Below are 57,671 nucleotides of genomic sequence, written 5' to 3'. Positions count from 1 at the left end.
GCCAAAAACCAATTCCGCCAGCACCCGCTCGACCACATCGAAGGACTGGAAGCCACCGTGCGCCAGGTGGCCCGGCAGGTGCCGGCCGCCCAGATTGTGGGCCTGGCCGTGGACACTACCGGCTCAACCCCCGGCCCCGTGAACGCCGAGGGCGTGGCCCTAGGCTTGCTGCCCGAGTTTGCCGAGAACCCCAATGCCCTATTTGTGCTCTGGAAAGACCACACGGCCCTGGCCGAAGCCGCCGAAATCAACGATAAGGCGCGCACCTGGGGTGGCGAGGACTACACCAAGTTTGAGGGCGGTATCTACTCGTCGGAGTGGTTCTGGGCCAAGATTGTGCACATCCTGCGCGAAGACGCCGCCGTGGCGCAGGCTGCCCATTCGTGGATGGAACACTGCGACTGGCTGACCCTGCTGCTGACCGGCCAGCAACTGGCCACCTTCAAGCGCAGCCGCTGCGCCGCCGGGCATAAGGCCATGTGGCACGAAAGCTGGGGCGGCCTGCCGTCGGAAGAATTTTTGACGCAGCTGGAGCCCAAGCTGGCCGGCCTACGCAGCCGCCTGTTCGAAGAAACCTACACCGCCGACCAAGTGGCCGGCACGCTTAGCGAAGAGTGGGCGCAACGCCTGGGCCTGACCACCAGCACGGTGGTAGCAGTGGGCTCGTTCGATGCGCATGCGGGTGCCGTAGCGGGCGAAATTGAAGCTTATTTCATGGTAAAGGTGATGGGCACCAGCACCTGCGACATCGTGGTGGCGCCCACCGCCGAAGTGGGCAGCCACCTGGTGGCCGGCATCTGCGGGCAGGTAGACGGGTCCGTGATTCCCGGCATGCTGGGCCTGGAAGCCGGGCAGTCGGCCTTCGGCGACTTGCTGGCCTGGTTCCGCAACATCATGGAGTGGCCGCTGCATCACGTGCTGCCCCAGTCAAAGGTGCTGACGCCCGAATTGCAGGCTGCCCTGCGCGAGGAAATGAGCGACGCGCTGCTGATACAGCTCAGCGAAGCCGCCGCCGCCGTTGACCCCGAAGAGTCGCACGTGCTGGCCCTGGACTGGGTAAACGGCCGCCGCACGCCCGACGCTAACCAAGCGCTGAAAGGCGCCCTGATGAACCTGACCATGGGCACCAGCGCCCCGCAGATTTTTCGCGCGCTGGTCGAGGCCATTTGCTACGGCTCGAAGCAGATTGTGGAGCGGTTCGAGGCCGAAGGCATCCCTGTGAAGCAGGTCATCGGCATTGGCGGCGTGGCTAAAAAGTCGCAGTTTGTGATGCAAACGCTGGCCGACGTGCTCGACCGCCCCATCAAAATTGCGATGTCGGAGCAGGCACCCGCGCTGGGCGCGGCCATGTACGCCGCCGTGGCCGCGGGCGTGCACCCCGATGTGCTCACCGCGCAGAAGAGAATGGGCAGCGGCTTTGCCGAATCCTACACGCCTAACCCCGCCCGCGTGGCCGACTACCAGGTCCGCTACGCGCAGTACCAGGCGTTCGGAAAGTTCGTGGAAAGTACCGTGGACTCTGCGAGTCCGCGAGTGAATGAATCAGAACCAGCCACGTGCGGACTCGCAGAGTCCACGCTACACTCCGCCTAATGAGCCAATACCAGGACCTGAAACAGGCGTGCTACGACGCCAACATGCAGCTGCCCAAACTCGGGCTGGTGCTTTTCACCTTCGGCAACGCCAGCGTGGTGGACCGCGAGAAGCGCGTGTTCGCCATCAAGCCCAGCGGCGTGCCGTATGAGCTGCTGAAGCCGGAGGACATCGTCATTCTCGACTTCGCCAACAATGTGCTGGAAGGCGAAAAACGGCCCAGCTCGGACACCAAAACCCACGCGGTGCTGTATAGTCATTGGGACCACATCGGCGGTATCGTGCACACGCACAGCACCTACGCCACGGCCTGGGCCCAGGCGCAGCTCGATATTCCGATTCTGGGCACCACCCACGCCGACCACCTCACGGCCGACGTGCCTTGCGCGCCGCCGATGGACGACGCTATGATTGCCGGCGACTACGAGCACCAGACCGGCTGGCAAATCCTCAACGAATTCCAGCGGCGCGGCCTCTCGCCCACCGAAGTGGAAATGGTGCTGCTGGCCAATCACGCCCCCTTCACCTGGGGCAAAACGGTGGATAAAGCCGTGTACAACAGTGCCGTGCTCGAAGAAATTGCCCGCATGGCCTACCTCAGCTGCACCCTGCGGCCCGAGGTGCCCCGCTTGAAAGATGCCCTGATTCGCAAGCACTACGAACGCAAGCACGGCGCGAATTCCTACTACGGACAGTCGTGATGTAGCGTGGACTCTGCGAGTCCGCGTGTTGCACCACATGCCCATCCAACCATCCATGCGCGGACTCGCAGAGTCCACGCTACAACTCTAAACCATGATTGACCTCACCCACTACGAAGCCTGGTTCATCACCGGCACCCAGCACCTCTACGGCCCCGAAACCCTGGAAGAAGTGGCCCGCCACTCGCAGGAAATCGCCCGGGAGCTGGGCACCAAGCTGCCCATCAAAATCGTTTATAAGCCCATTCTGAAGTCGCCGCAGGAGATATACAAGCTGATGCAAGAGGCCAACACGGCCGAAAACTGCGTGGGCCTTATTGCATGGATGCACACCTTCTCGCCCGCGAAAATGTGGATTAACGGCCTGAAGATTCTGCAGAAGCCGCTGGCCCACCTGCACACCCAGTTCAACCGTGACATTCCGTGGGCCGACATCGACATGGACTTCATGAACACCAACCAATCGGCGCACGGCGACCGGGAGTTTGGCTTCATCGGGGCGCGCATGGGCATTAAGCGCAAGGTGGTGGTGGGCCACTGGCAGAGCGCGGCCGTGCACGAGCGCCTGAGTATCTGGAGCCGCGTGGCCTGCGCCTGGGCCGACTGGCAGGGCGGCAAGTTCATCCGCTTCGGCGACAACATGCGCTACGTGGCCGTGACTGATGGCGACAAAGTGGAGGCCGAAATTAAGTTTGGCTACGAGGTGAACACCCACGGTATCGGCGACCTGGTGGCCGTGGTAAACGAGGTGAGCGACGCCCAGGTTGACGAGCTGCTGGCCACCTATGAGCAGGAATACGAACTGGCCGCCGACCTGAAAGCTGGAGGTGCGAAGCGTGATTCTTTGCGCGAAGCCGCCCGCATCGAGGCCGGCATGCGCCAGTTCCTGCAGGACAAGGGCGCCAAGGGTTTCACTGATACCTTCGAGGACCTGCACGGCATGGCCCAACTGCCCGGCATCGCCACGCAGCGACTGATGGCCGAGGGTTACGGCTTCGGCGGCGAGGGCGACTGGAAAACCTCGGCGCTGGTGCGCGCCATGAAGGTGATGGGTGCCGGCCTGCCCGGCGGCAACTCCTTTATGGAGGATTACACCTACCATTTCGAGCCCGGCAACGAACAGGTGCTCGGCTCGCACATGCTGGAAATCTGCCCGAGCATCGCCGAAGGCAAGGTGAAAGTAGAAGTGCACCCGCTGGGCATTGGCGGCAAGGCCGACCCGGCCCGCCTCGTTTTCAACTGCCCCGCCGGCCCCGCCCTGAACGCCACCATCGTGGACCTGGGCCACCGCTTCCGCCTCATCGTGAACGAGGTGGAATCCGTGCTCCCGGCCCAGGACCTGCCCAAGCTGCCGGTGGCCCGCGTGCTCTGGAAAATCAAGCCCGACATGGCCACCGGCGCAGCCGCCTGGATTCTGGCCGGCGGCGCCCACCACACCGGCTACAGCCAGAACCTGACCGCCGAATACCTCGAAGATTTCGCCGAGATGGCCGGCATCGAGTTCGTGATTATCGATGCCGATACCAAGCTGCGCACTTTCAAAAACGAGCTGCGCTACAACGACGTGGCATTTGGCGGCCGCTAAATTCGTGATTGCCGAACAACAAATACAGGAAAAAAGAAGGTCATGCTGAGCGCAGCCGAAGCAACGCTACTGCTTCGTTGGAAAGGTTCAGGCGAAGCGGTAGCGTTGCTTCGGCTGCGCTCAGCATGGCTTTTTGATTTAACCCAATGCCTAGAGCATTTTTTAGATTCGTGTACAGGTAGCGCGAACTTTGTAGTTCGCGTCCCCGCGCCGTCAGCGTAGTTCTAACGGCGCGGGGACGCGAACTACAAAGTTCGCGCTACTGCCTGCTGGCCTCATAAGCTGTACCTAAACCCAAAAACTGTTCTTTGACGCACGGTGCTGTTTGGTACCCGGTAGTAGCGCTGCCTTGGCCGTCTGTGCACGGGCACCAAGCAACTGAATTGCTGCTTTATGAACCTGGCCGGCAGCAGACCGAGGTAGCAAAACCGTGTTTTATAAAGCCGTCGAAACCGTCCAGCCGGCAAACAATCAGAATACGCCTCCATTTCGTTCACCCGAATCATTTAGCGGCGACTTCCGGCATTCGGCCAGGGCGGAAGTACTACCACAGGGCACGGCCGTTATGTATGACACGAAATACCGGAGAAAACAGGAGTTTCGGCCCCGAAACTGGGAAAAGCTCAGCAGTTATATCTTAACTGGTGCGTACCTTTCCCGCACGCTCTTCCCCTCGTGATGCCTGATTCTGCGCCACTTCCTGCTCCCACTGCGCCGCTCCACCCGGTGGAGCTGCCCCTGCGCGCCCCCTCCGAGGAGCACCGCCTGCGCACGCTCCTGCAGCAAGCGCCGGCGTGCATGGCCAGCCTGGCCGGGCCCGACTACATGGTGACCGTGACCAATGAGCTTTTCCGGCAGCTGTTTGGCGAGCGGCAGCTCATCGGCCTGCCCCTGCGCGAGGCCCTGCCGGAGCTGGTTGGGCAGCCTTTTTTTGACTTGCTGAACGAGGCCTACCGCACCGGCGAGCCGTGCTACGGCTACGAAGCCGGGGCCTATGCCAGCGCCACCTACGCCGGCCTGAACCGGCCCATCCATTTCAACTTCATCGGCCAGCCCGCGCGCGACCCCCTGGGCCGGGTTACGGGCGTGCTACTGTTTGCCTACAACGTGAGCGCGCACGTCCGCTCCCGCCAGCTGGCCGAGGCCGATGACCGGCCGCCGGCCACGGCGCATCAGCTGGCCATCGCCAACGAGGAGCTGGCCATCGCCAACGAGGAGCTGTCGGTGAGCTACGAGGAGCTGGATGCCAGCAACCACCACCTGGCCGTCACCAACCAGGAGCTGGCTACCGCCAACGAGCGCCTCCGAACGTCCAACCTCAGCATTCAGCAGCAGTCCCAGGAGCTGCACAAGTCGCACCTGGCCGTGCGCAAGCTCAACCAGCAGCTCGAAGCCCGCGTGGCCGAGCGCACCGGCCAGCTGCAAACGGCCCTGCACGACATCGAGCACGCCAATACCGCCCTGCTCCTGAGCAACCAGCAACTCACCCGCACCAATCAGGACCTGGACAGCTTCGTGTATGCCTCCAGCCACGACCTCAAACAGCCCGTCAACAACCTGGCCGGCCTCATTGCTGAGCTCCGCCGCAGCGTCACCTTTGCCGACCCCGCCGAGGAGCAGCTCCTTCTGCCCCTCATTCACGACGCGCTGCGCCAGCTCAGTACCAACATCGACGACCTGGCGGCCCTGGGCCAGGCCCAGCAGGTAGCCCTGGCTCCACCCGAACCCGTGGACCTGCAGGCCCTGGTGCTGGACGTGCTCCAGACCCTGGAGCCGCAGGTGCGCGCCACCCGCGCCCGCATCACCACCGATTTTAGCGCCCGGCCCGTGCTCTTCTACCCCCGGGCCAGCCTGCGCACCATTCTGCTCAACCTGCTAAGCAACGCCTTCAAGTACACCAATCCCGCCCGCCCGTCCCGCGTGCACTGCTCGCTCTGGCTCGAAAACGACCAACCCGTGCTCTGGGTGAAGGACAATGGCCTGGGGTTTGATGCGGCGCGCTACGGGGCCGAGCTGTTCCAGCTGTTTCGCCGCTTCCACACCCACACCGAAGGCACCGGCGTGGGTTTGTACCTCGTCAATCGCCTGGTGCAGGTGCAGGGCGGCCACCTGGCAGTAGAAAGCCAGGTGGGCGAGGGTGCCACCTTTCGGGTGCACTTTGGGCGCGTTTAAGCACTCGCGCAACTCCAATCCACCACAACCGGGGAGCTCCAGCAAGGCTAATCAACAAAAAATGCCGCCTCGATTGAGGCGGCATTTTTACGTTTAATTCCGGCTGTTCTGACTACCCTTTTGCCGTGAGCGTCACGTAAGGAATAATGCATTCCTCCAGCGAAATACCGCCGTGCTGGAACGTGTCCTTGTAGTAGTTCACGTAGTAGTTGTAGTTGTTGGGATAGGCGAAGAAGTAGTCGCCAATCGTGAACACATACGCGGTACTCACATTCTCACGGGGCAGGAAAATGGATTCCGGCTTGCGCACTACGTACACGTCGCGCGAGTCTTCAAAGCCCAGATTCTTGCCGTGTTTGTAGCGCAGGTTGGTGTTCGTATTGCGGTCGCCCACAATCTTATAGGGGCGCTTGCAGCGGATGGTGCCGTGGTCGGTAGTGATAATGAGCTTGCCTTTTTTGTCGGCAATCTGCTGCATCATTTCGTACAGCGGCGAGTGCAGGAACCACGAGCGGGTGATGCTGCGGTAGGCCGATTCATCGGCGGCCAGCTCCCGAATCATGGCCATATCGGTGCGGGCGTGCGAGAGCATGTCCACGAAGTTGTACACGATGACGTTGCACTTGTAGTTGTTGTGCAGGTTGCTGATTTTACCCAGCAAGTCCTTGCCGGCCTGCAGGTTGGTCACCTTGTGGTAGCTGTGCTTGGCCTTCTGGTTGTTCTTCTGGAAGTTAATTTCCATGAACTCGGCCTCGTGCAGGTTTTTGCCCTCGTCGTCGTCGTCGGTCACCCACAGGTTGGGGTACTTCTTCTGAATATCGCTCGGCATCATGCCCGAGAAAATGGCGTTCCGCGCGTAGGCCGTGGTGGTCGGCAGAATGGCGTAGTACATCTCCTCACTGTCCACCGTAAACATTTCGGTGATAATCGGTTCCAGCACTTTCCATTGGTCGTAGCGCAGGTTGTCGATGAGTACGAAGTACACGGGCGTATCGCCGGTGGCCTTCAGCGTGGGGAACACCCGCTCCTTAAACAGCTGGTGCGACATGAGCGGCGCGTCCTTGTCGTCGCCGTTCACCCAGTCCTCGTAGCTCTCCGTTATGAAGCGGCCGAAGTACGTATTGGCCTCGTCCTTCTGCATGTTGAAGACCTCGGCCATGCTTTTGCCTTCGGTTTCGTTGATTTCCAACTCCCAGTACACCAGCTTTTTGTACACATCAGCCCATTCGGCGGGCGTGAGGCGGTCGGAAAGCTGCATGCCGAGCTGGCGGAAATCGCGCTGGTAGCCCGAGTTGGTGGCCTCGCTCACGAGGCGCTTGTTATCAAGCACCTTCTTCACCGACAGCAGTATCTGACTGGGGTTCACCGGCTTAATCAGGTAATCGGCAATTTTCGCGCCGATAGCCGACTCCATGATGTGCTCTTCCTCGCTCTTGGTAATCATTACCACGGGCACGGTGGGCCGGATGGCCTTTATTTCGGTAAGCGTCTGTAAGCCAGTCAAGCCGGGCATGTTCTCATCGAGAAACACGAGGTCGTAGCTCTTTTCCTGAATCTCCTCAATGGCATCGGCACCACTGTTGACGGGCGTTACGTCGTAGCCTTTCTCCTTGAGAAACAGCAGGTGCGGCTTGAGCAGATCGATTTCGTCGTCGGCCCAGAGGATGGTGGTTTGTTGCATAGTGGGGTCTTGGGGACTAAGGGTCTTAGGGACTTGGTTTTTCGTTCAGAGGCGCAAACTGCGCATACACTGTACGAATAGCGGCAGTCAGCTCCGTCGTATGGCGTAGCTTCGCGCTCTGTCATTGACGGGCTACGCCTGCAAATGTTGCCTTTTGGTTTTTAAGCACCAGGCTTTTCGTGCTGCTATGTTCGACTTTCGCAAGCTAAGAATCTGGCAGGAAAGCTACACGCTTACTCTTGAAGTCTATCGACTGACGCGAAGTTTCCCTCGCGACGAATTATTCGGCCTGACCAGCCAGATGCGGCGGGCTGCCAATTCCGTGCCGCACAACATCGCCGAAGGCTGCGGCCGAAACTCAAAACCAGAATTGCTGCGCTTTATCGTCATTGCCATGGGTTCAGCCAGCGAGCTTGAATCTGAAGTTCTGGTAGCCCAGGGCCTGAACTTTCTGCCCTCGGAACAGGCCGAACTCCTGTTGGAACGCATTACCCAGCTGCGCCGCATGCTCACCGCCTACTATCAAAAGGTAAAAAATGCCCCCGATAGTCAGCCAAAAACGTAAGGCAGACACCCCGCAAACCGGCCCCGCAAACCGGCCCCGCAAACCGGCCCCGCAAAAAAACCAAGTCCCTAAGACCCCAAGTCCCCAAGACCCTAAAGTGAACAAGAAAAAAATCTTCAACGACCCCGTTTACGGCTTCGTCACCATCCCGACGGAGTTCCTGTTTGACCTGATTGAGCACCCGTATTTCCAGCGGCTGCGGCGCATTCAGCAGCTCGGCCTCACCGGTTTTGTGTACCCTGGGGCGCTGCACACGCGCTTCCACCACGCGCTGGGGGCCATGCACCTGATGTCGCTGGCCCTGCGCACACTCAAGGACAAGGGCGTGAAGATTTCGGCCGTGGAGGGCGAGGCGGCGCTGGCGGCCATCCTGCTGCACGACGTGGGCCACGGCCCCCTCTCCCACGCCCTCGAAACCGCTATTTTCCAGGACGTGCCGCACGAGCAGCTGTCGCTGTTCCTGATGGAGCGCCTGAACAAAGAATTTCACGGCAAGCTCGATTTGGCCATTGAGATGTTCAAAGGCACCTACAAGCGGCCGTTTTTTCACCAGCTGGTGAGCAGCCAGCTCGACATGGACCGCCTCGATTACCTCAACCGCGACTCCTTCTATACCGGCGTGGAGGAAGGCCGCCCGGGAGCCGACCGCCTCATCAAAATGCTGCGCGTGCACGAAGAGCGGCTGGTGCTCGAAGAAAAAGCGGTGTACTCGGTCGAGAATTTCCTGGTGAGCCGCCGGCTGATGTACTGGCAGGTATACCTGCACAAAACCGTGACCTCGGCCGAGCAGATGGTGATTCGGGTGGTGCAGCGCGCCCGCGACCTGGCCCGCCAGGGCGTGGAAGTGCCCGCCAACAGCTGTTTGGGCTACTTCCTGGGCCGCGCCGTGAGCCTGGACGAGTTCGAGAAAAACGACAAAATCCTCAGCCATTTTGTCGAGCTCGATGATTACGACATCTGGTCGGCCATCAAGGCCTGGGCCGGGCATCCCGACGTGGTGCTCAGCTACCTTGCCAAGAGCATCCTGCACCGCAACCTGCTCAAAATCGTGCTCGCCCCCGAGCCGTTCGACGACGAATTCCGCCTCGGCATCCGCGAGCTGATTGAGGAGAAATTCAACCTGCCGCCCGCCGAGGCCGAGCTGCTCATGATTTCGGGCCGCCTCAGCAACAGCGCCTACAACGCCGAAAGCCAGGAGCCCATCGAAATTCTGACCAAAAAAGGCGACGTGGTGAACGTAATGGAAGCCTCCGACCTGCCCAACATCCGCGCCCTGAGCCAGCGCGTGGAGAAATTCTACATCTGCTACCCGAAGGAGATTGTGTAGAATTTGGTGCCTGGTACTTAGTGCTTGGTGCTTGGTTTTCAACAATCCATCGGGTTATAACAAGCTTTAGCCAAACGCCAGGCACCAAGCACTAAGCACCAGGCACTAATTTCGCCCTATGGAATTTACCGTTCAGCAAATTGCCGAAGTCCTCGGCGGCACCGTGGAGGGCGACGCCACCCTGCGCATCTCCAGCCTGGCCAAGATTGAAGAGGCCCGGGCCGGCTCCCTCACCTTCCTCTCGAATAGCAAATACGAGCCGTTTCTCTACGAAACCGGTGCTTCGGCCGTCATTGTGGGCCAGGCGCTGGAGCTGAAACACGCCATCACGCCCGCCCTGATTCGGGTCGAAAATCCGTACACCGCGTTCAGTCAGCTGCTGGAATTTTACGCGCAGGCCACCCGCACCGGCAAGCGCGGCGTGGAGCAGCCTTCGTTTATGGGCGAAAGCTCCGAGATTGGGGCCGGCCACTACCGGGGCGCGTTTTCCTACATCGGTGATAATTGCAAGCTGGGCGAAAACGTGCTGGTGTTTCCGCACGCCTACATCGGCGACCGGGTCACGATTGGCGCGGGCAGCGTTATCCACGCCGGGGCCAAAATTTATCCCGATACCGTCATTGGCCAGTTTTGCGTCGTTAAGGCCGGGGCCGTGGTCGGTTCCGATGGCTTCGGCTTCGCCCCGCAGCCCGACGGTTCCTACAAAGCCATTCCGCAAATCGGCAATGTGGTGCTCGAAGATTACGTCAGCATCGGGGCCAATGCCACCATCGACTGCGCCACGCTGGGCTCCACGCGCATCGGCCGGGGCAGCAAAATTGATAACCTCGTGCAGCTGGCCCACAACGTCGAAATCGGCCAGCACACCGTCATTGCCTCACAAACGGGCATTGCCGGCTCGGCCAAAATCGGCGACTATTGCGTGCTGGCGGGTCAGGTAGGCATGGCCGGCCACGTCATGCTGGCCAACAAAACCACCGTCACCGCGCAGTCCGGCATCGGCAAGAACGTGAAGCAGGAAGGCACCTTCCTGCAAGGCTCCACGGCCTTCGACTTTAAGCAGAACCAGCGCGCCCAAATCGTTTTCCGCCGCCTGCCCGAGCTGGAACAACGCGTGGCCTCGCTGGAGAAGGCGAAAAACGCGACGGAAAAGCCCTAGCTTTGCAGCTTCTTAGTGCCTGGTGCTTGGTGCCTGGTGCTTGGCAGTTAGACTTGATTGTCTTGCTTCCTTAGTACCAGGCACCAAGCACCAGGCACCAAGCACCAAAATACGAATGAACGACAAGCAACACACCATTCAGGCACCCGTGACAGTGCGCGGCATCGGACTGCACACCGGCGTAGAGGCCACCATGACGTTTTGCCCCGCTCCGGTGGGCCACGGCTACAAGTTTCAACGGGTCGATTTGCCCGGGCAGCCCATCGTCGATGCCGACGTGGACAACGTGGTGGACCTGAGCCGCGGCACCACCATCGAGCAGAACGGGGCCCGCGTCAACACCGTGGAGCATACCCTGGCGGCCCTCGTGGGCCTGCAGCTCGACAACGTGCTCATTCAGCTCTCCGGCCCCGAACCGCCCATCATGGACGGGTCGTCGGCCGAGTTCATCAAAGCCCTCACTTCGGTGGGGTTTGAAGAGCAGAATGCGCTGCGCAACTACTACGAAATCCCGGAAAGCATTCGGTACGTGGACAATGCACGAGGTGTGGAAATTGCCGCCCTGCCCCTCCCCGACTATCGCCTCACGGTGATGGTGGACTATAACTCGCCCGTGCTGGGCTCGCAGCACGCCACGCTGGACGACATTGGCAAGTTTAGCGAAGAAATTGCATCGTCGCGCACCTTCTGCTTTTTGCACGAGCTGGAAATGCTCTACAAAAACAACCTCATTCGCGGCGGCGATTTGAGCAATGCCATCGTGGTCGTGGACCGCGTGGTGAGCGACGATGAGCTCTCGGACTTGGCCAAAATGCTGGGCAAGCCCCGCGTATCGGTGAAGAAGGAAGGCATTCTGAACAACGTGGACCTGCGCCACAAAAACGAGCCCGCCCGCCACAAGCTGCTCGACCTAGTGGGCGACCTCGCCCTGGTAGGCCGCCCGCTGAAAGGCCAGATTCTGGCCGCCCGCCCCGGCCACGCCGCCAACGTGGCCTTCGCCAAGAAAATCAAGAAAAAGATGCTGGAGTCGCGCACCAACCCGGTGCCCATGTACGACCCCAACCGCGAGCCGGTGATGGACATCAACCGCATCATGCAGGTGCTGCCTCACCGCTACCCGTTCGTGATGATTGACAAGGTCATTCATCTAGACGACCAGGTGGTGACGGCCGTTAAAAACGTGTCGATTAACGAGCCGTTCTTCCAGGGCCACTTCCCCGGCAACCCGGTGATGCCCGGCGTGCTCCAGATTGAAGGCTTGGCCCAAACCGGCGGCATTCTGGTGATGAACACCGTGTCGGACCCCGAAAACTACTGGCAGTATTTCCTGGGCATCGAGAATGCCCGCTTCCGCAAAAAGGTACTGCCCGGCGATACCATCGTGTATCATTGCCAGCTGCTGGCGCCCATCAAGCGCGGCATTGCCAAAATGCGCGGCCAGGCTTTCGTGAACGGCAAAGTGGTGTGCGAAGCCGAAATGAGCGCCGCTATTGTCCGCAAAGACGCTTAGTTTTTAATTATGAATTATAAATTATGAATTATAAAATAGCTTTTCAGCGTCTGCAAAGCCATTTTCAATTCATAATTTATAATTCATAATTCATAATTTTCTGAAAGAAGAATGCTTTCCCCCCTCGCCTATATTCACCCTTCTGCTCGCCTCGCGGCGGGCGTCACCGTTGAGCCGTTTACGACCATTGCGGCCGATGTCGAAATCGGGGAGGGCTCCTGGATTGGGCCGAATGTGACCATCATGGACGGGACGCGCATCGGGGCCAACTGTCAGATATTTCCCGGGGCCGTGATTGGGGCCGTGCCGCAGGATTTGAAGTTTGCCGGCGAACAGACCACTGCCGTTATCGGCGACTATACCGTAATTCGGGAGTGCGTGACCGTGAATCGTGGTACCGTGGACCGGGGCGAAACCCGGGTGGGCAGCTACTGCCTGCTGATGGCCTACGTGCACATCGCCCACGACTGCATTATTGGCAATCATTGCATTCTGGCCAATACCGTGCAGGTGGCGGGCCACGTCGAGATTGGCGATTACGCCATTGTGGGCGGGTCGTCGGCGGTGCACCAGTTCGTTAAAATCGGGGCGCACGCTATGGTTTCGGGCGGCTCACTGGTGCGCAAGGACGTGCCGCCGTATGTGAAAGCCGGCCGCGAACCCCTCTCCTACGCCGGGGCCAACTCGGTGGGCCTGCGCCGCCGGGGTTTCTCCGAAGAAGCCATCAACATGGTGCAGCAGCTGTACCGCACCCTCTTCCTTGGCGGCCTGAACAACCACGATGCCCTAACGCAGATTGAACGCGAGCTGCCCGCTACGCCCGAACGCGACCTGGCCCTGCAATTTGTGCGGGCCGCTACGCGGGGCATCATCAAGGGCCCCAAGCGCGGCCGGGCCGACGGCAACGAGGCGGAGTAGCATTTAATGGCTGGTAATTTTATAGAGCAGCTGTCATCCTGAGCGCAGCGAAGGACCTTGTCACGTTTGCACCGAATGAGTTACTGCAAAACGTTCAAGCCCGACAAGGTCCTTCGCTGCGCTCAGGATGACAGCTGCTCTATAAAATTACCAAACCGCTTCAATCACCAATCACTCCTTTGCAAATCACCGCCACCGGCCTGGGCAAGCGCTTCCAGCGCGACTGGATTTTCCGGGGCCTGACACGCACGTTTCGGCCGGGTAGCGCTACGGCCGTCCTTGGGCCCAACGGCGCGGGCAAGAGCACACTGCTGAACACTTTTTCGGGGCAGCTACTAACTACCGAGGGTACGCTGACCTACTCGCTGGCCGGCCGCGCCCTGGCCGTGGAGGACGTTCCCCGGCACCTGGCCTACGCCGCGCCCTACCTGGAGCTGCTGGAGGAGCTGACGCTGCTGGAGATGCTGCAGTTTCACACGCAGTTCAAGCCGCTGCGGCCCGGCGTAACGATTGACCAGCTTATCGGCATTATGTACCTCGAAAAGGCGCGGCACCAGCTGGTGCGCGAGTTTTCCTCGGGCATGAAGCAGCGGCTGAAGCTGGGGTTGGCGCTATACGCCGATGCGCCCCTGCTCCTGCTCGACGAGCCCACCACCAACCTCGACACCACCGGCGTGGCCTGGTACCAGGAGCACGTGCAGGCCACCCGCGCCGGCCGCACGCTGCTGCTCAGCTCCAATGTGCCGGCCGAGTACAGCTTTTGCGACGAGCAATTGGTGGTGACGGATTTCCAGCCGGTACGCGGCCAGTAATGCTCATTTGCGGGCTTTTAACTCCCTGATTTCTTGCCCGGAATAATGTCTTGGCGAGCCGGCAGAAGCCCCATTCCCAAGCCTGAGCTTATCTTTTTTCTCCGCACCAATGAGGCGGAAATGGAACCGAAAATCCGCTACGGCCGTATCTTCGCGGCCTATTAAAGCATCATTTCTCACCTCAACCTAATCCGCCCCGGCCATGATTGATGACGACGACCTGGACGACGACTTGCTCGACGACGACGATAACCTGGACTCCTACGCCAAGAAAGGCGGCGCTGCCGCCCTTGGCAATACTGAAGACCGCCTCTCGGCCAAATACGCCGATTACCTGATGTGGACCGACACGGGCTCCTCGCATGACGAGGCGCTGGACCTGGCCAACATGAGCGAAGAAGAATTTGTGGAAGCCGAGCGCGCCGAAAACTCAGACCGCGGCGGCTTCACCAGCCTCGACGATGACGACGACGATTTTGCCGACGACAACGATGATGAGGACGAAGGCTACAGCAGTGGCCGGGGCAGCCGCGGCGGCAGCAGCTTCGACAGCGACGATTACTAGGCTTTAGGTAGTCGGTATTGGGTAATCTGTATTCAGACTGTGCCAGCCGATGCCTCTAATAGAAGGAACAAATGAAAAGGCCCCACCTGGAAATTCCAGGCGGGGCCTTTGTGGTAATCCGATTACTGACTACTCAGTACCGTTTACCAGGAAAAACTAGCGGCCGAACACCGACTTGAGGATGTCGCTGGTACGGGCGGCGGGGTTCTTGCGGATTTTGGCTTCCTCGTTGGCCAGCAGGATGAACAGGCCATCCACGGCTTTCTGGGTGGTATAGTCGGCCAGGCTGAGGTTGACCGGCGTCATGAGCGGAATCTTGTTGTATTTGTCGGTCACGGTGGCGTAGGCGCGGCCGGCACCCACCTGGTCGATGGCAGTTTCAATATCGGGGTGGAAAGCCATAATCAGCTGCTGCTGAGTCGACTTGCGCAGGAACTGCGTGGCCGCATCGGTCGAGCTGCTGGTTACCAGCGTGAGGGCATCGGTGATGCTGATGTTGGCCAGGGCGTTGAGGAAAATATCCTTGGCTTTGGGCGCGGCGGCCTCGGCGGCGCGGTTGAGCTGCGTTTCGAGCTGGGTGAACACCAAGCTCATGCCCGGCAGGCGGCCCACGGTGCTTTTTACGATTTCCAGGTCGGGCGGCACGGGAATGTGAATGTCGTCGTTCAGGTTGAAGCCGTCGGGCTCCGAGGCGAACTGCACGGCCTTTACAATGCCCTTGTTGAGGGCTTCTTTAACGCCGGCGCTGGCCTGGGCTTCGGTGAGGGGTGCCACGGGCGCGGCTACGGGGGCCGGCGCTTTGGTGGTGGCGGCTTTGGCGGCAGCCGCTTTGGCAGCGGCGGCCTTGGTGGCGGCAGCTTTCGCGGCGGCCGTCTTAGCGGCAGCAGCTTTGGCAGCAGCGGCTTTTTTGGCAGCGGTGGTCTGGGCGTGGGCGGCGGGGGCAGAAGCGGCCAGCAGGCCGGCTACGAGCAAGGCACTGGCAATGCGAGTAAACATGAAATAAACTGACGCGACGGGAAAACCGGATGGCCCCTATGGCTGTCCTTGGACCGCCGCTTGTGCAAATTGAAGACAAATTTGCGGCCAAACCTATTTTTTTCGCCCAACCCATGCCCACGGCACACTCAACCACCCAATCCAGCCCTTCGCCTTCTACCCACGCCGCCCCGCCCGATGTCGAAATCATGACCATCGGCGACGAGCTGCTGTACGGGCAGGTTATCGATACCAATTCGGCCTTTATGGGCCAGGAACTGGGCAAAATCGGCCTGCGCGTACGGCAGATTTCGTCGGTTTCGGACCGAGCCGATGAGATTGTGGCGGCCCTGGACCTGGCCCGGCAACGGGCGCAGGTGGTGCTCATTACCGGCGGCCTCGGCCCCACCAAAGACGACCTCACCAAGCACGTACTGGCCCGCTACTTCGGCACCGGGCTGGTGATGCACGAGCCCACGCTGCACCACGTGGAGGAAATATTCAAGCGCTTCCAGCGGCCCATGCTGGACGTGAACCGCCAGCAGGCCCTGGTACCGGCCAACTGCGAGGTGCTGCACAACGCCGTGGGCACGGCCCCCGGCATGTGGTTTCTGGACCAGGGCACCATTTTCGTGAGCATGCCCGGCGTGCCCTTCGAAATGAAGCGCCTGATGACCGACCACGTCCTGCCGCGCCTGCAGGCCCAGTTCCATATCGCCCCCATCGAGCACGTCGTGGTGATGACGGCCGGCCTCGGCGAGTCGTTTCTGGCCCAGAGAATCGAGGATTGGGAAGATGCCCTGCCTGCCAACATCAAGCTGGCCTACCTGCCCAGCTTCGGGGCCGTGCGTCTGCGCCTGACCGGCTCCGACGACGGCTGGCCCGACCTGCGCGGCCGCATGCTTGCCCTGCTGCCCGCCCTGCGCGAACGCATCGGTGAGTACATTTTTGCCGAGGAAGAAACCACCCTCGAAGCTGCCATTGGCAAGTTATTGCTCGCCAGAAACCTCACCATCGGCACCGCCGAAAGCTGCACCGGCGGCCTGGTCGCTCAGCGCCTCACCAGCGTTTCGGGCAGCTCGGCGTATTTCCGGGGCGGCATCGTGGCCTACCACAACGACATCAAGCAGCAGGAATTAGGTGTGAAAACCGAAACCCTGGCCGAATTCGGGGCCGTGAGCGAGGCCACCGTGCGCGAGATGGCCGAGGGTGCCCGCCACCGCCTGGGCGTGGAGGTGGCCGTGGCCATCAGCGGCATTGCCGGCCCCACCGGTGCCACCGAAACCAAGAAGGTGGGAACCGTCTGCCTCGCTTACGCCGACGCTACCCAGACCATCAGCCGCGAGTACGTGCTGGACCGGGGCCGGGCCCTGAACACAGAATACGCCGCCCAATCGATGCTCACGATGCTGCGGCAGCAACTTGCGCTGGGGTAGTACAGCGCCATAGCCCCAGCGGGGCGGCATATCGGTAGTACCCAACGCAAACAATACAACAAAGCCCCAGCGGGGCGACACTCGTTAAGCAAGTGTCGCCCCGCTGGGGCTTTAAAGCTAAAACAGGCAGCTGTCACTACCGACATGCCGCCCCTACGGGGCTTCGCTATGCTGCCGGCGTTTCGGCCGACACCACGCGCATAATCTCGTGGCCCATTTTGTCGCGCTTGGTGGTGAGGTAAACCTCATTATGCGGGTTCGAGTCGATTTCGATGGGCAGCGTTTCCACGATTTCGAGGCCGTAGCCGATGAGGCCGGTCCGCTTCTTGGGGTTGTTGGTGAGCAGACGCATCTGGCGCACGCCGAGGTCGCGCAGGATGCTGGCTCCCACGCCGTAGTCGCGCTCGTCGCCCTGGAAGCCCAGGTCCTCGTTGGCCTCCACGGTGTCGCGGCCCTGCTCCTGGAGCTTGTAGGCTTTGAGCTTGTTGAGCAGGCCAATACCCCGGCCTTCCTGGTTCATGTACACGATAACGCCGCGGCCTTCGCGCTCAATCTGGCGCATGGCCTGGCGCAGCTGCGGGCCGCAGTCGCAACGGCACGAGCCGAAGATATCGCCCGTTACGCACGAGCTGTGCACGCGCACCAGCACCGGCTCGGGGCCGCTGATGTCGCCCTTTACCAGAGCCAGGTGCTTGGCCCCGTTCGAGTTCTGAGTGAAGGCGTAGAGGTCGAAGTCGCCGTCTTCGGTGGGCATGCGCACCGAAATTTCGCGGGTAATGAGGCTTTCGGTGGCGAGGCGGTACTTGATAAGGTCCTGCACCGAAACCAGCTTCAGGTCCCATTTTTTGGCCACAATTTCGAGGTCGGGCAGGCGGGCCATCTCGCCGTCTTCCTTCAGAATTTCGACCAGCACGCCGGCCGGAGCCAGCCCCGCCAGGCGGGCCAAATCCACGGCCGCCTCGGTGTGACCGGCACGGCGCAACACGCCTTCCTTACGAGCTTTGAGGGGAAAGATGTGGCCGGGCTTGCCCAGCTCTTCGGGCTTGGTGGTGGGGTCGATGAGGGCCAGAATGGTCTTGCTGCGGTCGGAGGCCGAGATGCCGGTGGTCACGCCGTTCTTCAGCAAATCGACCGATACCGTAAACGGCGTGGCGTGCAGGGCTGTGTTGTGGCCCACCATCAGGTCGAGCCCCAGGGCTTCGCAGCGCTCCTCAGGCAGCGGGGCGCAGACAAGACCCCGGCCGTGAGTGGCCATAAAGTTGATGATTTCGGGGGTGGCGCACTCGGCCGCGCAAATGAAGTCGCCTTCGTTTTCGCGGTCTTCGTCATCAACTACGATGACAACTTTGCCAGCCCGGATGTCGGCAATGGCGGATTCGATGGAGTCAAGCATGGGGTGGGGTATTTCGGGCCATAACAGCGGGCGCCGGTGCAAAGTTAGCCCCGGCCGGTTACGTCCTGCCCGGCCGCAGCTCAGCAGCGGCGAAGTAGCGCAGAATTTGTAGTCCGCATCCCCGGTAGAAACCCGAACGGCGCGGGGACGCGGACTACAAAGTCCGCGCTACTTCGCCGCCCTTAACAAAACTATTTCGCCTGCTGAAACCGCTGCGTGGGCTGCCAAACGGTGGTTTTAACGCCCCGCAGGTAGCGCCAGTAGCCCAGCAGGAGCGCCGCGTTCATGCTGTAAAAATGCGTGATAAAGCGCAGCAGCCGGGGGTGTCGGCCGGTGCGCTGTAGCGCGGCATCGAGCAGCAGCAGCAGCGGCAGGCCCAGCTGGCCGGCCAGCGCCAGCCAGAAAAACCACCCCGCCCCGCGCGCCACCAGGCCCACCGTGGCGGCCAGCAGCAGCAGCAGCAGCTGCGGCGTGCACCAGCGCAGCACCTTGTGCGACCACCACGCAAACGCTACGCCGCGCCACGGCGGCCACAGCAAGCGGCGAAACTCACGCAGGTTCTGAAAGTTGCCAGCCGAAATGCGCGCCTTCCGCCGGAATTCCTCGGGCAGGTGGTCCGACACGTCCTCGTAGCAAATAGCGTCCAGCTCGTTGATGGCTTGGTAGCCATCGCGCAGCACGGCCATGGTGATATAGAAATCATCGACCAGAAAATCGGCCGGGGCCGGGTGGTAGCAGGCGCGTCGCACGGCAAAGCAGCCACCAAACGCGCCCATCATCGCGCCCCACACCACGCCTTCCTGGAATTTCATTAGGTTTTCGCGCTCCAGGTATGCTTTCTCCTGGCCCGAAATACCTTCGGCCCGATGGTCGGGGTTGAGAATATTGCCGCCCACCAGGCCAATGGCCGGGTTATGAAAGTGCTTGACGAGTTCAAACAAGGTATCAGGCGCGAAAAACACATTCGCATCCGTGAGCACCAGCACCGGGGCGATGGCCTGCCGGGCCAGGCGGTCAATCACGCCGGGCTTGCCGGTGCGCTGGCCGTAGGCTTCAAATTGCAGCTGCGGGTGTTTTGCGGCCAAATCGGCCAGCAGGGCGTTGGTCTGGTCCGAGGAATTATCGGAGCCCACCAGCAGCCGCAGCCGGTCGAGCGGATACGTGGTGGCGAACGTGGAGCGGATTTTCTCTGCAATCACGGCTTCCTCGTTGTGCGCGGCCAGCAAGATATCCACGGCCGGCAGGTCGGATGCGCCGGCCGCGTACACATCCGGGTTTTGCCGGCGGCCCCGGGCCAGCCGGGCCAGCAGCACCGGAAACAGCACGTAGGTATGCGCCACCAGCAGCAGGCAGCCCCAAAACACGAGCAGAAGCGCGGCCGTCATCATGCGGCCGGTGCCGGCCGCAGCCGCTCGTAGAGGTCAACAAACTGCCCGGTTACCCGGCGGCGGTCGTAGGTGTGGGTGGCGGTGTGGGCGGCAGCCGCGCCGATGGCAGCCACGGGCAGCTCCTGGCGGCCCCAGGCACGCAGGGCGTCCAGCCACTCGGCGGCGGTGTCGCGCAGCACGATGTCGTGGCCGTCGCGCACGGCAATGCCTTCGGCGCCCAGCGTGGTGCTCAGCACGGCCTTGCCCAGGGCCATGGCCTCGATGATTTTGATGCGCATGCCGCCCCCGCTGAGCAGCGGCACCAGCATCAGCTCGTATTGCTGCATAAAGGCCGGGGCCGACTCGATAAAGCCGTGCACAAACACGTTGTCGGTGCGTGGGCGCAGCAGGTCGTCGGGGGTACCGCTGCCGGCAATGTGCAGCTCCACATCGGGCATTTCGGCGTGGAGGGTGGGCCAGATTTCGCTCAGCAGCCAGTGCAGGCCCTCCAAGTTGGGCAGCCAGTTCAGCGAGCCAATCATGAAGAGGGTACGCGGTTTGGGCTTTACCAGCGGGTCGGGTTGAAAGCGGGCAAAATCGACGCCGGCCGGAATGAATATGACCGGCTCGGGGCAGCCCAGGGCTTTTAGTCGCCCGGCATCGTCGGCGGTAATGGCGGCCACGGCATCGAACTGAGCCAGGTGGCGGCGCTCAAAACGCTCCAGCCGGGCGGCCATATCGCGCAGGTAGCGGCGTTTAAGGGGGTTTTGCTCGCGCCCGGCCAGCATGTGCCAGATGGTGTGCTCCAGGTTGTGGGCGCGCAATACCAGTGGCGGCACGCGCAGGCCGGCGTTTTCGCGGCGGCCCAGCAACTCGGCATACCAAGCGGCAAAGGTGCCCTCAAACTGCACTACATCCACCGTTTCATTTTGCAGAAGCTCCACCAGCTTCTCCCCCACCGCCGGGCTGATAAACCGCTCCACGATGTAGGGCTGGCGGCTCAGCAGCAGGTTTTTCAGCGCTTTCACCGGCGTAATGTCCGTATTTACATCCACCGTCACCAGCCGGAAATTGGGGCCGAGGTGGTGTAGCGCATCCGCCGGCTGGTGGTGCTTGGGCGTGTTGATGGCCAGCATGGTCACGCGGTGGCCGGCCTGCACCAGGCCCGCTGCAACGTCATACATGGCAATAGCACCCCCGGTAGTGAGCGGATAAGGAACGCGCGGGCAGAGTTGCAAAAGGTGCATTTAGGCAATTATAAATTTTGAATTATAAATTATAAGATTCAATAAATAGCGGCGAAATTTCCAGGAATTTATAATTTATAATTCCCTCTAAAGCTGCCGGAAGCGTACTTCGAAGTTTTCAATCTGCTCTTCGCTGCCGAGCACGAGCAGCACATCGCCGGCAATGGGCACGTAGTCCACGGGCGGGCTCACCAGCAGCGAGCCATTGGCTTGGCGCAGGCCGATGATGGTGGCTCCGGTGATGGAGCGCACGTCGAGCTCGCGGATGGTGCGGCCGTGCAAATCGCGCCGGATTTGCTGAAACGTCATTTCCTCGAGGCGCAGCTTGTCGGCGCTGAGGCCCGAAATCAGGTCGAGGAAGCGGATTACTTCGGGGCGCACCACCAGCTTGGCCATGTGCGAGCCCCCAATTTCGTCGGGCATCACCACCGAGTCGGCCCCGGCCGAGAGGAGCTTGCTTTCCGAAGTTTTGAGCGAGGCGCGGGCGATGATTTTCATGCGCGGGTTCAGGGCGCGGGCCGAGAGGGCGACGAACACATTGTCAGCATCCTTGGGCAGCGAGGTGATGAGGGCCGAGGCCCGCTCCACGCCGGCTTGTTTCAGCACAAGGTCGGTGGTGGCATCGCCGAAGACGGTGAAGATGCTGCCGCCGGGCACGCCGTCGCCGTCGTAATCCTCACCGGTGTGGCCATCGGTAATGCTTTTCATGAGCTCCTGATTGGATTCTACCACCACCACGCGGGCCCCGCTGGCCCGCAGCTCCTGGTAGGCACGGCGGCCGTTGCGGCCAAAACCGCACACAATAACGTGGCCGCTGAAACGCTTTATCTCCTGGTCGGTTCGAATCATTTTATAAATTTTGCGCAGCTCGCCATCAAAGATAAAGGAAGAGAAAACCGACACGAGGTAGGCCACCACCACCAGGTTGTAGAGGATGTAGATGGATACGAACAGCCGCCCCATCTCCGAAAACGTGTGAATTTCGCCAAAGCCCACAGTGGCTACGGTGGTCACCGTCATGTAGAACGCATCGATGGGCCCGTAATGCTCGATGTAGGTGAAGCCGGCCATGCCGATTATCAGGCTCATCATGGTGAGGATGACGGCCAGAATCAGGCGATTGATGTTGAGGCGTTGGAGCATTTTTTCATTTAACAATTAACATTTATCATTTAACAACCTGACTCTTAGCATTCGGAGCAGTCACGTTTTTCGACGGTCTGTTAAATGATAAATGTTAATTGTTAAATGACTTAGGCGCCCCGTGCCACTACCGTGCCCAACAGCGCGGCCAGTTCGTTATCCAGCTCCTTGAGACGCTTGATGTCGCCCAGGATTTCGAACATTTCGGCGTCTTCCAGCGGGTGGCGCAGCTTTTCGAGGCACTGGTCGAGCTCGCGCTGCACGTGCACTTTGTTGAGGCGCAGCACGGCATTATCGCAGGCCAGCTGGGGCAAATCTACTTCGTTGAACACGTAGATTTCCTTGGTGCGCCAGTTGGGGCTGATTTCGTAGCGCTCGGTGGCCAGGTCGGTGATGAGCTGGCGGATGTCCTCGCGCTCGTTCTGGGCTAGCAGGCGGGCGTCGGGGAAGCGGCCGGCCAGCAGCTCCTGCCGGCAGATTTCCCACATCTCAGCGAAGAGCGGCTTGGTGAGCGGATTTTCGCCGAGCTGGCCCATAAGGTAGCCGGCCACGCTCACCTCGGGCTCGATTTCGCGGCCGGAATAGAGCACCAGCAGGCGCAGAACCTCGCGCTCGCAGACCTGGAGCATGTCGGGTATATCGTCAGCATCTTCCGGCCGGGCTTTGGTGGGCTGCAGGGCCGTACTCAACGATTCGACGGCTTCGGCCCCACCGTACATGAGCATTTCGGCCTCCTCCTCGTCGCTCATCGGGCGCTGGGCCGGGGCCGAGCGCGGGTTGGAGCTGGGCGGGAAGCCACTGTTGGCGCTGCCCGCTCCGTTGCCGTAGTTGCCGCGGTTATCGCCACCGTAGTTGCCCGAGCTGCTGCCGCTGCTTTGGCCGCTGCTGTTGCCGTAGCCGCCGCTTTGACTGCCCTGCTTAGGCGCGGGCGCTTTCACCAGCTTATTATACTCCGTAATAAGCACCTGCTCATCAATGCCGAACGTGGCCGAGGTTTGCTGCAAAAACACCTGGCGCTTGATGGCATCAGGCACTTTGGCGATGCTGTGCAGCACGTCGCGGATGGCCTCGGCCTTCTTCACCGGGTCGCCGGAGGCCTCGCGGGCCACAAGCGTGGTTTTGAAGGTGATGAAGTCCTGGCTTTTGGTTTCGATGTACTCGGTGAAGCGCTGGTCGCCCACTTTGCGGATGTAGCTGTCGGGGTCGTCGCCGTCGGGAAACAGCACTACGCGCACGTTCAAACCGCCTTCGAGCAGCAAATCGGTGCCGCGCAGCGAGGCCTTGATGCCGGCCGCGTCGCCGTCGTACAGCACTGTCACGTTATCGGAATACCGCTTGATGAGCCGGATTTGCCCTTCCGTGAGCGAGGTACCCGACGAGGCCACCACGTTCTTGATACCGCCCTGATATAAGCTGAGCACGTCCAAGTAGCCCTCCACCAGATAGCAGACTTCCTGCGTCCGAATGGCCTGCCGGGCCTGGAACAGCCCGTAGAGCACGTCGGACTTGTGGTAAATCTCCGACTCGGGCGAGTTCAGGTACTTCGCCATCTTGTCGTCGCGCTTCAGGGTGCGCGCCCCGAAGCCCACCACCCGGCCGCTGATATTGTGAATCGGGAACATCACGCGGCCCCGGAACCGGTCGTAGCGCCGGCCGGTATCCTTGCCCTGGTCGTCGGTTTTGATGACGGTTAGGCCGGTTTTTTCCAGATACTTCTTGTCGAAGCCAGCCGTTTCGGCGGCTTTCATCAGGTCGTCCCAACTATCGAGCGAGTAGCCCAGCTCGAAGGTTTGGATGGTGCTCAGGTTCAGGCCGCGCTCCTTGAGGTAGCCGTAGCCGATGCTCATGCCCTCGTCGGAGTTCAGCAGCAGGCGGTGGAAATGGGTTTTGGCGAAGTCCGAAACGATGAACTGGGAGTCGCGCTCGTTCTGCTCCAGCTGCTGCTGGGGCGTCTTTTCCTCCTCTTGAATCTCAATGGCGTACTTCTTAGCCAGGTATTTCAGGGCCTCTACGTAGCTGGTGCCTTCCACGTCCATCACAAACTGCACCACGCCACCGGCCTTTCCGCAGCCGAAGCATTTGTACAGGCTCTTGGCCGGGTTCACGGAGAACGACGGAGACTTTTCGTTGTGGAACGGGCACGGGGCCCACAGATTCTGACCTTTGCGCTTGAGCTGCACAAAGTCGCCGACGACTTCCACGATGTCGGCGGTCTGGATAATCTGGTCAACTAGTTCTTTGGGGATGCGGGCCATGGGTGGCGGAAATAAAACGTAGTGCGGCGCGACCGGCTCACCTCACCCCCTAGCCCCCTCTCCCGCGGAGAGGGGGAACTAGTCCTAAACTAGATTCTAGATTTTTTTTAGAGTTAGAGGCTAAACCGGCTAAAACTAGAAACTAGTCCCCCCTCTCCGCGGGAGAGGGGGTTAGGGGGTGAGGTGAACGCGTGAACGTTGCCTGCAACAAATTTCGCCCTACTTTCTCCTACGTCCTACCTTTGCCCGGAATAAACTCCGCGCAAGATGCCCGCATACCGTCCCGAAGAAATCGAAAAGAAGTGGCAGGCCCACTGGAAAGCCCACCACACCTTCCAGGCCCACAACCACTCCGACAAGCCCAAATACTACGTGCTCGACATGTTCCCCTACCCCTCCGGGGCGGGCCTGCACGTGGGGCACCCGCTGGGCTACATTGCCTCCGATATCGTGACGCGCTACAAGCGCCTGCGCGGCTTCAACGTGTTGCACCCCATGGGCTTTGACTCGTTCGGCCTGCCCGCCGAGCAGTACGCCATCCAGACCGGCCAGCACCCCGCGCTCACCACCGACAAGAACATTGAAACCTACGTGCAGCAGCTCAGTAGCCTCGGTTTCAGCTACGACTGGGACCGCGAAATCCGCACCTCCGACGCTTCCTACTACAAGTGGACGCAGTGGATTTTCCTCAAGCTGTTCAACTCCTGGTACAACCTCGACACCAACCGGGCCGAGCCCCTCACCGACCTCACGGCCCGCTTTGCCGCCAGCGGCAGCGAGGGCATCCGCGCCGCCGGCGACGATGGCGACCGCCTCAGCTTCTCGGCCGGCCAGTGGCAGCTATTCTCTGAAAAGCAGAAGCTGGCCGCCGTGCTCCCTTACCGCCTGGCCTACCAGCAGGACACCTACGTGAACTGGTGCCCCGGCCTGGGCACCGTGCTCAGCAACGATGAAGTGAAGGATGGCCTGAGCGAGCGTGGCGGCTTCCCCGTCGAGCGCCGCCTCATGCCCCAGTGGAACCTGCGCATCACCGCCTACGCCGACCGCCTGCTGGCCGGCCTCGACCAGCTCGACTGGCCCGATGCCGTGAAGGAAATGCAGCGCAACTGGATTGGCAAGAGCATCGGGGCCGAGGTTGAATTTTTAATTAAGAATGAAGAATTAATAATTAATAATTCCGACGAGGCAGCAGCTGATAACCAGGCACCAGGCACCAAGCACCAAGCACTAGGCATTAAAGTCTACACAACCCGCGTCGATACCATTTACGGGGCCACGTTCCTGGTGCTGGCCCCTGAGCACGAGTTGGTGGACACGCTCACCACGCCCGACCAGCGCGCCGCCGTGGATGAGTACATCGCCGCCACCAAGCGCCGCTCGGAGCGCGACCGCATGACCGATGTGAAGGCCGTTTCCGGCGTCTTCACCGGCGCGTATGCTCTAAACCCAGTGAACAACGAGCCCGTGCAAATCTGGTTGGCCGATTACGTGCTGGCCGGCTACGGCACCGGCGCCGTGATGGCCGTGCCCAGCGGCGACCAGCGCGACTACCTCTTCGCCAAACACTTCGGACTGCCGATTCCGGCCATTTCCGACGCCCAAAAGGACCTCGACCAGCAGGCCGACCCCACCAAGGAAGGCCGCTACATCAACTCCGGCATCATCAACGGCCTCACTTATAAGGAAGCCACCCCCAAGCTCATCGCCTTCCTCGAAGAGAAGGGCCTGGGCAAAGGCAAGGTGAATTTCCGCCAGCGCGACGCCATTTTCGGCCGCCAGCGCTACTGGGGCGAGCCCATTCCGATTTACTACAAGGACGGCACCGCCTACGGCATCGCCGAGGCCGACCTGCCCCTCGTGCTGCCCGAAATCGACGAGTACAAGCCCACCGAAACCGGCGAGCCGCCCCTCGGCCGCGCCCAGGACTGGCTCTACAAGGATAAATACCCCTACGAGCTGAGCACCATGCCCGGCTGGGCGGGCTCGTCGTGGTACTATCTCCGCTACATGGACCCCACCAACGAAGCCCGCTTCGTATCGGAAGAAGCCGAGCAGTACTGGGGCAGCGTGGACCTCTACATGGGCGGGGCCGAGCACGCCACCGGTCACCTGCTCTACGCCCGCTTTTGGTACCTGTTCCTGAAGGATTTGAACCTTGTGAGCAGCGGTGAGCCCTTCCAGAAACTGATTAATCAGGGGATGATTCTGGGGCGGTCGAATTTCGTGTATCGTGCAAACCTCTCGTTTACATATAATCCAAAACCTGGGCGGAATATTGAAATTAGCTTGAGTGAAATACCGACGCTATTTGTAACTAAAACACTTGCTGATTCCTTTAATTCTGAAGATGCAACGAAGAAAGCTGAGGCTACTGAAGTAATTCTGTCTTGGTACCGCAACAGAATCAGTAGCTTGTTGAGCAAGTATCCGGATGCCGTTTTTCATGCTACTACAGCAGAAGACTTAAGCATCACCCCTCTTCATGTTGATGTTAGCATGGTGGAGAATGATTTGCTCGATATGCAAGCCTTTAAGAAGTGGCGGCCTGACTATCATTTTGCCGAATTCATCACCGAAGACAACGACACCTACGTCAGCGGTTGGGAAGTCGAGAAAATGTCAAAAGCCAAATTCAACGTCGTTAACCCCGATGTGCTGATTGGCAAATATGGCGCGGACGCCCTGCGCCTCTACGAAATGTTCCTCGGCCCGCTGGAGCAATACAAGCCGTGGAACACCAACGGCATCAGCGGCGTAAGTGGCTTCCTCAAGAAGCTCTGGCGCCTCTTCCACCCCGAAGACGGCGACCTGGCTGTAACTGACGAGCCCGCCACGCCCGCCGAGCTCAAGGTGCTGCACCGCGCCATCCAGAAGGCGCAGGAAGACATCGAGAAGTTCAGCTTCAACACCTCCGTCAGCCTGTTCATGATTACCGTGAACGAGCTCACGGCCCTCAAGTGCCACAAGCGCGCCATCCTGGAGCCGCTGGTGCTGCTGGTGAGCCCGTATGCCCCGCATCTCGCCGAGGAACTGTGGCAGGAACTGGGCCACGCGCCCGGCAGCATCAGCACCGCCGGCTACCCCGAGTTCCGCGAGGAGTATCTGGTGGAAGACGTGGTGACCTACCCGCTGGCCATCAACGGCAAAGTGCGCGAGCAGATGGATTTCGCCGCCGCCGCCACGCCTGCTGAGATTGAAACCGCTGTGCTGGCGTCAGATTTCCTGGCCAAGCACGGCGAAGGGAAATCGGCCAAAAAGGTGATTGTGGTGAAAGGCCGCATGGTGAACGTGGTGGTGTAGTGAGTTGTGCGGTAAGCTTTAGCTGGCACCGCAGGGCCGTTATGTAGCTCCAACGATAATACAGCCATGCAGTGCCAGCTAAAGCTTACCACACATGCAAAAGGCCCGCTGCGATTGCAGCGGGCCTTTTGCTTTTCAGAGTAAACCGTTTTCTTTTAACAAATTATCTCGTTCGTTATCCGAAATTGAATCCTGCTCAGACTTGTCGTAAACAGTCAGCAAGTAAATTTTCTTGCCAACAATCTTAATACAGGTAATCACGCGGGCCCCACCACTTTTCCCAGCATTTTTGGATTTGATGCGCATTCGGACTTTGTAGCAGTCGCGGCCCAAAGCTTCGCCAGCTTGCGGGTTGGATTCTAACTCATCAATTAGTCGTTCGTAATCATCATCCGTTGACGCGTATTTCTTTTGAAACCGCCGAATATTGCGTTCGAAACGGTCAGTAGCAATGACTTCGAAACTCATTTTTCTGCTCGTAATTCAATAAGCAACTCACGGGCAGTTTTGAGCTTGATTTTCCCTTGCTGGTGCAGCTCCACCTCATTCAAGGCCTCGCGGAAATCGTCAATCCACTCCTGCTGCTCAGGCGTGTATTTCTTCGGCTTTGGCGAGGCCACTGTTTCGGCCTTGATGGCAAAGGGTAGGGCTTTGACCACCTTCATCAGCGGAGCAAACTGGTCGTCGGGAACGGTGAGAATAACTTGGCGCATGCTGCAAGATACGTGGTTTATAGAAGTAACTGCCGGAAGCCAGCGGTTGGTTCAGTGGCAAAGGGACGCGGCTTAAAGCCACCTAAATTCCAGCTATAGTTATGTCTCCACGCTTCACTTGCATCTTTGTCCTTCAAAACTGTTTCTAACTCCAATTCGCTTCTTCATGCGTGTCTCCTCTTCTGCCACCAGCCTGCGGGTTGGTAGCTGCTGGCTGCTGCTGTTGCTGCTCAGCTTCACCACCCGCGCCCAAACCACCGACGCCACCGGGCCGCTGCTCACCCCCGAACAATTCCTCGGCTACAAGCTCGGCGCACAGTTCACGCCCCACGCCGAGCTGCTGCGCTACGTGGCACACATCACGGCCCACGCGCCCGGCCGCATGAAGCTGGTGCGCTACGGCAGCACCTACGAGAAGCGCCCGCTGGAAGTGGTGCAGATTGCCAGCGCCGAAACCTTCGGCCGCCTCGACGACGTGCGCCACAACAACCTGAAGCTGGCGGGGCTGGAAAGCGGCGGCGGCAAGAGCCAAGAGCCCGCCGTGTGCTGGCTGAGCTACAACGTGCACGGCAACGAAGCGGTGAGCTCCGAAGCTGTGATGCAGGTGCTCTACGACCTGGCCAACCCCCAGGACCAGCAAATGCAGGATTGGCTCAAAAACACCGTCGTCATCGTCGACCCCTGCATCAACCCCGACGGCCACGACCGGTACGTGAACTGGTACAACCGCGTGCGCAACCAGTCGCCCAACACCAGCCCCGACTCCTGGGAGCACCACGAGCCCTGGCCCGGCGGCCGATTCAACCACTATTACTTCGACCTGAACCGCGACTGGGCCTGGCAGACCCAGCAGGAAACCAAGCAGCGCATCGCCCTCTACAACCAGTGGCTGCCGGCCGTGCACGCCGACTTCCACGAAATGGGCCCCAACAACACTTACTACTTCTCGCCCGCCGCCAAGCCCTACCACGCCGACCTCACGGCCTGGCAGCGCAAGTTTCAGGGCGTGCTGGGCGACTACAACAAGGTGGCTTTCGACAAGAATAACTGGCTGTATTTCACCCGCGAAGTCTACGACCTCTACGCCCCCACCTACGGCGACACCTGGCCCAGCTTCAACGGTGCCATCGGCATGACGTATGAGCAGGGCGGCGGCGGTCCCGCCGGCGTGGCCTACGCCCGCCTCGACGGCGACACCCTCACGCTGGCCCAGCGCATTGCCCACCACCACGCTGCTAGCCGCGCCACCATCCAGGCCACCGCCGAGCGGCACGACGACCTGCTGCGCGAGTTCCAGAGCTACTTCGCCACCGCGGCCAGCAAGCCCCAGGGCGAATACAAAAGCTACGTGATGGCCGCCGGCAACGACCCCGGCCAGCTCCACGCTTTCACCCAGTACCTCGACCGCAACCAGATTCGCTACGGCTACGCCCCGAAGCGGGTTAAAACGCGCGGTTTCAACTACACCTCCGGCAAAACCGGCGACGTGCAGATTGAGCCCCGCGACGTGGTTATCAGCATGTACCAGCCCAAATCGACGCTGGTAAAAGTGCTGTTCGAGCCCCGCCCGCAGCTCGAAGACTCCCTCACCTACGACATCACCTCCTGGGCCCTGCCCTACGCGTTCGGTCTGAAATCGTACGCCATTGCCGGCCGCCTCGATGCCTCGGGCAGCGCCACCGCCGCGCCCGCGGTGAAAGGCAGCGCCGCCATGGCCGACAAGCCCTACGCCTACCTCGCCCGCTGGAACAGCCTGCAGGACGTCCGCTTCCTCAGCCGCCTGCTGCAGCAGAAAGTGAAGGTGCGCTACGCCGAAAAGGCGTTCGAGTCGGAAGGCCAGCAGTACGCGCCCGGCACGCTCATCATCACCCGCACCGGCAACGATGGCCTCGGGGCGCGCTTTGACCAGCTGGTGCGCGCCCAGGCCGACTCGGCCGGCACCACCGTGATGGCCGTAAAATCGGGCTTCTCTACCACCGGGCGCGATTTGGGCTCCGGCTCGGTGCACTTCGTGAAGCAGCCCACCGTGGCTGTGGTGGCCGGCACGGGCGTCGATGCCACGGCTTTTGGCGAGGTGTGGCACTTCTTTGAGCAGCAGCTCGGCTACCCCATCACGGTGCTCGGCACCGACTACCTCAGCCGCGTTTCATTGAATAAATACGACGTCCTCATCCTGCCTAACGGCGGCGGCTACGGCGACGTGTACAACGACCGCAACCTCGAAAGCCTGAAAACCTGGGTGCGCGACGGCGGCCGCCTCATCGCCATGGAAGGCGCGGCCAGATTCCTGGCCGGCAAAAAGGACTTCCTCCTGAAAACTAAAACCGCCGACTCCGTTGCCATTAAGAAAGCCGCCAAAGAAAAACCCTACCGCCTGCTGCGCCGCTACGGCGACGCCGAGCGCGAAGAAGCCGAAGACGCCGTGCAGGGCAGCATCTACCGCGTGCAGCTCGACAACACCCACCCGCTGGCCTTCGGCTACGGCGACACGTACTTCGCCCTCGTGCGCAACCCGCTCAACTACAATTTCCTGGGCAAAGGCGGGTGGAACGTGGGCGTCATCAAGAAGGACAGCTACTCGGCCGGTTTCACCGGTACTAAGGCTCGCAAGGAGCTGAGCGACACTTTCGTAGTCGGCACCCAGGATTTGGGGCGCGGCGAGGTCGTTTATCTGGGCGATAACCCGCTGTTCCGCGCCTTCTGGCAGGGCGGCAAGCTGATGTTCGGCAACGCCGTATTCCTGGTAGGGCAGTAAAGTCGAAAGCACGTCATGCCGAACGCAGTGAAGCATCTCTACCGCAATAGTAAACCTAATTACTGCTGCGGTAGAGATGCTTCACTGCGTTCAGCATGACGTGTTTTAGTTATTCCTCCAGCGTTGCCTTTACCGCCTTCGGCAACGATGCCCGGACCAACTCATACGAATGGTCAATCAGCTCGCGGAGCTGGCCATCCGGCGCGCCGGCCCCGATGAGCACCGTGTTCCAAAGCTGCTTGTTCATGTGATAGCCAGGCAGCACGTAGTCGTGCGCCTCACGCAGCTCGACGGCCCGCTCGGGGTCGCACTTCAGGTTGATGCTGGCGAAGGTATTGATGTCGGTCAGGGCGAACATTTTACCACCAACTTTGAACACCAGCGTATCGGGTCCAAAAGGCGTGTGCTCAGTCACTCCCGCTTTCAGCAAGCAGTAATCGCGGAAATCCTCAATGTTCATATGAAGTCAGCCTACAGCACATAGCGCACGAACATCACCACCAGGCATACCAGGAACATCGCCAGGCTGAGCTTATTGATGAAGTGCATGGTCTTCATATTGAAGTTGTTCTTGCGGTTGGGGTCGTTCTTACGGAAGTAATAACCGAGCACGGGACCGAAGTTGAAAAGGTTCTTGCCGTTCATATCAAAGCAGATTTAGAAGTCACTAAGGTAACATTCGCCGCGCCAGAAAGATTTGCAGCGCGGCCTGCTTTCTTTAGGACTTATTGCCGCCTAAAAGTGAAACCGATGAAACGCCTGCTGCTCCCGCTGCTACTAGCCCTCTCCACCCCCGCCCTTCACGCCCAAAAAGCTCCTGCTGAGGCAGATGCCGTAAAGCAAACCGTCACCGCGTTTTTCGATGGCATGCGGCGCGGCGACAGTACCGCCGTACGCCGCACCCTGGCCCCGGCGGCCGTGTTCCACGGTTTTGGCGGCAAGCCCAGCCAGCCGCCCACGCTGGAAATCGAATCTATCAACGGCTTCCTGAAAGCCGTGGGCACGCCCCACCCCGAAATCTGGGACGAACGGGTGCAGTTCGAGCGCGTGCTCATCGATGCCAACTTAGCCAGTGTGTGGGCACCCTACGAGTTCTACCTGGGCAGCAAGTTCAGCCACTGCGGCTACGACTCGTTCCAGCTGGTGAAGCTGGCTGAGGGCTGGAAAATCGCGCACGTCATTGACACGCGGCGCAAGGAAAAGTGTAGGTAGTCTTCCTAATTAATTACCGCAACCCACTACCTAATCATACTCATTACATGCTGATTAAGTCCGCAGAATTCTACGTTAATTTCATCACATTCTTCGATGTCGGTGAGGCAAATGCCGCCGGCACATTCCAGCGTTTTATCAAAATCAATTACTCCTTTTAACTCTAAATCTGCCAATACTGTCCAATTGGACTGTAGTGTATGTGAACGGAAATAGGACTGAAATTTCGTTAAATAAGCCATTGAAGGCTGTAAAACACCTCCGACTACTCCCATTGAATCATCAATAACTTTTGACTCAACTATCCCAAGGTCAATTGAGCCGGCAAACAATTGGATTTTCATTCGCAAAAACAAACTAAACTCCCACCGGCTCCTCCACCACCTCCTTCTCAATCCACTTCCCGTCCTCGCGCATCAACTCAATCAGGTCGTCCACGGCCCGTTCTTCGGGCACCGATTTCTTGATGACTTCCTGGCCACGGTAGAGGGCAATTTTGCCCTTGCCCACGCCCACGTAGCCGTAGTCGGCATCGGCCATTTCGCCGGGGCCGTTCACGATGCAGCCCATGATGCCGATTTTGATGCCCTTAAGGTGGTCGGTGCGCTTGCGAATCATGGCCGTGGTTTCCTGCAAATCGAACAGGGTGCGGCCGCAGCTGGGGCAGCTGATGTATTCGGTTTTGCTCATGCGCGTGCGCGCCGCCTGCAGGATGCCGAAGCTGAGCTGGTTCAGGGTATCGATATCGCGCAGCCAGGCTTCCTGCTCCTGGTTGGGCAGGGCGTCGGTGCAGAGCGCAATGCCGTCGCCGAGGCCGTCGATGAGCAAACCACCCACGTCGGTAGCGGCATCGAGCTGGGTTTGGGCGGGGTTATCGACGGTGTAGCAGCGGCGCACCACCACCGGGCAGGTGATGCCGGCATTGATGAGGTCGAAAAAGGCCCGGCGCAGCTCCGGCATGGCGTGGGCGTTGCTGGTTTCCAGCGTCAGCACCACGGTGTGGTCGATGAGCAGGTGCTGAAGCATTTCGGGCGTGAGAGCCGCCAGGTCGGCCAGCAGGAAATTGAGCTGCGGATGGCGCTGCGCGGGCGTGGTGGCCAGGTAGCCGTCGGGCGTCATTAGTGGGTAATGCTCGGGACGGTGGCCGGCGTCACGCCAGGCCGTGAAGGTCACGATTTCCTTCAGGCCGTTGGGCAGCATGTAGGGCACGGGCCGCTCGCCGGTGTAGATGTAGTCGGCCCCGAGGTCGCCCATCTGAAACTTATCGAGGAAGGGCGAATACAGGTGGCCGGCGGCGCGCAGGTCGGCGTACTCCAGGTGTGGCAGGCGCGATAAATCGGCTACCACACGGGGCACGTTCTGCCCGCCGAAATTGGCCACCTCGTGGGTGTGGCGGCGGAAATACTGGAACGGATTGATGGGCTCCTCGCCCACCAGCGGCTTGATGGGCCGGGCCGTGGCCGCCCGCCCCGTGTAGCGGTCAATCAGCATGCGGGCCACCGGGGCTTCGGCTTCGGGGGCTTCGGTGAGCGACACGCGCACGGTATCGCCGAGGCCGTCTTCAAGCAGCGTGCCGATGCCCACGGCGCTCTTGATGCGGCCGTCTTCGGCCTCGCCGGCCTCGGTCACGCCCAGGTGCAGCGGGTAGGGCTGCAGGCCTTCTTCGTCGAGCTTTTGCACCAGCAGGCGGTAGGCCTGCACCATCACCTGGGTGTTGCTGGCCTTCATGCTCAGCACCACGTCGTAGTAGTTTTCCTCTTCGCAGAGGCGCAGGAACTCCAGCGCCGACTCCACCATGCCCAGGGGCGTATCGCCATAGCGGCTTAGAATCCGGTCGCTCAGCGAGCCGTGGTTGGTGCCGATGCGCATGGCGGTGCCGTGCTGCTTGCAAATCTGGACCAGCGGCCGGAACCGCTCGCGGATGCGCTCCACCTCGGCCGCGTAGGTGGCGTCGGTGTATTCAATTTCTTCGAACTTCTTTTTATCGGCGTAGTTGCCGGGGTTCACGCGCACTTTCTCCACGATGCGGGCGGCCAGCTCGGCGGCATTGGGCGTAAAGTGAATGTCGGCGATGAGCGGCACGTTGCAGCCCCGCTTGCGCAGCTCCTTCTTGATTTCCAGCAGGTTCTGAGCCTCCTTCATGCTGGGCGCGGTGATGCGCACGTATTCGCAGCCGGCCTCTACCATGCGCAGCGTCTGCTCCACCGAGCCCATCGTGTCCATCGTGTCCACGGTGGTCATGCTCTGCACGCGGATGGGGTAGTCGCCGCCCATCGGCACGCCGCCAATGTTAACCACGCGGGCCACGCGGCGCTTGTATTCAGTGAGGCTGGGGCAATACGTTTTGTTCATAATCCAAAAACCAGGGGCGGTGGGCGAAAGTTGCGCCGTATGGCAAAGGTAAAGCCTTAGCGGGCGGCGGCGTAGCGCGAATGCGCGATTCTGTTGGCTAACTGAGCAACTGGTACTGCTTCCCCCTTGAGCTTCGAATGACCCACGCCTAACCATGTTTCTGCAACGCCTGAGCCAGTCAGCCCGATTGTTGCGATTGAATGACGAGGCGGTTGGCCGGCTTGAGATGAGAAATTGTCGACGTTCTTTTACATAATAATACACCCTCAACCCCGCCCCACATGAGTACGCCCAGCTATGATGCAGTCGTCGTTGGTTCCGGCCCTAATGGGCTGGCGGCGGCCATTGTGATGCAGCAGGCGGGCTTGTCGGTGCTACTGCTCGAAGGCAAGCGGGAAATAGGCGGCGGCCTGCGCACGGCCGAGCTCACCCTGCCCGGTTTTCGCCACGATATCTGCTCCGCCATTCACCCGCTGGCGGCGGCCTCGCCCTATTTCCAAACGCTGCCGCTGGCCCGCTACGGGCTGGAATACCTCACGCCGCCCGTAGCCGCCGCCCACCCGTTCGACGACGGCACCGCCGCCGTGGCCGCGTCGCTGACCGACACCGCTAGTAGCCTTGGCCTTGATGCCGAGGCCTACCAGCGTCTGCTCGGCCCGCTCGTGGCCCGGTGGCCAAACATTGCCAACGACGTGCTGGCCCCGCTGCATTTCCCCCGGCACCCACTCGATATGGCCCGGTTTGGCCTCTCAGCGCTGCTCCCGGCCACGGTACTGGCGCGGCGCTTCACCCACGAAAAAGCCAAAGGCCTACTCGCCGGCATGGCCGCCCACGCCATACAGCCGCTGAGCAACCTCACCACTTCGGCCGCTGCCCTGGTGCTGCTCATTGCGGCCCACCGCGGCGGCTGGCCCCTTCCCAAAGGCGGCTCGCAGGCCATTGCCGATGCGTTGCTGGCGCACTTCGTGGCCCTGGGCGGGCGGGTCGAAACCGGGACTTACGTGCGCTCGCTGGCGCAGCTGCCAGCGGCGCGGGCGGTGCTGCTCGACGTCACGCCGGCGCAGCTGCTCCAGATTGCCGGGCACAGCCTGTCGAGTATTTACCAGTGGCAGCTGCGGCGCTACCGCTACGGCATGGGCGTATTCAAAATCGATTGGGCGCTGGCCGCGCCCATTCCCTTCACCGCGCCCGAATGTGCCCAAGCCGGCACCATTCACCTGGGCAATACGCTGGCCGAGATTGCCGCCAGTGAGCAAGCCTCGGCACGGGGCCAGCACGCGGCCCGGCCCTTCGTACTGCTGGCCCAGCAAAGCCTCTTTGACGCCACCCGCGCCCCGGCCGGGCAGCATACCGCCTGGGCCTACTGCCACGTCCCCAACGGCTCACGCGTGGACATGACGGCCGCCATCGAGTGTCAGGTGGAACGGTTTGCGCCCGGCTTTCGCGACCGCATTCTGGCCCGCCACACTTTCGACACGGCCCAGATGGAGGAGTACAACCCCAACTACGTGGGCGGCGACATCAACGGCGGGGTACTTGATATTGGCCAGCTGTTCACGCGTCCGGCCCTACGGGCCTCGCCCTACCGCACCTCGCAACGGGGACTGTATCTGTGTTCCTCGGCCACGCCTCCCGGCGGCGGCGTACACGGCATGTGCGGCTATTACGCGGCTCGCCGCGCCCTGCGCGATATATTCCGGCTGCCCGCACCACCGCTACACGGGGAGTAAACGAGGGCCGGGAGCAACTTCCAGCCGGCCGCCTCTTGCTAAGAAAAACCTCGCGCTCCTCTAACATTGTCCAATTTGCAAACTAGCCGCGTAGCGGCGACAGGTTTGTAGTAAGCAGCAGAGAAGTAGAATAAAGCCGCGTAGCGGTGACAGAAATACTGGAAAGCCTGTCGCCGCTACGCGGCTTTACCGCTTACCTGTGTGTTTTTCTACAAACCTGTCGCCGCTATGCGGCTAATCCGCAACGTTGACTTCCAGTACAATCTTCCCAATGTGGGCACTGCTTTCCATTAGCTCGTGCGCCGCCGAAGCTTCGGCTAATGGGAAGGTTTTGTACATGACCGGCCGAAACTTCCCGGCAGCAATCAGAGGCCAAACGTGCTTTTCCACCTCCGCGGCCAGCGCCGCCTTAAAATCGGCCGAGCGGGGCCGCAAGGTGCTGCCCGTGATGCTCAGGCGGCGGCGCATCACTTCCAGCGCGTTGAATTCGCCCTTGGCACCCTGCATGGCATTTATGAATACCAGGCGGCCATCGTCCTTCAGCAGGCGCAGGTTTTTGGCGATGTAGTCGCCGCCAATCATGTCGAGCACCACGTCCACGCCCTCTGCGTTTAGCACTTCTTCAAAGTCTTCGGCTTTGTAGTTGATGGCCCAGTCGGCACCCAACTCCCGGCAGGCGCTGCACTTGGCTTCATCGCCGGCCGTGATGGCCACGGGGCTGCCCAGTGCCCGCGCCAACTGAATGGCCGTGGTGCCAATGCCGCTGCTGCCGCCGTGCACCAGCAGCGTCTCACCGGGCTGCAGGTTGCCGCGCTGAAACACGTTGTGCCACACCGTGAACACGGTTTCGGGCAAGGCGGCAGCTTCTATCATGCTTAGGACGGCGGGCACGGGCAGGCAGTGGCGGGCATCTACCACGGCGTACTCGGCATAGCCACCGGCGGGCAGCAGGGCGCACACGGCATCGCCGGGGTGCCAGCGCGTCACGTCGGTGCCGGCGATTTCGATAGTGCCGGCTATTTCCAGGCCGGGTACCAGGCCGGCTACGTCGCCGCTGCCGGCATATTTGCCCTGGCGCATCAGCACATCGGGCCGGTTCACGCCGGCGGCGTGTACGCGGATGAGCACTTCGTGGGCGGCAGGCGTGGGCTTGGGTTGCGGCCGAAGCTGCAGAACCTCAGGCCCGCCGGCCTGCTGGATAACAATGGCATTCATAAGTAGAAAACGCTGGGGCAGCCTGAGCGGCCCGGTGAATTGGCAAGTGCCACGTCTACTAACGAAAAACGGCTCCGAGGAGCCGTTTCAAATACCACTTATTCGATAATCTACTACTTCCCAGCCGCTTCGCGCAGCTCCTTCACCTCGCGCTCCAAATCCAGCGTCCGGAACATCACCTTGGCTTCGAGGTCCGAATAGGCGGCTTCCAGCTGCTCGCGCATCTGGCGCTGCTCCTGAATATCGGTGCAGGTGCCAAACCAGGCGATAATCTGGCCGTCATCGCCCCGGCGCGGCAGGGCCTGCCCCAGAAACCAGCGGTACGAGCCATCCTTGGCCTTGAAGCGATACTCAATGTTATAATCATCGCCGGTTGCCAGCGAGTGGCCCCACACCTCCCGGGCGCGGGCGCGGTCATCGGGGTGCAGCAGGTTGTTCCACATATCCGGCCCCACGCTGTCGGCCAATACGTAGCCCGTAAAGGCCGTCCAGCGCTGATTAAAATAGGTATGAAACCCATTCTGGTCGGTAATCCAGACCAGCTGCGGAATCACATCAGCCAAAAAGGTGAACTGCTCGGGCCCAACCAGCCCGTTTTGGGCGATGGCGGGCAATGGGGTAACTGCTTGCGGAGTGCTCACGAGTAGAGAAGCTTAAAAACCAAAATGAGAAAATACTAGGCGCGGTCGAGCTGCATTTCCATACCCGACGCAAAGTACAGGTTCAGCTGGCTATGCAAGCCATCGGCCGAGCGGCGCATGCGCGTGACCAGGGCACGCGTGGCCTCGTTGGGCAGCTCGAAGTTGAGATACGGCCGGTTCATGAGCTCGTCGCGCAGCACGGCCCAATTGCCGGTCTGGCCGGGGCCGGGCGGCGCGGGCGTGGTTTCCAAGTGGCCCGGCATGAGCGCCAGCTGCTCGGCCAGGGCCAGCGGGCTGCCGGGGTCGTTGCGGTTCAGCACCCGACTGGCTACCCGCCATTCGCCCCCCAGATAGTCATCCGGCAGATGTTGTAAGTTTATATCCAGCAGCAAATCAGACATACAGAAGAAAAAACACCTCTCTTGGGCAGAAAATTAATAGGTGGGGGGTTAAAGGTGCAATAGAAATTAGCGATAATTTCAAATTTTCCGTTGTCCTCTCCCATCACTACTCACCCGCGCTCCTAACCCATTTGAGCATTGCTGCGTTCCTTGTGCAAGGCACCCAGGCCCACTATTTCGTTATCAAATCATGAAAAAACCGCGCTTCCTGCCTGCTATACTCGGGGCCGCCCGCCTCACTGGCCTGGCGGCCTGGCAAACCGGCCGCTTGTTTCGCCAGCTGGCCGCCCGCGCCCTAGATAGCGTGCAGGACGTGCTGCGCGCCGAAGTAGAAAAAGGCAACCTCAAGCTGGTGGCCGATTTCCTGGCCGATAAAGCGCTGCCCGCCGCCCGCGTCCTGCTCATCGAGCAGATGACCGTGCGCCTGCTGCTGCGCCTGGGCCTGCGCGGGGCGCTGGCGTCTAACGTGGTGGGCTGGGTGCTGCCCTTTGTCATTGAAAAGCTAATCACCGTGGGCAACAAAAGCGGCTTATTTGACAAGCTGAAGGCCAATCCCACCATCAGCGAAGCGCTGGACAAGCTCGACGAGCTGCGCAGTGCCACCTGGAAAATGCTGGTACCTGACCCCGGCAGCAGCGCCGAGGTGCTGGCCAACGACGCCGACGACGCGAAAACGCCCCGCCTGCCCCTCCTACTGGCCGCCCCTGCTCCTAAAGTCCCAAAAACGCCCAAAATACACCGGGCAGATAAGATTTCGGAATCAGACGGCTAAAGTCGGGACTGCAAACGATTGCGGCCGTTCACCAAAAAAAGCCACCTCACCCGAGATGGCTCTTTCAAAACCGGGGCGCGGCGAGAATTCCCACCCAACACCGGACCCGATTCCGTCCGCTGACGAATTACCGGCTGAACAATAGTTCGCGGTACTTCACCAGAGGCCAGTCCTCGTCGGCCACCATCTGCTCCAGCTTATCAACGGCGCGGCGGATGGGGTCGAATTTTGGTTTCACTTCTTCGCAGTATGCGACCGCCTTTTCGCGGGCATCTTCGATTTTGTTGGCTTGCTTACGCGCCTCCGTCATAGCGTCGGCGTTGGTCTTGATGGTTGAAACGTAGCGGGAAATGGCTTTAATCATTTCCAGCGTTACCTGGCTGTGCTCGTCGTCGAGGCCGAGCTCACGCAGGCCGCGCACGTTGTCCACCAGCTTGGTCTGGTATGAAAGTGCGGTCGGGATGATGTGGTTGATGGCCAAATCGCCCATTACGCGGCTTTCAATCTGAATTTTCTTCTGGTATTCCTCCAGCAAAATCTCGTGGCGGGCGTGTAGCTCCACTTCCGAGAAGATGTTGTGGCGGGCAAACAGGTCGGCGGCGTCCTCACGAATCAGGGCATCCAAAGCCTGAGGCGTGGTAGCAATGTTGCTAAGGCCACGCTTCTCGGCTTCGTCCTTCCACTCATCGGAGTAACCGTTGCCCTCGAAACGAATATTCTTCGAAGATATTACATACTCGCGGAGAATCTCCACAATGGCCACTTCTTTCTTCTTGCCTTCCTCAATCAGGGCATCAACCGACTGCTTAAAATCGATGAGCTGCGTGGCAACGATGGTGTTTAGCACCGTCATGGCCGAGGAGCAGTTGGCCGACGAGCCCACGGCGCGCAGCTCAAACTTGTTGCCGGTGAAGGCGAACGGCGAGGTCCGGTTGCGGTCGGTGTTGTCGAGCAGAATGGCGGGAATCTTGTCGATGCCCAGCTTCAGGTAAATGTTGTCGCCCTTGTCAAGCGGCAGCTTGGCGGTGCGCTCCAGCTCGTCGAGCACGCCGTCCAGCATCGAGCCCAGGAACACCGACATGATGGCCGGCGGGGCCTCGTTGGCCCCCAGGCGGTGGTCGTTGCTGGCCGAGGCGATGCTCGAACGCAGCAAGTCGGCGTAGCGGTGCACCGCTTTGATAGTGGTGATGAGGAAGGCCAGGAACTGCAGGTTCTCCTTGGGGCGGCGGCCGGGGGCGAGTAGGTTCACACCGGTATCGGTGCTCATCGCCCAGTTGTTGTGCTTGCCGCTGCCGTTTACGCCGGCAAAGGGCTTCTCGTGCAGCAGCACTTTAAAGTTGTGACGCTCACCCACGCGGGCCATCACGTCCATCAGGAGTTGGTTGTGGTCGACAGCCAGGTTGGCATCCTCAAATGTGGGGGCGCACTCAAACTGATTGGGGGCCACCTCATTATGGCGGGTGCGCAGCGGAATGCCGAGCAGGTTGGCCTCTTCCTCAAACTCCAGCATGAAGCCGTGCACGCGGGCCGGAATCGAGCCGAAATAATGGTCGTCAAGCTGCTGGCCTTTGGCGGGAATGTGGCCGAACAGCGTGCGGCCGGTGAGCACGAGGTCGGGGCGGGCGTCGTACAACGCCTTGTCAACCAGGAAGTACTCCTGCTCGATGCCCAGCGTGGTGTTCACGCGGTTTACGTCTTTGTCGAAATAGTGGCACACGTCGAGAGCCGACTTTTCCAGCAGCGCCAGCGACTTCAGCAGCGGGGCTTTGTAGTCGAGCGCTTCGCCGGTGTAGGCCACGAAAATCGTGGGAATGCACAGCGTTTTGGCCCCTACCGTTTCGATGATGAAAGCGGGCGAGGTGGGGTCCCAGGCGGTATAGCCACGGGCCTCAAACGTGTTGCGGATGCCGCCGTTGGGGAACGACGAGGCATCGGGCTCCTGCTGCACGAGGGCCGAGCCCTTGAAGTTCTCAATCGGCCGGCCGTCGGAGTTGAGGTCGAAGAAGGAGTCGTGCTTTTCGGCGGTAGCGCCAGTCAGGGGCTGAAACCAGTGGGTGTAGTGCGTGGCGCCCTTGGCCATGGCCCAGGTTTTCATGGCCGAAGCCACGGCATCGGCCACGTTGCGTTCCACGGTTGCGCCCTGCTTGATGGCAGCCTGCAGCTTTTTGAAATAGTCACCGGGCATGGTAGCCCGCATGGCTTCCAGGTTGAACACGCTTTGCCCAAAGCTGTCGGAGCGACGGGCGGCAGCGGGCGCCACAGTAATAGGGCGGCGCAGATTGACGAGTTCTAAAGCTTTAAAGCGGAGGATGGCCATAGGAATTGACTACCAAACGGGAAAATAGTGAGGCGGATGAGTTCGTATTCTGGGGGCAAAGATAAATCATGAATCACAATTCTTAGCAAACCACCCTAAATTATTGAGCCTTTTTCTCAAATACACTCCCTTTTTCACGACAACAGGCTTCTTTTTTTAACCTAATTTTTAAAATTCGGTCTTCATAAAGACAAAGCCGATTACGGCTCAATGTTTTGGGGCGTATCGGCGGGCTCTATCTTTAGGGCGTGAAAAACCGCTTTGCGTTCCAGCCGCGCTACTTTTTTTTCTGGCTGGTATTTTTTGAGCTGTGCCGGGGCTTGTTTCTGGGGTACCAATACAAGGCCACGGCTCAACTGTCGGTGGCGGAGGTATTGGGAAGTATGGGGCACGGCCTGCGGCTGGACGCTTCGGCTGCGGCCTACGTCTGCCTGATTCCGTTCCTATTGTTTGTGATTGGCAGTCTGCTGCCCCGTTTTCCTTTGCAGCGGCTGATAACGGGGTATTCGGCCGTTATCGGCCTTGTGCTGGCCGTGCTGGTTACGGCCGACCTGGAGCTGTACCGCGTGTGGGGTTTCCGGCTCGACGATACGCCCCTCCAATACCTGAACTCGCCGCAGGAAATGGCGGCTTCGGCGGGCAGTGCACCCATTGGCCTGCTGCTGGCGCTGCTGCTGGGCCTGCTGGGTGTGGGCACCTTCTTATATAAGGTAGTGATAGGGCGGCTGGTGCCGCTACCCGCGTGGTTTGGGCGGGGCCGGGCGGCCCTGGCCAGCCTGCTCTACGCCGCGCTGCTGGTGGTACCGCTGCGGGGAGGCACCCAGCAGATTCCGGTGAACCAGAGCGACGTCTATTTTTCCAGCATTGCCTTTGCCAACCACGCGGCCCTCAATGCGCCTTGGAATATGATAAGTGCGCTGGTACTGCGCGCGGCCGAGAAGCCCATCAAGCCCTTCATGCCCGACAGCACGGCGCGCCGCCTGGTGGCGGGCCTGTACCCGCTGGCGGTGGGTGCCCCGGCCCCGCCCGATTCGTCGGCGCTGGTGCTGAGCGAGCCCCGGCCCAACGTGCTGTTTATCATCCTCGAAAGCTTCACTTCTAAGTTTGTAGGCAGCGTGGGCGGCGAGAAGGGCGTGACGCCCAACCTCGACAGCCTGGCCCGGACTGGTATTCAGTTCAACAACATTTTCGCGGCCGGCGACCGCAGCCAGAAAGGGCTGGTTTCGCTGCTTTCGGGCTACCCCAACCAGCCCACGACCAGCATCATCAAGTTCCCGCGCAAAACAGAGCGCCTGCCCCATTTGTGTCAGTCGCTGGCCTCGGTGGGCTACAGCTCGCACTACTACTACGGAGGCGAGCTGGCGTTCGCCAACATGCGCAGCTACCTGCAAGCGGGCGGATATCAGAAGTTTACGGAGCGCAATGATTTTGCAGCGGCCGACCAGAACTCGAAATGGGGCGCGCACGACGGGGTACTTTTCGACCGTATTCTGGGCGACCTAAGTAAGCAGCCGCAGCCGTTCTTCGTCACGGCCTTCACCCTCAGCAGCCACGAGCCTTTTGAGGTGCCCATGAAGCCGCATTTCTCCGGCACCAGCGAGGTAGCGCAGTTTCGCAACTCGGTTTACTACACCGATTACACGCTGGGCAAATTCCTGCGGGAGGCCAAGAAACAGCCCTGGTACGCTCATACGCTACTGGTGCTGGTAGCCGACCATGGCCACCAGCAGCCCGGCAACTCCGCCAACCAAAGCCCCAATAAATTCCGGATTCCGCTGCTGCTGGCCGGCGGCGCGCTACGGCCCGAAGCCCGTGGCCGGGTAATCAGTGCGCTGGGCTCGCAAACCGACGTAGCCGCTACACTGCTGCACCAGCTGCAATTACCGGCTCAAAATTTCGTCTGGAGCCGCAACCTGCTGGCTCCGCACAACCCGCCCTTCGTATACTACTGCTTTAATAATGGTTTTGGCGCCGTTTCGCCGCAGGGCACCATCACCTTCGATAACGTGGGCAGCCACATTATGGACCGCGACCGTGGCACCCCCAACAGCCAGCTGAAGCTGGGCCAGGCCATGGAGCAGGTATCAATGGAAGACTTTGCGCGCAAGTAGAACGCGCCCGGGCCGTACCTTTGCGGGACTATGCCTACCCCCCAATCCGTTGCTTTTTACACCCTCGGCTGCAAGCTGAACTTCTCCGAAACGTCGGCCATCGGCCGGCAGTTTGAGGAAAAGGGCTTCCAGAAAATTCCTTTTGAGGCCGGGGCCGACCTCTACGTTATCAATACCTGCTCGGTGACGGACCACGCCGACCGCAAGTGCCGAAAGGTGGTGCAGCAGGCCCTGAAGCACAACCCGGAGGCCTTTGTGGCCATTGTGGGCTGCTACGCCCAGCTCAAGCCGCAGGAAATTGCGGCCATTCCCGGCGTGAGCGCCGTGCTGGGCGCGGCCGAGAAATTTATGCTGGTCGATATTCTGGCCGATTTTCAGAAGCCCGCCGCCGGGCAGCCCGGCGCGGTGCATGCCTCTCCCATCTCCGAAGCCACCGAGTTTGTGGCCGCGCACTCCTTCGGCGACCGCACCCGCACCTTTATGAAGGTGCAGGACGGCTGCGACTATTCCTGCTCGTTCTGCACCATTCCGCTGGCGCGGGGCGGCAGCCGCTCGGGCAGCGTAGCGAGCGTGATAGCGCGCGTGGAGAAGCTGGCCGAAACCGGCGTGAAGGAAATTGTGCTCACCGGCGTGAACCTCGGCGATTTCGGCCTTCAGGGCCCCGAGCGCGAGCGCCGCGAAGATTTCACCCAGCTGGTGCAGGCCCTCGATGCTGTGGCCGGCATCCGCCGCTTCCGCATCAGCAGCTGCGAGCCCAACCTGCTCACCGACGAGATTCTGACCACGGTGGCGGCGTCGGCGCGCTTCATGCCGCACTTCCACATCCCGCTGCAAAGCGGCTCGGACAAGATTCTGGGCCTCATGCGCCGCCGCTACAAGCGGGCGCTTTACGCCCAGCGCGTGGCCCGCATCAAGGAGTTGATGCCACACGCCTGCATCGGGGTCGATGTCATCGTGGGCTTTCCCGGCGAAACGGACGCGGACTTTCTGGACACCTATAATTTCCTGAACGAGCTGCCGATTAGCTACCTGCACGTTTTCCCGTACTCGGAGCGAGCCGATACGCTGGCCCCCACCCTGCCCGGCCGGGTGCAAGACCGGGTGCGGCACGAGCGCACCACGCAATTGCGCAGCCTCTCGGAGAAGAAAAAGCGGTTTTTCTACGAAGAGCACCTCGGCCTCGAAACCGAAGTGCTGTTTGAAGATGATGTGACCAATGGCCAGATGGAGGGCTTCACGCCCAACTACATCCGCGTGGCGGCGAAATACGACCCGCTGCTGGTGGGTGAAATGAAGCCGCTACGCCTCACCGCCGTGAATGCCTTCGGGCTGATGGAAGCCGAGGAAATGGGTATTCTCGTCTGAACCGCAGATTCTGCCGATTAAACGGATTGAACAGATTCTGATATCCGTTTGAAGAACACGAACTGGAACACGTAAAACAGCGAGGGCTGCCCATTGGGCAGCCCTCGCTGTTTTACGTGTTCGGAAAGGCGTTTTCTAGTAGCCTAAGTGAAAATCTGTTCAATCCGTTTAATCGGCAGAATCTGCGGTCTAGACCATGCTTTGCCGGGCCATGGCTAGCATTTCGCGCAGCATGTTTTGCTGCTCCAGCAGGTGCTGGTTGCGCATTTCGGCGAGGGCCAGCTGGTGCTGTAAATGTTGCGCATGCAATGCCGCCGCCACATAAACTTCGGGTGCGGGTGCGCTGGGAGCCGGCGCGGGTACTACCGGGGCTGGTGCAGGCGTGGGCTGCGGAACCGCCAACGCTGGTACCGGCTCCTGAATCAGGGGGGCACCTGGGGCTGCTGGGGCCGGAGCAGCGGGCGCAACGGGCGCAACGGGCGCTTCGACAGTGGCAGCAACATGAGTTGCCACGGGAGTTACTGCCACGGCGGGCGCGGCGGGAATTGGCGCGGGCTGGGGCACTTCGGCCTCATTGGGAGCGGAGGCTCCATTGGCGCGCACCGGCTGATTGGCGGCAGCAGCCAATGCCAGCGTAGCCGCTATTTCGGCTGGCTGAAGCCGGGAACCAGCCACGCCCGGCCCGGAACGCCGCGCCCCATGCACCTCTACATCGGATAAATCAATGGGTTCGAACGCGGCTTCCGGCGTGGGAGCTGCTGGTGGTGCCACTGCTTTTGGCGCGTGCTCTCCGCTCACCAGCATCGGCCCACGGCCCAGCAACAGCCAGTCTCTGGACACATTTGGATAAATCTCAAACACCTTACACAGCAGGTCGTAACCGGGTTTGTTGCGCCCATCGATGAGGTGTTGCACCACGCTGGCCGTCTTGCCCAAGGAGATGGCAAAGCTGTTTTTGGTTAACCCAAACTGCTGAATGAGTTGCGCAAAGCGCTGGTCGATAGGGACAGAAACGGGCACAGCCATACACTTACACAAATGAGTAGTTGTGCAAATGTATAAAAAAAGCCGCTTAGCAGCCCCGCTTTGCGTTTTGACTATTCGTAGCGCAGCGAATCAATCGGGTCCAACGCGGCGGCTTTGCTGGCGGGGTAGTAGCCCGAGGCCATGCCCACGCCCACACAGATAACCAGGCCCGCCGCCATCCAGCCCCACGGCACGAGGAAGGAGCCCGAGCCCACGAACTTGGCCACCAGGTTACCGCCGAGCACGCCGAGCAGAATACCCATGCCCCCGCCCATGAGGCAAATCACAATGGCTTCCATCAGAAACTGAAACCGGATTTGGCGGGCCGTCGCGCCCAGCGCCTTGCGGATACCGATTTCACGGGTCCGCTCCGTCACCGACACCAGCATGATGTTCATGAGGGCGATGCTGGCCCCAAGCAGCGTGACGAAGGCAATAATGCTGCCGCCGGCTTTCATCTTACCCGAAATGGAATCCAGGTCATTGGCCAGCGACTCGCTGCTTTCGACCACGAAGCTTTCTTCCTGGCCCAGCTTGTCGTGCCGCACGGCGCGCATGATGCCGGTAGCCTGGCCCATGACGAAGTTGAGGGTGCTGTGCTCGGCGGTGGCCGTTTTCACGTCGTAGGTGAGGGCGCGCTGGCGGGGCATCTGGTTGCCGGTTTCGAGGGGCAGCAGCGCCACGCGGTCGGACCCGCCCCCACCGGCCCCGCTGCCGCTTTTTTCGAGCAGGCCCACTATCAGGAAGCGGCGGCCCAGGGCGGCCACGTACTTGCCCACCGCGCTCTGCTTCGGGAACAGCTTGGAGCGGATTTCGTCGCCCACTATCATCACATTGGCCCCGCTGTTGAGCTCGGCCTGCGAGAAGGTGCGGCCATTGGCCAGGTTGTAGCCTTCTATTCGCAGGTAATTTTCGTCGCCGGCCACCACCTGCATGTTGGGGTTGGTTTTGGTGCCGTTGGCTTTCATTTCCACGGCCCCGGCAATGAAGGCCGACACGCCAACCTGGGCATCGTCGCCCATAGCCTTTTTATACTGCTTGGCTTGCAGGAAGCTAATGGGCGGGTACTGCCTGGCCTGCACGCCGCCGCGCCGGCCCCGGTTGCTGTAGCCCTTAGCATGCAGCTCGAAGGAGTTGGCCCCGAGGCTGGCAAAGGTTTCCGACAGCGAATTCTTCATCGCGTCGATGCCCGTGAGGATGCCCACCAGCGCAAACAGCCCAATACTGAGAATAAGGGCCGTGAGAATGGTGCGTAGCAGGTTGGCGCGGATGGAGCGGAAGGCTTCGCGGACGTTTTCGAAAGGGCTCATGGGTTGAATTGATTTCTTGTAGCGGAATTTTATGCCGTCTGTCATCCTGAGCTTGCGAAGGACCTTACAATATCAGCAAGACTCGCAGTAAAGAACCGTTCATCGGTGATAAGGTCCTTCGCAAGCTCAGGATGACAGACGACATCGCCCGGCAACCAGCAACAGTAACGCCCAAAGTTCGGCGGCCGACGCTTAACTTGAACCACTGGCGCGGCAACCTCGTTGGTTTGCTGCGTTTCTTTCCCCCAAAAACTATGCTGCTCAAGCGTTTTTTGTTGCTTTTGCTCGTGGCCGTGGCCCCGCTGGCGGCCCGCGCCAACCACGTATTTATCCCGATGGACAATACTCAGAAAGAGTGCCTGAAGGCCTACGGCGTGGCTTTCTGGCTGCTCCAGCGCGAGGTGCCCGTCGACTGGCTGCTCAACTACCGGGGCGGCTCCTTTGCCTTTGAGAGCACGCCGGGGGCCGAGAACGAGCTGGCCGTGCGGGGCGTCAGCTTCCAGGTAATCAGCGAGGCGCAGTACACCGGCATTCTGCAGGAAATAGCCGACCCCAACGCCAACATGGACGTGATGAAGCTGGAGAAAGTGCCCAAAATTGCGGTGTACACGCCCAAAGGCAAACAGCCCTGGGACGATGCCGTGACCATGGTGCTGGCCTACGCCGAAATTCCCTACACCCAGATTTACGACGACGAGGTGCTGAAGGGCGAGCTGCCCAAGTACGACTGGCTGCACCTGCACCACGAAGACTTCACGGGCGAGTACGGTAAGTTTTACGCCACCTACCACAACTACCCCTGGTACCAGCAGCAGGTGCGCGACGCCGAAGCCGCCGCCAAGCGCAACGGCTTTGCCAAAGTGAGCCAGATGAAAGGAACGGTGGCCACCAAAATGCAGGAATTCATTGCCGGCGGCGGGTTTCTGTTCGCCATGTGCTCGGCCACCGACAGCTACGACATTGCGCTGGCCGGCCTGGGTGTCGACATGGTGGAAAGCATGTACGACGGCGACCCGGCCGACCCGGCCGCGCAATCCAAGCTCAACTTCAACCGCTGCCTGGCCTTCCAGAATTTCCAGCTGGTGCGCGACCCGTACTTCTACGAGTACTCCAACATCGACATGCAGCCCAACGAGCGCGGCCTGGGCGAGCAGAACGACTATTTCTCGCTTTTCACCTACTCGGCCAAGTACGACCCGGTGCCCACCATGCTCTGCCAGAACCACGACAAAACCATCCATGGTTTCATGGGCCAGACCACGGCCTTCCGCAAAAGCCTCATCAAGCCCGACGTCATTGTGATGGGCGAAACCAAGCAGACCGGCGAGGCCCGCTACATCCACGGCACACTGGGCAAGGGCACCTGGACATTTTACGGCGGCCACGACCCCGAGGACTACCAGCATCTGGTGGGTGAGGAGCCCACCGATTTGGCCCTGCACCCCAACTCGCCTGGCTATCGGCTGATATTGAACAACATCCTCTTCCCGGCGGCCAAGAAGAAGAAGCAGAAAACCTAAGCCGCTCCGCTCCCCCCGCGCCAAGCCCCAACCTTCACCGGTTGGGGCTTTTTTTGGGCCTGAAACCTCCGGCAGGCGGCCCCCAATGGCTTCGTGCAGCGCCCGACAATTCGCCTTGGCGGGAGTTTACCGGCTGTTCGCCCCATGCAGCGCGTCATTCACCGGTTTCGCGCTCATGATGAGGGTACTTAGGGCTTAACTTTCAGGACCACATTAATATCCTTACGCTTTGCTGCTACGCTTAAGCTTGTTCCTGTTTGTTCTGAGTGGTTTGGCTGCCCATCCGGCCAAGGCCGGCCAGCCCACGTATTCGCCTACCGATTCGACGGTGCAGGCCCTGCGGCCCATGCACAAGGGCCGCACCGTGGCCCTGCGCATTGCCGTGCCGTCGGCGCTGGTGGCCGTGGGCGTGATGGCCCACAGCCCCGTCTACAGCACGGTGCTCTTCCAGGCCAAGCAGGACATGCAGGCCGAAACGCAGGAAGTTTTTGGTGGCTTCGATGCCCATGGCATCGACGACTACTCGCGCCACGCACCCCTGGCCATTGCCTACGGCCTGATGGCCACCGGCCACCGGGGCGAACGCTCGGCCGTGGGCTTCACGCTCATTTACCTGGCGGCCCACGAGCTGGACGAAGGCATTGTGAGCAACCTCAAGCGCATCACCGCCGAGCCCCGCCCCTACAACGCCCAGGATTTAAGCTCTTTCCCGTCGTCGCACACGTCGCAGGCCTTTCTCACGGCCACGCTGCTGCACGAGCAATATGGCCGCCAGTACCCGTGGGTGAGCGTGAGCGGCTACGCCGTGGCCACTGCCACCGGGGCCATGCGCCTGATGGGCAATAAGCACTGGGCCACCGACGTGCTGGCCGGCGCCGCCATCGGCTTTCTTTCGGCCGAAACCGTGTGGCACCTCTACCCCGCGCTTACCAAAATGCTGCCGCCTCGCCTAGCCCACCGGCTGCTGCTGGTGCCCACCTACGTGCCCGGCGCGGGCGCGGGAGCCGCGCTGGCCTTCCGGCCGTAGCCCGACATTCATCGTTTGCAGAAGCCGGCTCCTTTCGACCAGAAAGCGGGCCGGCTTTTTTTGAAAGTGCGGGCCCGCTTCTGCTGTATCATTATTCGTCTTGTTTTCGTTTGGTAAGCAGCACGTTGCCAGCCACCGATGGCTCCGGCAGTCTTTCCGCTTCCTATCCGTATGGACGAACTGCATCAAGCAAACTACTCGCTCTCCGCCAGTCAGCCCGAAGCGGCCGCCGCCGCCGAAGCCGCCAATCCCTTGCCCCGGGCCGTGCTTCGGATGAACGGCCACATGCTGCTCGATGGTACTTGGCACTTCGCCGAAGACGCCGAAGACGTAGGCCTGCGCGAGAACTGGGCCCTGGGCCACGCTTACGAGCACGCCGCCCAGTGGCCCGGCTCGGTCGAAGAGCACCTGGCCCAGGCGCGGGGCCACCAGAACGGCCCGGCGTGGCAAGACCAGGTGGTGGTGTGGTACGAGCGGGAATTCTACCTACCCGAAGTAGAAGCAGTCGAATCGCAGAAACGGCTGATGCTTCAGCTCACGTTTGGGGCGTGCGGCTACGACACCCGGGTGTGGCTCAACGGCAGGCCGCTGAAAACCATTGAAGGCGAAGAGGTTCACCTGGGCGAATACACGTCGTTTTCCTATGAGCTGGACGAAGAATACCTGCACCTCGTCAACCGCCTCACGGTCCGCATTGCCGATACCATGGATGCCGAGCTGCCCCGCGGCAAGCAGGAATCGCACGTTTACAAGCGGGGTGGCATCTGGTACCAGACCTATACCGGGGCCGTGCGCAGCGTGTGGCTCGAAATGGTGGAGCGCAACCGCCTGCGCTCCCGGGTAGGCGTAGTAAGCGCCGTGGAAGACCAGCTGGTGCGCTTCAATCTCACGCTGCGCATTCACGATGCCGGCGCTTACATCATTCGCCTCCAGGCTTTTGAAGTCGACACCAAAGACCGCACCACGCCCCTGGCCACCTCCGACTTCCCCCTGCTGCTGGTAGCCGGGCAGTGGCAGCAGCGGCTGGTGCTCGAAGTGCCGGGAGCCCGGCTGTGGTCGCCGGAAGCGCCGCACCGCTACCGGCTGGTAGCGCAGCTTATTCACGCCGATGGCTACGCGGCCCAGATTGAAACGCTGTTTGGCCTGCGCAAAATTGAGGCGCGGGGCCGCTACGTGTACCTCAACAACGAATCGGTGTATCTCGATGGCATTCTGTACCAGCCCGGGCAGGCCACCTACCAGGAAATGCAGCGCCACATGCACGCCATGAAGGAATTGGGCTGCAACCTGGTGCGGGTGCACATTGCCGGCATCGACCCGCGCATCTATAACCTGGCCGATGAGCTGGGCCTGCTGCTGTGGGTGGAAGTGCCCAGCCCGCACAGCTCCACCGCCCGCAGCCGCCAAAACCACCGGGCCGAGCTCCTGCGCTTGGTTACGCTCAGCGAAACCCATCCCAGCATCGTCATCTGGAGCCTGTATAACGAGGACTGGGGAGCCCAGGACATTGCCACCAACCCCGAAACCCGCCAGTACATCGTGGATACTTACCACTTTATGCAGCTTGCCTACCCGCAGTTTCTGGTGGTGGATAATGACGGCTGGCACCACGTTTCCTACACCGGCCGCCTGAAATCAGACCTGCTCACTGCCCACCTCTACACCCCCGACCTGAGCCGGTGGCAGGAGCTGCTTGACCGCCTGGTGGGCGGTGAGCTGGAGGGCACCGCCGCCTTCCCGCTGGTGGTGGGCGACCCGTTTTTCTACCGCCGCCAGGTGCCGCTCATTGTGAGCGAATGGGGCGGTTTTGGTTTTCCCGACTACGGCGGGCCGCAGGATGCGGAAGCCCGCACCAACACCATTCGCGCCTTTAAGCAGGAGTTGCGCCAGCGGCCCATTGCCGGCGACGTGTATACCCAGGCCACCAACATCGAAGACGAGCGCAACGGCTTGCTCGACCCGCATACCGGTGCGCTAAGCGTGCCCGCCGGCTTGCTGAACTCGCACCAGGTGCCGCCGCAACCGGTACCAGCCCCCGCCGCCCACTAGCTAGCGCCGGTTAGCGCGAAGGCCCGTTGGGGAAGCCGCCGCTAAGGTTGCCGTCATGCACCAGCCGGCCCGCGTGGCGGTATTGCTGGCCTGCCGCTGCACGTATAGCCGGCCCGGCACGGTAGTCGTCACAGAGTTCTCCCGCAAAGTCAGCGGGCCAATTTCCGGCTGCTGGCGGGGCAAAGCTATTTTAGCCGCCTTGGGCACAATCAGCTCAAACACGACTACTTGTTCTTGGTCTTCTTCACATGGCGCGCAGCATACTGGCTTCATACCGTCGGTTCCGGCTTCTTGGTCACGATGTTGCATAAGAGTTGCAGGTAAAAGGTGAATGGATGGCAGGCCGGAAAGTAAGGAAAATGTTTTTTCTGTAAATATGATATCTATCAGCCAGAAAATCAAAATCTACGAAAAACTATTTTAATTATTTTTTTAATACCATCATAATCATTCACTGCTCATTCTGCTGCTAGCGGCGGGGTAGCGACCGGTTTCCGAACCACGCCGACCTTTCGGGGGTTATCTTTGCGGTACGCTGCCATTTGGCGCATTGCCTCCTCCATGACCATAACCAAAGAAGCCGTTCTCAAAGCGCTGAGCTACGTGGAAGAGCCCGACCTGGGCCAGGACCTCGTGACGCTCAACATGATTGAGAACATTGAGATTGACGGCCTCACCGTCGCGTTTACCGTAGTGCTCACCACCCCCGCCTGCCCGCTCAAGCAGCTCATTCACGATGCCTGCGAGCGCGCCATCCACACGATGGTGGACAAGGACGCTAACGTGGTGATTACCATGACTTCGCGCGTGACCACCCTGCGCAACAACCGCGGCGACCTGCTGCCCGGCGTCAAAAATATCATCGCCATTGCCTCGGGCAAGGGCGGCGTGGGCAAAAGCACCGTCACGGCCAATCTGGCGGTGGCGCTGGCCGCTACCGGCGCCAAAGTAGGCCTGGTCGATGCCGATATTTCCGGCCCCAGCATGCCCGTCATGTTTGACGTGGAAGACCAGGCACCGCACGTTTTTCAGGGGCCGAACGGCAAAAACCTGATTCAGCCCATCGAGAAATATGGGGTGAAGCTGATGAGCATCGGCTTCCTGGCGCCGGCCGAAAGTGCCATTGTGTGGCGCGGCCCGATGGCCTCGTCGGCGCTCAAGCAGTTCATTACTGAAGTAGATTGGGGCGAGCTCGACTACCTGCTGCTCGACCTGCCGCCCGGCACTTCCGACATCCACCTCACCCTAGTGCAAACCGTGCCCGTGACCGGGGCCGTTATCGTAACCACGCCGCAAAAAGTGGCGCTGGCCGATGCCCAGAAGGGTCTGCAGATGTTCCGCCAGCCCCAAATCAACGTGCCCGTGCTGGGCGTGGTGGAGAACATGGCCTGGTTTACCCCAGCCGAGCTGCCCGATAGCAAATACTTTATTTTTGGTGAAAACGGCGGTCAGCGTCTGGCCGCGCAGCACGATGTACCGCTGCTGGGCCAGCTGCCGCTGGTGCAGAGCATCCGCGAAAACGGCGACCAGGGCCGCCCGGCCGTGCTCGACCCGGAATCGGTGGTGGGCAAAATGTTCGCCGACCTGGCCGAGGCCGTTGCCCGCCAGGTGAGCATCCGCAACAACGTGGCCCCCAAAACGGCCGTCGTGCAAATGAACCCCTAACTACCTGTGGAAAATCAAGCCGCCTCCCCCATGTTCGACCATCCGCTCATGCCCCGCGTAGAGGCTGCGCTGGACAGCCTGCGCCCCTACCTGGCCACCGACGGCGGCAACGTGCGCGTAGCCAACATCACCCCCGAGGGCGTGCTGCAACTGGAATGGGAAGGGGCCTGCGGGGCTTGCCCCATGTCGCCGATGACCCGCGCCGGACTGGAAGACACGGTAAAAAAAGCCGTGCCCGAAATCACGGCCGTCGAGGCACGCTAGGGCTTTTCTTCCGTTCTCCCCTCAAAAGAACGTCGTCATGCAGCGCGCAGCGAAGCATCTTTACCGCAGCCAGTAATCCTTTCGATTGGGCTACTATTGCGGTAAAGATGCTTCGCTGCGCGCTGCATGACTTTTTTTATTCGACTCCCTTCGACATCCCCACCACCCCCGTATGCCCAACGAACTCAACGCCCCTTCGCTTCACTCCTGGATTGATATTCACCCCGAAAATGACTTTCCCATTCAGAACCTACCCTTCGGTGTGTTCGAAACCGATGAGCGCGGGCCGCATCTGTGCGTGGCCATTGGCGGCTATGTGCTTGATTTATACGCTGCCAGCCAATTTGGTTTTTTTCAGGATTTGGACGAGCTGGGCGATGCCCAGCCCAAGGTATTTCGGCGGAAGTCGCTGAATGCATTTCTGCGGCTGGGCCGGCCGGCCTGGCGCGCCGTACGCCAGCGTGTGAGCGAGCTGCTGCGCCACGACGAGCCCCGCCTGCGCGACAACGAGCTGGCGGTGCGCGACTGCCTCCTGCGCCAGACCGAAGTACGTATGCTGCGCCCCGTAAAACCGGCCAACTACACCGATTTCTACAGCAGCATCGAGCACGCCACCAACGTGGGCACCATGTTCCGCGACCCCGCCAACGCGCTGCTGCCCAACTGGCGGCACCTGCCCATTGGCTACCACGGCCGCACCAGCAGCATCGTGGCCTCGGGCACGCCCATCCGCCGGCCCAACGGCCAGCGCAAGGCTCCGACCGAGGACGCGCCTACCTTCGGCCCCAGCCGTCAGCTCGATTTCGAGCTGGAAATGGCTTTTGTGGTAGGCACCGGCACCGAGCTGGGCACGACGGTATCCATCGACGCAGCCGAAGACCACATCTTCGGACTGTGCCTGTTCAACGACTGGAGCGCCCGCGACCTGCAAAGCTGGGAATACGTGCCACTAGGGCCTTTCCTGGGCAAGAACTTCGGCAGCAGCATGGCCCCGTGGGTAGTGACACTGGATGCGCTGGAGCCCTTCCGCATAGCCGGCCCCGCGCAGGAGCCCGCGCCCCTGCCTTACCTGAGCCAAAGCGGCGCGCACAACTTCGACGTGCACCTCGAAGTAGCCCTCACGCCCGCCACCGGCCCCGAAACCACCATCAGCCGCGCCAATTTCGGGCTCATGTACTGGAGCATGGCGCAGCAGCTCACCCACCACGCCTCCAACGGCTGCAACCTCGAAGCTGGCGACCTCTACGCCTCGGGCACCATCTCGGGCACCACGCCTGATTCGTTGGGCTCCATGCTGGAGCTGAGCTGGCGCGGCACCCGCCCTGTGCCCCTGGCCGATGGCTCGGAACGGAGCTTCCTGCTCGATGGCGACACCGTAACCATGCGCGGCTACGCGGAGAAGGACGGCGTGCGCATTGGTTTTGGCGAGGTGAGCGGCACGGTGCTGCCAGCGCTGTAAGAAGTTTTGAGAGTTGAGTTTTAAGGGTTCATTCAAAACTCAACCCTTAAAACTCAACCCTTCTTAGTGCATGCGGTCGTCGCGCACGGGTAAATTGGTCACGATTTCGCCTTCAATTACCAGTAATTCCTGCAACCGCTCTTCCACTAATTTCGGGTCGCAATATTCTTTGGCTAAATCGACGTAGCTCACGAAATGCGCGGCTTCGGAAACCATTAATTCGTAGTAGAATTTACTTAATTCTTGGTCGGCGATATTTTGCCATAATAATTTAAACCGCTCGCAACTGCGCGCTTCAATTAGCGCCGAAACCAGGAGCTGGTCCATGAGCTGGCGCTCGCGGGCCCCGCCTTTGCGCACATGAGCCAGCAGCTGCACCACATACTCGTCCTTGCGCGGGCGGCCCAGGGCAAAACCGCGTTTTCGCAGCTCCAGGATAACTCTTTCGAAGTGGCTCCACTCCTCGGCCACTAGGTCGGTGAGCTCATCCACGAGGCGGGTTTTCTCGGGATAATGGATAATCATGCTGATGCCGGTGCTGGCGGCTTTCTGCTCGCACCAGGCGTGGTCAACCAGAATATCTTCGATATTTTTCTCCGCGATATTCACCCAGCGCGGGTCAGTATTGAGCTTTAATTTGAGGATAGTCTTTTCCTTTATCATCGTCTTTCTAATTGAAGAAATTCCACTTCACGCCCAGCTGAAACCGACGCGGATAGCCGGTGTAAAAAGGCGAAGCGTAATAGCCGTTGGAATAAAGCCCCTGGTTAACGTAGGCTACTTTTAGAAATAGCTCAACGGTTTTGATATCGGCCACAAAAAACACGTCGGCAATGGCGTGCGCGCCGATGGTGAAATGGTCCTGCTGGTAGAATTGCTGGCTGCTGGGACTATAATCGTAGCCCCGGAACGCGGACTGATAATAAACCTCAGCCCCAATCTGGTTGAACAGCGCTTTGCCAAAAAGGTAGCTTTCGTAAAACACCCGCGAATTGGTTACCAAGCTGGGAATACGCAGACCTTCAGAGTCATTGTCGCCCTTGGTATAGGTGGCCTGGTTGTCGAAGCCCACGCGGCCCAGCATGGTGCGGTGGCGGGCAAAGGCGATGACCAGATTCCGATTGGTGCCGAGCTGCTGCGGGGCTCCCGTGGTACCGTAATACACCAGATTGGCGATGTTTACGCCGCTCACGCTGGCCTCGAAGCGCTGGCTGGTGAGGAGGCCCAGGCTGGGCAGCTTCAGCTGCAGGCGGCCGGTAAACTGCAGGGTATTGATGTTTTTATCAAACGTGCCATCGACGGCATTGGTGGCGGGGCTGATGTATTTGCCGCTCCAGTGGCTCCAGGCGTAGTGGTTGCCGATGAACTCCTGCTGGGTGAGCGTGGGTGAATAGGAATTTGCCAGCACCTCAGCCGAAAGCGGGCCGGTACGCACATTGCCCCGAAACCAGTATTCGGGGCTGAAATTATCCGAACTCAGGCCACTCAGGGGCAGCAGGTAGACTTCGCCGGCCGTTTCCACGGCGTAAATGGTGCGGTAGTTGAAAGCGGCCGTGCCCCCGACAAAGAATTGGTTGAACAAGCGCGACGGGACGGGCTGGCGCAGCATCAGGTTGGCAGTGGTAGAGCCGGTGAGCAGCGTCTGGCTGACCAGGGAAGCCTCGCGGTCGCGGGCGTAGAGGCGGTATTCGACGGCTTTGGTGCGGCCCAGCACCCCGATGGTGTTTTCGACCTGGCGGTACTCGGCCCGGTCGATAGTGGCGGTGGGGCTGTTGAAGGAGCTGGGGAAAAACGAGCGCTCCAGCGACCCATCGGACGGGCGAACCGTTTCCAGCCCCAAATCGGCAAAGCTGTTGTACTGGCGCTTGGCGTCGAAGGTGTGGTAGACGGTGAGGCCGCGCCCGAGCAGGCGGTAGGTTTGGGTGAGGTAGAGCTCGTCACGGTCCTCGTTGTTGGCGGCCTGGGTGAGCCATACCTGCTGCTCGGCGTAGTTGAAGAGGTCCTGCGGAGTTTTTTCGTCAGGCAGCAGCGGCTTGATACCGCCTTGCTCCAGGGCCCGGTGG

Annotated in this window: 47 protein-coding genes (2 of these 47 only partly in view); 25 read left to right on the top strand and 22 right to left on the bottom strand. The window is 60.6% G+C overall.

The genetic code is table 11. The features are described 5' to 3' along the window. The 4 genes from HBN54_RS10850 to HBN54_RS10835 all read left to right on the top strand — a co-directional run. Window positions 1-1,593, top strand: the 3' portion of a protein-coding gene (locus tag HBN54_RS10850) for a ribulokinase (RefSeq protein WP_168673212.1). Its footprint begins 156 nt before the window's first position; 1,593 of the gene's 1,749 nt are visible here — the last part of the coding sequence; its start codon lies beyond the left edge, outside the window; it ends in the stop codon at window positions 1,591-1,593. Then, window positions 1,593-2,294, top strand: coding sequence for an L-ribulose-5-phosphate 4-epimerase (locus tag HBN54_RS10845; RefSeq protein ID WP_168673211.1), 702 nt, complete (start codon window positions 1,593-1,595; stop codon window positions 2,292-2,294). The genes HBN54_RS10850 and HBN54_RS10845 overlap by 1 nt, the downstream gene beginning before the upstream one ends. A 94-nt stretch (window positions 2,295-2,388) precedes the next feature. Next, window positions 2,389-3,879 carry an L-arabinose isomerase gene (araA, locus tag HBN54_RS10840; RefSeq protein WP_168673210.1) on the top strand — a complete coding sequence of 497 codons (1,491 nt, stop codon included), beginning with the start codon at window positions 2,389-2,391 and terminating at the stop codon, window positions 3,877-3,879. Window positions 3,880-4,557: 678 nt separating this feature from the next. Further along, window positions 4,558-6,051, top strand: coding sequence for a PAS domain-containing sensor histidine kinase (locus HBN54_RS10835; protein ID WP_168673209.1), 1,494 nt, complete (start codon window positions 4,558-4,560; stop codon window positions 6,049-6,051). A gap of 112 nt (window positions 6,052-6,163) precedes the next feature. Here HBN54_RS10835 and porX read toward each other — a convergent pair whose 3' ends face one another. Continuing rightward, window positions 6,164-7,732 (bottom strand): T9SS response regulator signal transducer PorX, encoded by a 1,569-nt coding sequence (gene porX / locus HBN54_RS10830; RefSeq protein ID WP_168673208.1) that lies wholly within the window; start codon window positions 7,730-7,732, stop codon window positions 6,164-6,166. 187 nt (window positions 7,733-7,919) lie between these two features. Here porX and HBN54_RS10825 point away from each other — a divergent pair, with 187 nt between their 5' ends. From HBN54_RS10825 to HBN54_RS10795, 7 genes are all read left to right on the top strand, one after another. Continuing rightward, window positions 7,920-8,297 (top strand): four helix bundle protein, encoded by a 378-nt coding sequence (locus HBN54_RS10825; protein ID WP_168673207.1) that lies wholly within the window; start codon window positions 7,920-7,922, stop codon window positions 8,295-8,297. A 97-nt stretch (window positions 8,298-8,394) separates the two neighbouring features. Beyond that, on the top strand, window positions 8,395-9,624 hold the full coding sequence (locus tag HBN54_RS10820) for an HD domain-containing protein (RefSeq protein WP_168673206.1): 1,230 nt from the start codon (window positions 8,395-8,397) through the stop codon (window positions 9,622-9,624). Between the two features lie 118 nt (window positions 9,625-9,742). Then, the gene (gene lpxD / locus HBN54_RS10815; RefSeq protein WP_168673205.1) at window positions 9,743-10,783 is read left to right on the top strand and encodes a UDP-3-O-(3-hydroxymyristoyl)glucosamine N-acyltransferase; all 1,041 of its coding nucleotides are present in this window, start codon (window positions 9,743-9,745) and stop codon (window positions 10,781-10,783) included. 115 nt (window positions 10,784-10,898) lie between these two features. After that, complete coding sequence (locus tag HBN54_RS10810) at window positions 10,899-12,293, top strand: bifunctional UDP-3-O-[3-hydroxymyristoyl] N-acetylglucosamine deacetylase/3-hydroxyacyl-ACP dehydratase (protein ID WP_168673204.1); 1,395 nt, start codon at window positions 10,899-10,901, stop codon at window positions 12,291-12,293. Between the two features lie 111 nt (window positions 12,294-12,404). After that, window positions 12,405-13,211, top strand: a complete 807-nt coding sequence (gene lpxA, locus HBN54_RS10805; RefSeq protein ID WP_168673203.1) for an acyl-ACP--UDP-N-acetylglucosamine O-acyltransferase — start codon at window positions 12,405-12,407, stop codon at window positions 13,209-13,211. A gap of 179 nt (window positions 13,212-13,390) precedes the next feature. Further along, a complete protein-coding gene (locus HBN54_RS10800; protein WP_168673202.1) occupies window positions 13,391-14,023 on the top strand; it encodes an ABC transporter ATP-binding protein in 633 nt (210 codons plus the stop codon). Window positions 14,024-14,225: 202 nt separating this feature from the next. Next, window positions 14,226-14,588 carry a hypothetical protein gene (locus HBN54_RS10795; RefSeq protein WP_168673201.1) on the top strand — a complete coding sequence of 121 codons (363 nt, stop codon included), beginning with the start codon at window positions 14,226-14,228 and terminating at the stop codon, window positions 14,586-14,588. A 156-nt stretch (window positions 14,589-14,744) separates the two neighbouring features. Here the strand turns inward: HBN54_RS10795 and HBN54_RS10790 are convergent, their stop codons facing one another. Next, the gene (locus HBN54_RS10790) at window positions 14,745-15,584 is read right to left on the bottom strand and encodes a DUF4197 domain-containing protein (protein WP_168673200.1); all 840 of its coding nucleotides are present in this window, start codon (window positions 15,582-15,584) and stop codon (window positions 14,745-14,747) included. Window positions 15,585-15,697: 113 nt separating this feature from the next. On the opposite strand from HBN54_RS10790, the gene HBN54_RS10785 reads away from it, so the two are divergent. Beyond that, window positions 15,698-16,999 carry a competence/damage-inducible protein A gene (locus HBN54_RS10785; RefSeq protein ID WP_168673199.1) on the top strand — a complete coding sequence of 434 codons (1,302 nt, stop codon included), beginning with the start codon at window positions 15,698-15,700 and terminating at the stop codon, window positions 16,997-16,999. A 166-nt stretch (window positions 17,000-17,165) separates the two neighbouring features. Here HBN54_RS10785 and HBN54_RS10780 read toward each other — a convergent pair whose 3' ends face one another. The 5 genes from HBN54_RS10780 to dnaG form a co-directional block, all read right to left on the bottom strand. After that, window positions 17,166-18,392, bottom strand: coding sequence for a bifunctional 3,4-dihydroxy-2-butanone-4-phosphate synthase/GTP cyclohydrolase II (locus HBN54_RS10780; protein ID WP_168673198.1), 1,227 nt, complete (start codon window positions 18,390-18,392; stop codon window positions 17,166-17,168). A 191-nt stretch (window positions 18,393-18,583) separates the two neighbouring features. After that, window positions 18,584-19,777: a glycosyltransferase gene (locus HBN54_RS10775; RefSeq protein WP_168673197.1), complete on the bottom strand. Its 1,194-nt coding sequence runs from the start codon at window positions 19,775-19,777 to the stop codon at window positions 18,584-18,586. Then, window positions 19,777-21,006 carry a glycosyltransferase family 4 protein gene (locus HBN54_RS10770; protein WP_168673196.1) on the bottom strand — a complete coding sequence of 410 codons (1,230 nt, stop codon included), beginning with the start codon at window positions 21,004-21,006 and terminating at the stop codon, window positions 19,777-19,779. Before HBN54_RS10770 ends, HBN54_RS10775 begins: the two co-directional genes overlap by 1 nt. Before the next feature lie 87 nt (window positions 21,007-21,093). Then, window positions 21,094-22,149, bottom strand: coding sequence for a potassium channel family protein (locus HBN54_RS10765; protein ID WP_168673195.1), 1,056 nt, complete (start codon window positions 22,147-22,149; stop codon window positions 21,094-21,096). 110 nt (window positions 22,150-22,259) lie between these two features. After that, on the bottom strand, window positions 22,260-24,404 hold the full coding sequence (gene dnaG, locus HBN54_RS10760) for a DNA primase (protein ID WP_168673194.1): 2,145 nt from the start codon (window positions 24,402-24,404) through the stop codon (window positions 22,260-22,262). A gap of 267 nt (window positions 24,405-24,671) precedes the next feature. Between dnaG and HBN54_RS10755 the strand changes: the two genes are divergently transcribed. After that, entirely contained in the window at window positions 24,672-27,704 is a 3,033-nt protein-coding gene (locus HBN54_RS10755; protein WP_168673193.1) for a leucine--tRNA ligase, read from the top strand. 135 nt (window positions 27,705-27,839) lie between these two features. Here the strand turns inward: HBN54_RS10755 and HBN54_RS10750 are convergent, their stop codons facing one another. Both HBN54_RS10750 and HBN54_RS10745 read right to left on the bottom strand, forming a co-directional pair. Continuing rightward, on the bottom strand, window positions 27,840-28,172 hold the full coding sequence (locus HBN54_RS10750) for a type II toxin-antitoxin system RelE/ParE family toxin (RefSeq protein ID WP_168673192.1): 333 nt from the start codon (window positions 28,170-28,172) through the stop codon (window positions 27,840-27,842). Continuing rightward, complete coding sequence (locus HBN54_RS10745; RefSeq protein ID WP_168673191.1) at window positions 28,169-28,417, bottom strand: hypothetical protein; 249 nt, start codon at window positions 28,415-28,417, stop codon at window positions 28,169-28,171. The genes HBN54_RS10750 and HBN54_RS10745 overlap by 4 nt, the downstream gene beginning before the upstream one ends. 166 nt (window positions 28,418-28,583) lie before the next feature. Between HBN54_RS10745 and HBN54_RS10740 the strand changes: the two genes are divergently transcribed. Then, entirely contained in the window at window positions 28,584-31,172 is a 2,589-nt protein-coding gene (locus tag HBN54_RS10740) for a M14 family metallopeptidase (protein WP_168673190.1), read from the top strand. Between the two features lie 109 nt (window positions 31,173-31,281). Here the strand turns inward: HBN54_RS10740 and HBN54_RS10735 are convergent, their stop codons facing one another. Next, the gene (locus HBN54_RS10735) at window positions 31,282-31,632 is read right to left on the bottom strand and encodes an MmcQ/YjbR family DNA-binding protein (RefSeq protein WP_168673189.1); all 351 of its coding nucleotides are present in this window, start codon (window positions 31,630-31,632) and stop codon (window positions 31,282-31,284) included. Window positions 31,633-31,643: 11 nt separating this feature from the next. Further along, window positions 31,644-31,817: a DUF6728 family protein gene (locus HBN54_RS10730; RefSeq protein WP_168673188.1), complete on the bottom strand. Its 174-nt coding sequence runs from the start codon at window positions 31,815-31,817 to the stop codon at window positions 31,644-31,646. A gap of 105 nt (window positions 31,818-31,922) precedes the next feature. On the opposite strand from HBN54_RS10730, the gene HBN54_RS10725 reads away from it, so the two are divergent. Then, a complete protein-coding gene (locus HBN54_RS10725) occupies window positions 31,923-32,384 on the top strand; it encodes a nuclear transport factor 2 family protein (RefSeq protein WP_168673187.1) in 462 nt (153 codons plus the stop codon). Between the two features lie 26 nt (window positions 32,385-32,410). Here the strand turns inward: HBN54_RS10725 and HBN54_RS10720 are convergent, their stop codons facing one another. Together HBN54_RS10720 and ispG are read right to left on the bottom strand one after the other, a co-directional pair. Beyond that, window positions 32,411-32,728 carry a hypothetical protein gene (locus tag HBN54_RS10720; protein ID WP_168673186.1) on the bottom strand — a complete coding sequence of 106 codons (318 nt, stop codon included), beginning with the start codon at window positions 32,726-32,728 and terminating at the stop codon, window positions 32,411-32,413. Window positions 32,729-32,741: 13 nt separating this feature from the next. Further along, window positions 32,742-34,736: a (E)-4-hydroxy-3-methylbut-2-enyl-diphosphate synthase gene (ispG, locus tag HBN54_RS10715; RefSeq protein ID WP_168673185.1), complete on the bottom strand. Its 1,995-nt coding sequence runs from the start codon at window positions 34,734-34,736 to the stop codon at window positions 32,742-32,744. A gap of 281 nt (window positions 34,737-35,017) precedes the next feature. On the opposite strand from ispG, the gene HBN54_RS10710 reads away from it, so the two are divergent. Next, window positions 35,018-36,466, top strand: coding sequence for a phytoene desaturase family protein (locus HBN54_RS10710; protein WP_168673184.1), 1,449 nt, complete (start codon window positions 35,018-35,020; stop codon window positions 36,464-36,466). A gap of 234 nt (window positions 36,467-36,700) precedes the next feature. On the opposite strand, the gene HBN54_RS10705 is transcribed toward HBN54_RS10710, so the two are convergent. From HBN54_RS10705 to HBN54_RS10695, 3 genes are all read right to left on the bottom strand, one after another. Beyond that, a complete protein-coding gene (locus HBN54_RS10705) occupies window positions 36,701-37,681 on the bottom strand; it encodes an NAD(P)H-quinone oxidoreductase (protein WP_168673183.1) in 981 nt (326 codons plus the stop codon). Between the two features lie 113 nt (window positions 37,682-37,794). Beyond that, entirely contained in the window at window positions 37,795-38,322 is a 528-nt protein-coding gene (locus HBN54_RS10700) for a PAS domain-containing protein (protein WP_168673182.1), read from the bottom strand. A gap of 35 nt (window positions 38,323-38,357) precedes the next feature. Next, window positions 38,358-38,723 (bottom strand): hypothetical protein, encoded by a 366-nt coding sequence (locus HBN54_RS10695; protein WP_168673181.1) that lies wholly within the window; start codon window positions 38,721-38,723, stop codon window positions 38,358-38,360. A 190-nt stretch (window positions 38,724-38,913) separates the two neighbouring features. Here HBN54_RS10695 and HBN54_RS10690 point away from each other — a divergent pair, with 190 nt between their 5' ends. Then, window positions 38,914-39,495 carry a hypothetical protein gene (locus HBN54_RS10690; protein ID WP_168673180.1) on the top strand — a complete coding sequence of 194 codons (582 nt, stop codon included), beginning with the start codon at window positions 38,914-38,916 and terminating at the stop codon, window positions 39,493-39,495. A 127-nt stretch (window positions 39,496-39,622) separates the two neighbouring features. On the opposite strand, the gene HBN54_RS10685 is transcribed toward HBN54_RS10690, so the two are convergent. After that, window positions 39,623-41,812, bottom strand: a complete 2,190-nt coding sequence (locus tag HBN54_RS10685; RefSeq protein WP_168673179.1) for a glutamine synthetase III family protein — start codon at window positions 41,810-41,812, stop codon at window positions 39,623-39,625. 248 nt (window positions 41,813-42,060) lie between these two features. Here HBN54_RS10685 and HBN54_RS23985 point away from each other — a divergent pair, with 248 nt between their 5' ends. After that, window positions 42,061-43,923: an LTA synthase family protein gene (locus tag HBN54_RS23985; RefSeq protein ID WP_168673178.1), complete on the top strand. Its 1,863-nt coding sequence runs from the start codon at window positions 42,061-42,063 to the stop codon at window positions 43,921-43,923. 30 nt (window positions 43,924-43,953) lie between these two features. Then, window positions 43,954-45,288, top strand: a complete 1,335-nt coding sequence (mtaB, locus tag HBN54_RS10675; protein ID WP_168673177.1) for a tRNA (N(6)-L-threonylcarbamoyladenosine(37)-C(2))-methylthiotransferase MtaB — start codon at window positions 43,954-43,956, stop codon at window positions 45,286-45,288. Between the two features lie 189 nt (window positions 45,289-45,477). Here mtaB and HBN54_RS10670 read toward each other — a convergent pair whose 3' ends face one another. Next, window positions 45,478-46,314, bottom strand: a complete 837-nt coding sequence (locus tag HBN54_RS10670) for a helix-turn-helix transcriptional regulator (protein ID WP_168673176.1) — start codon at window positions 46,312-46,314, stop codon at window positions 45,478-45,480. 71 nt (window positions 46,315-46,385) lie between these two features. Then, window positions 46,386-47,624: an ABC transporter permease gene (locus HBN54_RS10665; protein ID WP_168673175.1), complete on the bottom strand. Its 1,239-nt coding sequence runs from the start codon at window positions 47,622-47,624 to the stop codon at window positions 46,386-46,388. A 254-nt stretch (window positions 47,625-47,878) separates the two neighbouring features. Between HBN54_RS10665 and HBN54_RS10660 the strand changes: the two genes are divergently transcribed. The 3 genes from HBN54_RS10660 to HBN54_RS10650 all read left to right on the top strand — a co-directional run bounded on the left by HBN54_RS10660 (window position 47,879) and on the right by HBN54_RS10650 (window position 52,220). Further along, the gene (locus HBN54_RS10660; RefSeq protein WP_168673174.1) at window positions 47,879-49,144 is read left to right on the top strand and encodes an asparagine synthetase B; all 1,266 of its coding nucleotides are present in this window, start codon (window positions 47,879-47,881) and stop codon (window positions 49,142-49,144) included. A 229-nt stretch (window positions 49,145-49,373) separates the two neighbouring features. Then, entirely contained in the window at window positions 49,374-50,171 is a 798-nt protein-coding gene (locus tag HBN54_RS10655; RefSeq protein ID WP_168673173.1) for a phosphatase PAP2 family protein, read from the top strand. Between the two features lie 171 nt (window positions 50,172-50,342). Next, a complete protein-coding gene (locus HBN54_RS10650; protein WP_168673172.1) occupies window positions 50,343-52,220 on the top strand; it encodes a glycoside hydrolase family 2 TIM barrel-domain containing protein in 1,878 nt (625 codons plus the stop codon). Here HBN54_RS10650 and HBN54_RS10645 read toward each other — a convergent pair whose 3' ends face one another. Continuing rightward, entirely contained in the window at window positions 52,221-52,622 is a 402-nt protein-coding gene (locus tag HBN54_RS10645; protein WP_168673171.1) for a hypothetical protein, read from the bottom strand. It lies immediately after the preceding gene. 159 nt (window positions 52,623-52,781) lie between these two features. On the opposite strand from HBN54_RS10645, the gene HBN54_RS10640 reads away from it, so the two are divergent. The 3 genes from HBN54_RS10640 (at window position 52,782) to fahA (ending at window position 55,608) form a co-directional block, all read left to right on the top strand. Next, complete coding sequence (locus tag HBN54_RS10640) at window positions 52,782-53,885, top strand: Mrp/NBP35 family ATP-binding protein (RefSeq protein ID WP_168673170.1); 1,104 nt, start codon at window positions 52,782-52,784, stop codon at window positions 53,883-53,885. 30 nt (window positions 53,886-53,915) lie between these two features. Continuing rightward, window positions 53,916-54,149, top strand: a complete 234-nt coding sequence (locus tag HBN54_RS10635; protein WP_168673276.1) for a NifU family protein — start codon at window positions 53,916-53,918, stop codon at window positions 54,147-54,149. Window positions 54,150-54,321: 172 nt separating this feature from the next. Next, entirely contained in the window at window positions 54,322-55,608 is a 1,287-nt protein-coding gene (fahA, locus tag HBN54_RS10630) for a fumarylacetoacetase (protein WP_168673169.1), read from the top strand. Window positions 55,609-55,671: 63 nt separating this feature from the next. On the opposite strand, the gene miaE is transcribed toward fahA, so the two are convergent. Together miaE and HBN54_RS10620 are read right to left on the bottom strand one after the other, a co-directional pair. Beyond that, window positions 55,672-56,271 (bottom strand): tRNA-(ms[2]io[6]A)-hydroxylase, encoded by a 600-nt coding sequence (gene miaE, locus HBN54_RS10625; protein WP_168673168.1) that lies wholly within the window; start codon window positions 56,269-56,271, stop codon window positions 55,672-55,674. 7 nt (window positions 56,272-56,278) lie between these two features. Next, window positions 56,279-57,671 carry the 3' portion of a putative porin gene (locus HBN54_RS10620; protein WP_168673167.1) on the bottom strand. The gene runs 644 nt beyond the window's last position, so the window shows 1,393 of its 2,037 coding nt (coding positions 645-2,037); its start codon lies off the right edge, out of view — the gene reads right to left on this strand; the stop codon is at window positions 56,279-56,281.

Source organism: Hymenobacter artigasi (genome assembly GCF_012275535.1).
Taxonomy (GTDB): Bacteria; Bacteroidota; Bacteroidia; order Cytophagales; family Hymenobacteraceae; genus Hymenobacter; species Hymenobacter artigasi.
This window is presented reverse-complemented; position numbering and strand designations above follow the sequence as displayed.

Excerpts from the sequence above, each read along its gene's own strand:
- HBN54_RS10745 (WP_168673191.1), bottom strand. The coding sequence starts at position 28,417 with ATGCGCCAAGTTATTCTCACCGTTCCCGACGACCAGTTTGCTCCGCTG.
- HBN54_RS10695 (WP_168673181.1), bottom strand. The coding sequence starts at position 38,723 with ATGTCTGATTTGCTGCTGGATATAAACTTACAACATCTGCCGGATGAC.
- mtaB (WP_168673177.1), top strand. The coding sequence starts at position 43,954 with ATGCCTACCCCCCAATCCGTTGCTTTTTACACCCTCGGCTGCAAGCTG.
- porX (WP_168673208.1), bottom strand. The coding sequence starts at position 7,732 with ATGCAACAAACCACCATCCTCTGGGCCGACGACGAAATCGATCTGCTC.
- HBN54_RS10825 (WP_168673207.1), top strand. The coding sequence starts at position 7,920 with ATGTTCGACTTTCGCAAGCTAAGAATCTGGCAGGAAAGCTACACGCTT.
- HBN54_RS10670 (WP_168673176.1), bottom strand. The coding sequence starts at position 46,314 with ATGGCTGTGCCCGTTTCTGTCCCTATCGACCAGCGCTTTGCGCAACTC.
- fahA (WP_168673169.1), top strand. The coding sequence starts at position 54,322 with ATGCCCAACGAACTCAACGCCCCTTCGCTTCACTCCTGGATTGATATT.
- HBN54_RS10685 (WP_168673179.1), bottom strand. The coding sequence starts at position 41,812 with ATGGCCATCCTCCGCTTTAAAGCTTTAGAACTCGTCAATCTGCGCCGC.
- HBN54_RS10775 (WP_168673197.1), bottom strand. The coding sequence starts at position 19,777 with ATGACGGCCGCGCTTCTGCTCGTGTTTTGGGGCTGCCTGCTGCTGGTG.
- HBN54_RS10755 (WP_168673193.1), top strand. The coding sequence starts at position 24,672 with ATGCCCGCATACCGTCCCGAAGAAATCGAAAAGAAGTGGCAGGCCCAC.
- miaE (WP_168673168.1), bottom strand. The coding sequence starts at position 56,271 with ATGATAAAGGAAAAGACTATCCTCAAATTAAAGCTCAATACTGACCCG.
- HBN54_RS10705 (WP_168673183.1), bottom strand. The coding sequence starts at position 37,681 with ATGAATGCCATTGTTATCCAGCAGGCCGGCGGGCCTGAGGTTCTGCAG.
- HBN54_RS10810 (WP_168673204.1), top strand. The coding sequence starts at position 10,899 with ATGAACGACAAGCAACACACCATTCAGGCACCCGTGACAGTGCGCGGC.
- HBN54_RS10665 (WP_168673175.1), bottom strand. The coding sequence starts at position 47,624 with ATGAGCCCTTTCGAAAACGTCCGCGAAGCCTTCCGCTCCATCCGCGCC.
- HBN54_RS10640 (WP_168673170.1), top strand. The coding sequence starts at position 52,782 with ATGACCATAACCAAAGAAGCCGTTCTCAAAGCGCTGAGCTACGTGGAA.
- HBN54_RS10845 (WP_168673211.1), top strand. The coding sequence starts at position 1,593 with ATGAGCCAATACCAGGACCTGAAACAGGCGTGCTACGACGCCAACATG.
- dnaG (WP_168673194.1), bottom strand. The coding sequence starts at position 24,404 with ATGGCCCGCATCCCCAAAGAACTAGTTGACCAGATTATCCAGACCGCC.
- HBN54_RS10720 (WP_168673186.1), bottom strand. The coding sequence starts at position 32,728 with ATGAAAATCCAATTGTTTGCCGGCTCAATTGACCTTGGGATAGTTGAG.
- araA (WP_168673210.1), top strand. The coding sequence starts at position 2,389 with ATGATTGACCTCACCCACTACGAAGCCTGGTTCATCACCGGCACCCAG.
- HBN54_RS10660 (WP_168673174.1), top strand. The coding sequence starts at position 47,879 with ATGCTGCTCAAGCGTTTTTTGTTGCTTTTGCTCGTGGCCGTGGCCCCG.
- HBN54_RS10765 (WP_168673195.1), bottom strand. The coding sequence starts at position 22,149 with ATGCTCCAACGCCTCAACATCAATCGCCTGATTCTGGCCGTCATCCTC.
- HBN54_RS10740 (WP_168673190.1), top strand. The coding sequence starts at position 28,584 with ATGCGTGTCTCCTCTTCTGCCACCAGCCTGCGGGTTGGTAGCTGCTGG.
- lpxA (WP_168673203.1), top strand. The coding sequence starts at position 12,405 with ATGCTTTCCCCCCTCGCCTATATTCACCCTTCTGCTCGCCTCGCGGCG.
- HBN54_RS10785 (WP_168673199.1), top strand. The coding sequence starts at position 15,698 with ATGCCCACGGCACACTCAACCACCCAATCCAGCCCTTCGCCTTCTACC.
- HBN54_RS10780 (WP_168673198.1), bottom strand. The coding sequence starts at position 18,392 with ATGCTTGACTCCATCGAATCCGCCATTGCCGACATCCGGGCTGGCAAA.
- HBN54_RS10790 (WP_168673200.1), bottom strand. The coding sequence starts at position 15,584 with ATGTTTACTCGCATTGCCAGTGCCTTGCTCGTAGCCGGCCTGCTGGCC.
- HBN54_RS10795 (WP_168673201.1), top strand. The coding sequence starts at position 14,226 with ATGATTGATGACGACGACCTGGACGACGACTTGCTCGACGACGACGAT.
- HBN54_RS10730 (WP_168673188.1), bottom strand. The coding sequence starts at position 31,817 with ATGAACGGCAAGAACCTTTTCAACTTCGGTCCCGTGCTCGGTTATTAC.
- HBN54_RS10735 (WP_168673189.1), bottom strand. The coding sequence starts at position 31,632 with ATGAACATTGAGGATTTCCGCGATTACTGCTTGCTGAAAGCGGGAGTG.
- HBN54_RS10650 (WP_168673172.1), top strand. The coding sequence starts at position 50,343 with ATGGACGAACTGCATCAAGCAAACTACTCGCTCTCCGCCAGTCAGCCC.
- ispG (WP_168673185.1), bottom strand. The coding sequence starts at position 34,736 with ATGAACAAAACGTATTGCCCCAGCCTCACTGAATACAAGCGCCGCGTG.
- HBN54_RS10770 (WP_168673196.1), bottom strand. The coding sequence starts at position 21,006 with ATGCACCTTTTGCAACTCTGCCCGCGCGTTCCTTATCCGCTCACTACC.
- HBN54_RS10710 (WP_168673184.1), top strand. The coding sequence starts at position 35,018 with ATGAGTACGCCCAGCTATGATGCAGTCGTCGTTGGTTCCGGCCCTAAT.
- lpxD (WP_168673205.1), top strand. The coding sequence starts at position 9,743 with ATGGAATTTACCGTTCAGCAAATTGCCGAAGTCCTCGGCGGCACCGTG.
- HBN54_RS10835 (WP_168673209.1), top strand. The coding sequence starts at position 4,558 with ATGCCTGATTCTGCGCCACTTCCTGCTCCCACTGCGCCGCTCCACCCG.
- HBN54_RS10725 (WP_168673187.1), top strand. The coding sequence starts at position 31,923 with ATGAAACGCCTGCTGCTCCCGCTGCTACTAGCCCTCTCCACCCCCGCC.
- HBN54_RS10635 (WP_168673276.1), top strand. The coding sequence starts at position 53,916 with ATGTTCGACCATCCGCTCATGCCCCGCGTAGAGGCTGCGCTGGACAGC.
- HBN54_RS10690 (WP_168673180.1), top strand. The coding sequence starts at position 38,914 with ATGAAAAAACCGCGCTTCCTGCCTGCTATACTCGGGGCCGCCCGCCTC.
- HBN54_RS10750 (WP_168673192.1), bottom strand. The coding sequence starts at position 28,172 with ATGAGTTTCGAAGTCATTGCTACTGACCGTTTCGAACGCAATATTCGG.